At 54.7% G+C, this 57,671-nt stretch carries 50 protein-coding genes and 2 tRNA genes; 26 read left to right on the forward strand and 26 right to left on the reverse strand.

Features of this window, described 5'->3' with window-relative positions:
• Positions 1 to 173: 173 nt before the first annotated feature.
• The gene (gene hflX / locus ABFB09_RS04295; RefSeq protein ID WP_347000160.1) at positions 174 to 1,439 is read right to left on the reverse strand and encodes a GTPase HflX; all 1,266 of its coding nucleotides are present in this window, start codon (positions 1,437 to 1,439) and stop codon (positions 174 to 176) included.
• Positions 1,440 to 1,583: 144 nt separating this feature from the next.
• Between hflX and mfd the strand changes: the two genes are divergently transcribed.
• Entirely contained in the window at positions 1,584 to 5,021 is a 3,438-nt protein-coding gene (mfd, locus tag ABFB09_RS04300; protein WP_347000161.1) for a transcription-repair coupling factor, read from the forward strand.
• A 78-nt stretch (positions 5,022 to 5,099) separates the two neighbouring features.
• On the opposite strand, the gene ABFB09_RS04305 is transcribed toward mfd, so the two are convergent.
• Positions 5,100 to 5,175, reverse strand: a tRNA-Ile gene (locus ABFB09_RS04305).
• Between the two features lie 18 nt (positions 5,176 to 5,193).
• The gene (locus ABFB09_RS04310; protein ID WP_347000162.1) at positions 5,194 to 5,862 is read right to left on the reverse strand and encodes a zinc ribbon domain-containing protein; all 669 of its coding nucleotides are present in this window, start codon (positions 5,860 to 5,862) and stop codon (positions 5,194 to 5,196) included.
• A 398-nt stretch (positions 5,863 to 6,260) separates the two neighbouring features.
• Between ABFB09_RS04310 and lysS the strand changes: the two genes are divergently transcribed.
• From lysS to ABFB09_RS04365, 11 genes are all read left to right on the forward strand, one after another.
• Positions 6,261 to 7,745, forward strand: coding sequence for a lysine--tRNA ligase (lysS, locus tag ABFB09_RS04315; protein WP_347000163.1), 1,485 nt, complete (start codon positions 6,261 to 6,263; stop codon positions 7,743 to 7,745).
• A 3-nt stretch (positions 7,746 to 7,748) separates the two neighbouring features.
• The gene (gene serS / locus ABFB09_RS04320) at positions 7,749 to 8,993 is read left to right on the forward strand and encodes a serine--tRNA ligase (protein ID WP_347000164.1); all 1,245 of its coding nucleotides are present in this window, start codon (positions 7,749 to 7,751) and stop codon (positions 8,991 to 8,993) included.
• 87 nt (positions 8,994 to 9,080) lie between these two features.
• Positions 9,081 to 10,262, forward strand: a complete 1,182-nt coding sequence (locus ABFB09_RS04325) for a M20 family metallopeptidase (protein WP_347000165.1) — start codon at positions 9,081 to 9,083, stop codon at positions 10,260 to 10,262.
• A gap of 97 nt (positions 10,263 to 10,359) precedes the next feature.
• A complete protein-coding gene (locus ABFB09_RS04330) occupies positions 10,360 to 11,205 on the forward strand; it encodes an acyl-CoA dehydratase activase (RefSeq protein WP_347000167.1) in 846 nt (281 codons plus the stop codon).
• 1 nt (position 11,206) lies between these two features.
• Positions 11,207 to 12,232: a phosphate acyltransferase PlsX gene (gene plsX, locus ABFB09_RS04335; protein ID WP_347000168.1), complete on the forward strand. Its 1,026-nt coding sequence runs from the start codon at positions 11,207 to 11,209 to the stop codon at positions 12,230 to 12,232.
• Positions 12,210 to 13,136, forward strand: coding sequence for a thioredoxin-disulfide reductase (trxB, locus tag ABFB09_RS04340; RefSeq protein ID WP_347000170.1), 927 nt, complete (start codon positions 12,210 to 12,212; stop codon positions 13,134 to 13,136). The genes plsX and trxB overlap by 23 nt, the downstream gene beginning before the upstream one ends.
• A 6-nt stretch (positions 13,137 to 13,142) precedes the next feature.
• Positions 13,143 to 13,595, forward strand: a complete 453-nt coding sequence (gene rplI, locus ABFB09_RS04345; RefSeq protein ID WP_347000172.1) for a 50S ribosomal protein L9 — start codon at positions 13,143 to 13,145, stop codon at positions 13,593 to 13,595.
• Positions 13,596 to 13,600: 5 nt separating this feature from the next.
• On the forward strand, positions 13,601 to 14,959 hold the full coding sequence (gene dnaB / locus ABFB09_RS04350) for a replicative DNA helicase (protein WP_347000174.1): 1,359 nt from the start codon (positions 13,601 to 13,603) through the stop codon (positions 14,957 to 14,959).
• Positions 14,960 to 14,961: 2 nt separating this feature from the next.
• Complete coding sequence (locus ABFB09_RS04355) at positions 14,962 to 15,642, forward strand: DnaD domain protein (RefSeq protein ID WP_347000176.1); 681 nt, start codon at positions 14,962 to 14,964, stop codon at positions 15,640 to 15,642.
• A complete protein-coding gene (locus ABFB09_RS04360; RefSeq protein WP_347000178.1) occupies positions 15,560 to 16,963 on the forward strand; it encodes an ATP-binding protein in 1,404 nt (467 codons plus the stop codon). Before ABFB09_RS04355 ends, ABFB09_RS04360 begins: the two co-directional genes overlap by 83 nt.
• A 105-nt stretch (positions 16,964 to 17,068) precedes the next feature.
• Positions 17,069 to 17,581: an HNH endonuclease gene (locus ABFB09_RS04365; protein ID WP_347000179.1), complete on the forward strand. Its 513-nt coding sequence runs from the start codon at positions 17,069 to 17,071 to the stop codon at positions 17,579 to 17,581.
• Between the two features lie 27 nt (positions 17,582 to 17,608).
• On the opposite strand, the gene ricT is transcribed toward ABFB09_RS04365, so the two are convergent.
• The 3 genes from ricT to lysA are packed head-to-tail and all read right to left on the reverse strand — an operon-like array spanning position 17,609 to position 20,836.
• A complete protein-coding gene (gene ricT, locus ABFB09_RS04370) occupies positions 17,609 to 18,454 on the reverse strand; it encodes a regulatory iron-sulfur-containing complex subunit RicT (RefSeq protein WP_347000180.1) in 846 nt (281 codons plus the stop codon).
• Positions 18,447 to 19,493: a DNA polymerase III subunit gene (locus ABFB09_RS04375; RefSeq protein ID WP_347000184.1), complete on the reverse strand. Its 1,047-nt coding sequence runs from the start codon at positions 19,491 to 19,493 to the stop codon at positions 18,447 to 18,449. The genes ricT and ABFB09_RS04375 overlap by 8 nt, the downstream gene beginning before the upstream one ends.
• Positions 19,493 to 20,836 carry a diaminopimelate decarboxylase gene (gene lysA, locus ABFB09_RS04380; RefSeq protein WP_347000185.1) on the reverse strand — a complete coding sequence of 448 codons (1,344 nt, stop codon included), beginning with the start codon at positions 20,834 to 20,836 and terminating at the stop codon, positions 19,493 to 19,495. Before lysA ends, ABFB09_RS04375 begins: the two co-directional genes overlap by 1 nt.
• A 172-nt stretch (positions 20,837 to 21,008) precedes the next feature.
• On the opposite strand from lysA, the gene dprA reads away from it, so the two are divergent.
• The 7 genes from dprA to ABFB09_RS04415 are packed head-to-tail and all read left to right on the forward strand — an operon-like array spanning position 21,009 to position 28,774.
• Positions 21,009 to 22,127 carry a DNA-processing protein DprA gene (gene dprA / locus ABFB09_RS04385; protein ID WP_347000187.1) on the forward strand — a complete coding sequence of 373 codons (1,119 nt, stop codon included), beginning with the start codon at positions 21,009 to 21,011 and terminating at the stop codon, positions 22,125 to 22,127.
• Position 22,128: 1 nt separating this feature from the next.
• Positions 22,129 to 24,255: a type I DNA topoisomerase gene (gene topA, locus ABFB09_RS04390; protein ID WP_347000189.1), complete on the forward strand. Its 2,127-nt coding sequence runs from the start codon at positions 22,129 to 22,131 to the stop codon at positions 24,253 to 24,255.
• Positions 24,233 to 25,210 carry a tyrosine recombinase XerC gene (locus ABFB09_RS04395; RefSeq protein ID WP_347000190.1) on the forward strand — a complete coding sequence of 326 codons (978 nt, stop codon included), beginning with the start codon at positions 24,233 to 24,235 and terminating at the stop codon, positions 25,208 to 25,210. Before topA ends, ABFB09_RS04395 begins: the two co-directional genes overlap by 23 nt.
• Positions 25,207 to 26,286, forward strand: coding sequence for an aminopeptidase P family protein (locus ABFB09_RS04400; protein WP_347000192.1), 1,080 nt, complete (start codon positions 25,207 to 25,209; stop codon positions 26,284 to 26,286). The genes ABFB09_RS04395 and ABFB09_RS04400 overlap by 4 nt, the downstream gene beginning before the upstream one ends.
• A gap of 12 nt (positions 26,287 to 26,298) precedes the next feature.
• Positions 26,299 to 26,961, forward strand: coding sequence for a PHP-associated domain-containing protein (locus ABFB09_RS04405; RefSeq protein WP_347000194.1), 663 nt, complete (start codon positions 26,299 to 26,301; stop codon positions 26,959 to 26,961).
• Between the two features lie 51 nt (positions 26,962 to 27,012).
• Positions 27,013 to 27,795 carry a formyltransferase family protein gene (locus ABFB09_RS04410; RefSeq protein WP_347000195.1) on the forward strand — a complete coding sequence of 261 codons (783 nt, stop codon included), beginning with the start codon at positions 27,013 to 27,015 and terminating at the stop codon, positions 27,793 to 27,795.
• Positions 27,782 to 28,774, forward strand: coding sequence for a carbohydrate kinase family protein (locus ABFB09_RS04415; RefSeq protein ID WP_347000197.1), 993 nt, complete (start codon positions 27,782 to 27,784; stop codon positions 28,772 to 28,774). The genes ABFB09_RS04410 and ABFB09_RS04415 overlap by 14 nt, the downstream gene beginning before the upstream one ends.
• On the opposite strand, the gene ABFB09_RS04420 is transcribed toward ABFB09_RS04415, so the two are convergent.
• Genes ABFB09_RS04420 through aspS form a run of 3 tightly spaced genes read right to left on the reverse strand, consistent with a single transcriptional unit; the run spans position 28,764 to position 32,558 of the window.
• The gene (locus ABFB09_RS04420) at positions 28,764 to 29,381 is read right to left on the reverse strand and encodes an ATP-dependent Clp protease proteolytic subunit (RefSeq protein WP_347000198.1); all 618 of its coding nucleotides are present in this window, start codon (positions 29,379 to 29,381) and stop codon (positions 28,764 to 28,766) included. The two genes, ABFB09_RS04415 and ABFB09_RS04420, sit on opposite strands and share 11 nt — an antisense overlap.
• A complete protein-coding gene (tig, locus tag ABFB09_RS04425; protein WP_347000200.1) occupies positions 29,381 to 30,736 on the reverse strand; it encodes a trigger factor in 1,356 nt (451 codons plus the stop codon). The genes ABFB09_RS04420 and tig overlap by 1 nt, the downstream gene beginning before the upstream one ends.
• Before the next feature lie 25 nt (positions 30,737 to 30,761).
• On the reverse strand, positions 30,762 to 32,558 hold the full coding sequence (aspS, locus tag ABFB09_RS04430) for an aspartate--tRNA ligase (protein ID WP_347000201.1): 1,797 nt from the start codon (positions 32,556 to 32,558) through the stop codon (positions 30,762 to 30,764).
• Positions 32,559 to 33,395: 837 nt separating this feature from the next.
• On the opposite strand from aspS, the gene ABFB09_RS04435 reads away from it, so the two are divergent.
• Positions 33,396 to 34,154: an ABC transporter ATP-binding protein gene (locus tag ABFB09_RS04435; RefSeq protein ID WP_347000202.1), complete on the forward strand. Its 759-nt coding sequence runs from the start codon at positions 33,396 to 33,398 to the stop codon at positions 34,152 to 34,154.
• Positions 34,133 to 35,377 (forward strand): SufD family Fe-S cluster assembly protein, encoded by a 1,245-nt coding sequence (locus ABFB09_RS04440; RefSeq protein WP_347000204.1) that lies wholly within the window; start codon positions 34,133 to 34,135, stop codon positions 35,375 to 35,377. The genes ABFB09_RS04435 and ABFB09_RS04440 overlap by 22 nt, the downstream gene beginning before the upstream one ends.
• 300 nt (positions 35,378 to 35,677) lie before the next feature.
• Here the strand turns inward: ABFB09_RS04440 and ABFB09_RS04445 are convergent, their stop codons facing one another.
• Complete coding sequence (locus tag ABFB09_RS04445; RefSeq protein WP_347000205.1) at positions 35,678 to 35,884, reverse strand: zinc ribbon domain-containing protein; 207 nt, start codon at positions 35,882 to 35,884, stop codon at positions 35,678 to 35,680.
• A 118-nt stretch (positions 35,885 to 36,002) separates the two neighbouring features.
• Here ABFB09_RS04445 and ABFB09_RS04450 point away from each other — a divergent pair, with 118 nt between their 5' ends.
• The 3 genes from ABFB09_RS04450 to ABFB09_RS04460 all read left to right on the forward strand — a co-directional run bounded on the left by ABFB09_RS04450 (position 36,003) and on the right by ABFB09_RS04460 (position 39,200).
• A complete protein-coding gene (locus ABFB09_RS04450) occupies positions 36,003 to 36,623 on the forward strand; it encodes a YkgJ family cysteine cluster protein (RefSeq protein ID WP_347000207.1) in 621 nt (206 codons plus the stop codon).
• Between the two features lie 160 nt (positions 36,624 to 36,783).
• Positions 36,784 to 37,167 (forward strand): hypothetical protein, encoded by a 384-nt coding sequence (locus ABFB09_RS04455; protein WP_347000208.1) that lies wholly within the window; start codon positions 36,784 to 36,786, stop codon positions 37,165 to 37,167.
• Between the two features lie 251 nt (positions 37,168 to 37,418).
• Complete coding sequence (locus ABFB09_RS04460; RefSeq protein WP_347000210.1) at positions 37,419 to 39,200, forward strand: YgiQ family radical SAM protein; 1,782 nt, start codon at positions 37,419 to 37,421, stop codon at positions 39,198 to 39,200.
• A gap of 467 nt (positions 39,201 to 39,667) precedes the next feature.
• On the opposite strand, the gene ABFB09_RS04465 is transcribed toward ABFB09_RS04460, so the two are convergent.
• From ABFB09_RS04465 to ABFB09_RS04480, 4 genes are all read right to left on the reverse strand, one after another.
• Positions 39,668 to 39,740, reverse strand: a tRNA-Lys gene (locus ABFB09_RS04465).
• A 54-nt stretch (positions 39,741 to 39,794) separates the two neighbouring features.
• Positions 39,795 to 40,442: a thymidylate synthase gene (locus ABFB09_RS04470; RefSeq protein ID WP_347000211.1), complete on the reverse strand. Its 648-nt coding sequence runs from the start codon at positions 40,440 to 40,442 to the stop codon at positions 39,795 to 39,797.
• 225 nt (positions 40,443 to 40,667) lie between these two features.
• Positions 40,668 to 41,378, reverse strand: coding sequence for a hypothetical protein (locus ABFB09_RS04475; protein ID WP_347000213.1), 711 nt, complete (start codon positions 41,376 to 41,378; stop codon positions 40,668 to 40,670).
• A gap of 6 nt (positions 41,379 to 41,384) precedes the next feature.
• The gene (locus ABFB09_RS04480; protein ID WP_347000214.1) at positions 41,385 to 41,978 is read right to left on the reverse strand and encodes a hypothetical protein; all 594 of its coding nucleotides are present in this window, start codon (positions 41,976 to 41,978) and stop codon (positions 41,385 to 41,387) included.
• 322 nt (positions 41,979 to 42,300) lie between these two features.
• Between ABFB09_RS04480 and ABFB09_RS04485 the strand changes: the two genes are divergently transcribed.
• Positions 42,301 to 42,912 carry a SagB/ThcOx family dehydrogenase gene (locus tag ABFB09_RS04485; RefSeq protein ID WP_347000216.1) on the forward strand — a complete coding sequence of 204 codons (612 nt, stop codon included), beginning with the start codon at positions 42,301 to 42,303 and terminating at the stop codon, positions 42,910 to 42,912.
• On the opposite strand, the gene cimA is transcribed toward ABFB09_RS04485, so the two are convergent.
• From cimA to ABFB09_RS04545, 12 genes are all read right to left on the reverse strand, one after another.
• The gene (gene cimA, locus ABFB09_RS04490; RefSeq protein WP_347000218.1) at positions 42,909 to 44,498 is read right to left on the reverse strand and encodes a citramalate synthase; all 1,590 of its coding nucleotides are present in this window, start codon (positions 44,496 to 44,498) and stop codon (positions 42,909 to 42,911) included. The two genes, ABFB09_RS04485 and cimA, sit on opposite strands and share 4 nt — an antisense overlap.
• A gap of 2 nt (positions 44,499 to 44,500) precedes the next feature.
• Complete coding sequence (gene leuB / locus ABFB09_RS04495; protein WP_347000316.1) at positions 44,501 to 45,589, reverse strand: 3-isopropylmalate dehydrogenase; 1,089 nt, start codon at positions 45,587 to 45,589, stop codon at positions 44,501 to 44,503.
• 4 nt (positions 45,590 to 45,593) lie between these two features.
• Entirely contained in the window at positions 45,594 to 46,094 is a 501-nt protein-coding gene (gene leuD / locus ABFB09_RS04500; protein WP_347000219.1) for a 3-isopropylmalate dehydratase small subunit, read from the reverse strand.
• 90 nt (positions 46,095 to 46,184) lie between these two features.
• A complete protein-coding gene (gene leuC / locus ABFB09_RS04505) occupies positions 46,185 to 47,438 on the reverse strand; it encodes a 3-isopropylmalate dehydratase large subunit (RefSeq protein ID WP_347000221.1) in 1,254 nt (417 codons plus the stop codon).
• On the reverse strand, positions 47,425 to 47,835 hold the full coding sequence (locus ABFB09_RS04510; protein WP_347000223.1) for an MgtC/SapB family protein: 411 nt from the start codon (positions 47,833 to 47,835) through the stop codon (positions 47,425 to 47,427). The genes leuC and ABFB09_RS04510 overlap by 14 nt, the downstream gene beginning before the upstream one ends.
• A 27-nt stretch (positions 47,836 to 47,862) precedes the next feature.
• Positions 47,863 to 49,425, reverse strand: coding sequence for a 2-isopropylmalate synthase (locus ABFB09_RS04515; protein WP_347000224.1), 1,563 nt, complete (start codon positions 49,423 to 49,425; stop codon positions 47,863 to 47,865).
• A gap of 264 nt (positions 49,426 to 49,689) precedes the next feature.
• A complete protein-coding gene (gene ilvC / locus ABFB09_RS04520) occupies positions 49,690 to 50,691 on the reverse strand; it encodes a ketol-acid reductoisomerase (protein WP_347000226.1) in 1,002 nt (333 codons plus the stop codon).
• Positions 50,692 to 50,748: 57 nt separating this feature from the next.
• Positions 50,749 to 51,264, reverse strand: a complete 516-nt coding sequence (ilvN, locus tag ABFB09_RS04525) for an acetolactate synthase small subunit (RefSeq protein ID WP_347000227.1) — start codon at positions 51,262 to 51,264, stop codon at positions 50,749 to 50,751.
• Positions 51,264 to 52,952: a biosynthetic-type acetolactate synthase large subunit gene (ilvB, locus tag ABFB09_RS04530; protein WP_347000228.1), complete on the reverse strand. Its 1,689-nt coding sequence runs from the start codon at positions 52,950 to 52,952 to the stop codon at positions 51,264 to 51,266. Before ilvB ends, ilvN begins: the two co-directional genes overlap by 1 nt.
• A gap of 9 nt (positions 52,953 to 52,961) precedes the next feature.
• Positions 52,962 to 54,629: a dihydroxy-acid dehydratase gene (gene ilvD, locus ABFB09_RS04535; RefSeq protein ID WP_347000230.1), complete on the reverse strand. Its 1,668-nt coding sequence runs from the start codon at positions 54,627 to 54,629 to the stop codon at positions 52,962 to 52,964.
• Positions 54,630 to 54,781: 152 nt separating this feature from the next.
• Positions 54,782 to 55,216, reverse strand: a complete 435-nt coding sequence (gene rpiB, locus ABFB09_RS04540) for a ribose 5-phosphate isomerase B (RefSeq protein WP_347000231.1) — start codon at positions 55,214 to 55,216, stop codon at positions 54,782 to 54,784.
• Positions 55,217 to 55,294: 78 nt separating this feature from the next.
• Positions 55,295 to 55,918 carry an L-threonylcarbamoyladenylate synthase gene (locus ABFB09_RS04545; RefSeq protein ID WP_347000234.1) on the reverse strand — a complete coding sequence of 208 codons (624 nt, stop codon included), beginning with the start codon at positions 55,916 to 55,918 and terminating at the stop codon, positions 55,295 to 55,297.
• A gap of 71 nt (positions 55,919 to 55,989) precedes the next feature.
• Here ABFB09_RS04545 and guaA point away from each other — a divergent pair, with 71 nt between their 5' ends.
• Positions 55,990 to 57,669 (forward strand): glutamine-hydrolyzing GMP synthase, encoded by a 1,680-nt coding sequence (guaA, locus tag ABFB09_RS04550; RefSeq protein WP_347000235.1) that lies wholly within the window; start codon positions 55,990 to 55,992, stop codon positions 57,667 to 57,669.
• The last annotated feature ends 2 nt before the right edge of the window (positions 57,670 to 57,671 follow it).

The following is a 57,671-nucleotide window of genomic DNA, read 5'->3' on the forward strand; positions in this document are numbered from 1 at the left end:
CATAACATATATAGTGCGAACCTGTCTACATGGAGTACTTTTGACCTTGACCACCCTCTAATGGCCTTTGGATTATCCTCAAAGTATTTTTGGGAATATTTATGCTTCGGGCGGACACCTTAAACCGTGAATTGAATCAATGGCGCAGTTCCGAAATGATAAAGCTCAGTTGATCATTTAATCACTGGCCATTGGGAAAGTTCATTCGGGAAATGGCCCCTATTTTCGGTTGATGTAGCCGGCAGCAATTTTGAGATGGTCTGTACCAAATTACGCAACCCCCAACGCCGGGTAGCTGACGTCAACACTGTATTCTCGGGTCGACATTCTATGTGATCAACCAGATGGTTTAATACGGTCGATTCATCCCATTCCGGAGATATGTTTGATAATAAGTCTATCTTGTTATAGACCGTGATTCTCGGCTTGTCGGCAATATTTAGATCCCTCAAAATATTTTCAACCGTTTGACATTGCTCCACAGCATTCGGTGAGTTTATGTCAATCACATGAATTAGCATTGACGCCTCGGCCAGTTCTTCCAGTGTTGCATGAAAGGCGTTGACTATCGCCGGCGGCAGTTTTTTGATAAACCCCACGGTGTCAGTAATAAGCACTTGACGATTATCTTGCAGTGACAGACGCCGAGTCGTCGGATCCAGTGTGGCAAAGAGTTTGTCCTCGACTAAAACTTCAGCTTTCGTAAGAGCTTTCAGAAGGCTGCTTTTACCGCTGTTCGTATATCCAACAAGTGCTATGACCGGAATACCTTCGCGCTTGCGCCGGTCGCGGTAAAGATGACGTTGCCTGCTGACATCGGCCAGTTTTTCCTTTAACGCAACTATCTTCCTTTGCAAAAGCCGGCGATCGGTCTCCAGTTGCGATTCACCAGGACCTCGAGTGCCGATGCCTCCGCCTAATCTTTCCAAATGACTCCATTGCCCGGCTAATCTCGGTAGGATATATTGGTGTTGTGCCAACTCTACCTGTAATTTTCCTTCGCGAGTTTGGGCATGACGAGCGAAGATATCCAGGATAAGCGCCACGCGGTCAAGAATTTTAACTTTAAGAGCATCTTCCAAAGTCTTTTGCTGTAATGGAGTCAATTCATCATCAAAGACGGCTGTATCAAAACCACAATCGTCTTTGAGAGCGATCAATTCTTCCAGTTTACCCTTGCCGATGTAAGACGTTTTCTGAGGATGCGCCATGCGCTGTTGTAAACATCCGACCACGACACCACCGGCTGTCTTAACCAGTTGTTCCAGCTCATCCAGGGAATCCAGCGTAGACCAACCAGTGTTTTTTCGGACATTCTCCATGTCGACAGCTACTAATATGACCCGTTCAGGTTTCTTTGCGATTTCGATTAAAGATCTGGTGATTTTGGCGCTCCTGCAATTAATCTCTTCATTATAGCGATCTGAACTATTAAGCAAAAACTATATATTATGTATTTTCATTTTCCAATTTTCAGCGACTGTGCGGCTACTAGAGAATACTCTTAGACACCTATCAATTCGTATTGTAAAATATTACCAAGGTTTAGAAATTTTTTGGGCCTTTATGGTTTTGGAGAATACATGACAGCTTTGCACGGATTATTGCCGTTATTACAACAGGACTCGATATACCGGGAATGGTTAACGAATTTCAAATCTAGTGCCCCATTAAGTCGCATCTCAATTATCGAAGCGGCCCGACCATACTTTTTGAGTTGTCTATTCAATGAGTTAAAGCGCCCCGTCCTGGTCATCACATCCAAAGCAGAAAAGGCTAAAGATCTTTCAGAACAATTAACGTTATGGTTAAATGAGGAGCAGGTACTGCCCTACCCGCAACCGGAGCTTTTGCCGTATCAAAGAGCCGCAGTTGATCGAATCACTGAACTGGAAACTATCCGTGCATTAGCAACCATCGCGGGATGGCCGGTAAAACGCCCGGTGATAACGGTCATCGCCGTAGACGCTCTACTTCAAAAGCTACCGGTATCTAAAAGTTTCAATGACAATTGGGTCTCTATCACTACCGGTGCAGAACTACCGATGTTTGACCTAACGTCAACCCTGGAGGATCTTGGATACCGTTCCGAACACCTTGTTCAGAACCCAGGGACTTACTCCCGCCGCGGAGGTATAGTCGACATTTTTCCACCGACTGAAAATACCCCGTTACGATTGGAATATTTCGGCGATATTATCGAAAGTCTCCGCACCTTTGACCCCGTCTCTCAACGATCTCTGAAAACGCGGGAACACGTAGCCATCGGACCGGCTACATTATTGCCTGTTTGCGCGCAATTGCCCACCTTAGATCTTTCGGGCACCAACGACGTATTGCGTGCGGAACTTGTTGAAGAACTAGCGAAAATGCGACTTGGCGCTCGTCCGGAAATGGCTTCTTTTTGGGCGCCTTACGTTAACGAGGGCACTCTCCTTGACTATCTGCCCGAAAATACACTTATCCTCATCGACGAACCTGACGCTGTTGATCGGGAGGCCAAGTATTACCTTGAGGAGGCTGAGTGTCTCCGGATTGAAAAGACTATTGCTACTGACTTGCCGGCGAGTTATCCCGTTCCATACTTCGATTGGACGACACTCAGTGATCGGATCTCCCCGTTCCAGAGCATCAAACTATCTTCATGGGGTTCCGGAGTTGGTGATGCGGTCGAACTTCCGTTGACATCGGTTGCCAGCTACGCCGGTCGGTTACCCGTCTTATTAAATAAAATTAAAGAATTGAAGAATCAAGGAAAACGGCTCATCATCGCCAGTTATCAATCGGAGCGTTTGAGTGAACTATTATCTGAGGAGGGCACAAGTTTCTCGCTATCGGCTATTATCGATGCCCCGCCCGAAGAAGGGACAATCACGCTAGTTCATAGCCTTTTAGGTTCAGGTTGGGTACTAGGCGGTGAAACGCATTTATACACCGATCGCGAAATATTCGGATTCGTTAAAGAGCGTCGTCAATCTCGCCGGCGTTCCGCTCCCCATCGCCTGGCACTTCCAGAGCTTAAGCCCGGTGATTATGTAGTCCATATTGACCATGGCGTAGCGCGTTTTGCTGATACGGTGACAATGCAGGTCGGCGGCGCATCGAGGGAATACCTTTTACTAGAATACGCCGCAGACGACCGTCTCTATGTACCCACCGACCAGATTGATCGAATCAGCCGATACATAGGCGGCGAAGATGAAGCACCCATTCTAAACCGCATGGGTACTCAGGAATGGGCTCGTTACAAAGAACGTGCTAAAGAGGCGGCTGAAGAAACCGCATCGGAACTCATAGAACTCTATGCTGCCCGTCAGATCGTACCCGGTTACGCATTTTCTCACGACACATTATGGCAAAGGGAACTGGAAGGCTCATTTCCATACGTAGAGACCCCGGACCAAGCTCAAGCACTCATCGATGTCAAAGAGGATATGGAAAAACACCAACCCATGGATCGTCTGATTCTGGGCGATGTCGGCTATGGTAAAACTGAGGTAGCTCTGCGGGCAGCGTTCAAAGCTGTTATGGATGGAAAACAAGTAGCGGTGTTGGTGCCAACCACGGTGCTGGCGCAACAGCACTTCTCAACTTTCCGTAATCGTCTGGCTGCTTTTCCGGTAAAACTAGAAGTGTTGAGCCGTTTCCGTACCGAAAAAGAACAAAAGGTCATCCTATCATCGATCCAAGAAGGCAGCATCGACATTATCATCGGTACCCATCGATTGATACAACCTGATGTGAAGTTCAAAAAGTTGGGACTTCTAATTGTCGATGAGGAACAACGTTTCGGTGTCATGCACAAGGAGTTCATCAAACGCATCCGACAGGAAGTAGACGTACTTACCCTCTCCGCAACACCTATCCCCCGCACTTTGCACCTATCGTTGGTCGGTGTACGGGACATGAGCGTCATCGAAACACCCCCTGGGGAGCGTCTTCCGATAAAAACCTTCGTCGCTGCGTATGACGATCACCTGGTACGGGAGGCTATACTCAGGGAGCGCGAGCGGGGCGGCCAGGTTTTCTTTGTCCATAACCGTGTCCAAAGTATCTATTACATAGCCCAACGGCTCCAAAAACTCGTACCTGAGGCCAGTTTTATCATCGGTCACGGTCAGATGCCGGAGGGTGAACTTGAGGCGGCGATGACGCGTTTTGCCGCCGGTGAGGTGGATGTTTTAGTTTGCACCACCATTATCGAAAGTGGACTGGATGTACCTAATGCAAACACTCTAATCGTGAATCAAGCCGATCGTTTCGGTCTGACGCAGTTGTACCAATTACGCGGTCGCGTAGGCCGTGGGGCTAATTTGGCTTATGCCTCTTTTCTCTATGAGAAAGGCAAACGACTCACCGGTGATGCCGAGAAAAGGTTGCGCACGATCTTCGAAGCGGCGGAACTCGGAGCTGGCTATAGCATCGCCATGAAAGACCTTGAGATCAGAGGCGCCGGTACACTTCTTGGCACCAGGCAAAGCGGCCACATCAGCGCGGTGGGTTTTACCCTTTATACCCAACTACTTACTGAGGCTGTGATTGATCTTAAGGCTAAGAAATCAGGTCAAGAAGCAGCTATTCTGAAATCCAGCAAAATTCCACCCCCCACCATCGAGTTGCCACTAACCGCCTTCATCCCGGACGCCTATGTCGCCTCTCAAGCACGAAGGTTGGATCTGTATCAGCGATTAGCCCGCATTCAAGAAACTGAGGAACTTTTGGATTTTGAAAAAGAATTAATCGACCGATTTGGTTCATTACCCACAGAAGTTCAAAATCTCTTTTATATCATCCGCCTGCGTATGATGGGGCGAAAGGCGAGTATTAAGGCTATCGGCTTAGAGAATGGTCTCATAGCTTTGAGTTTTTTATCGGGAATTCACCCTGATATCAGGAAGATTTCACCTTTAAAGGAAGGTGTAAGGGTTTCGGCAAATAAAATATGGTTCGATTATCTACTACTTGGTAGCCGGTGGCGGGAAGTATTGGAGGAAACGATATGGTGGTTGGGAAGATTATAGATATCTGAGAAAACCTTAATCCGTCTTCTTCAAACAAAAAAGAGGGGGATAATCCCCCTTTTAGTTATTTAACCCTGGTGGTGGGCTCGGCAGGTTTCGAACCTGCGACCAAGCGGTTATGAGCCGCCCGCTCTAACCACTGAGCTACGAGCCCGGCGGCGTTATCGGAGAGTTAGAGGTATTGTTCATCCTCTGGTATATTATCTTCTTCTTCTAATACTTCTTTCTTCTTACGCTCAAACCGGCTTTCTTTCTTTTCTCCGGTAGGTTTTATCACCGCCGGATAATCGAATACCGGCTTGTCTTCTTCCCATGCTTCTGTTGTTGGATTCCACTTTAATCTATCTTGCCGAGCTTGTCTTTCGGCTTCCATCTTATTAAGCTCTTTTTGTGCCAAGTAGCGCTCTTTCTCCTGGGGATCAACACTTGTGGATTTAAGCGCCCAATTAGCGTAATCTTTTTCCGCAGTCTCTTTCATTCGCTGTTCGTCTTGTTCTTTTTCTTTCTTAACCACCTCTTCTTTTGCCCATTCTACCCACGCCTCAGGACCTTTTCCACACGCTTCTTGACGTTCTTCCCGCCAACGAGCAAGTGGATCTGGATCTTTTAATTTTTTGTCTTCAGCCTTGCGGGAAATTTCCCACATTTTTTCTGCATGTTTGTCTTGAGATTGTAGATAACTTCCAGCAGGTGTTGCCGTCACATGCGAAAAGGCAGAAATAATACGATCACATTCAACATTGCATGTTGGACAATGCGTAATGGCATCACTTTCACTGAAGGACCGGCGCAATTCAAACGTCTTTCTACACTCAGGACAAATATACTCATAAATAGGCATCTTACAAAAAACCCCCACTGATAGAAATCAACGTTAAAATTGTATCACTATTACAGGGTTTACGGCAACAGCGGGCGGAGCGATGAAGCTGAAGGTTTGACTTACACGATACACTTCTCCCTCACCCACCATATATAGGAGGATGTTACTCAGAAAAGCCCGGGTTGATATCACCCGATTTTCAGTCATTTTGTCGACGACGATATCGGAAAATATTCCAGTTAACCCGCCGGCTCGTCGGCACTGAAATCGTTGATCTTTATCTCAAAGGCCCCGCCACATAACCTTATTAACGACCTGCACATTTCGTTTTCACGTTTGATGGAGGTCGTCCGTGCTTTTGCTATGGATAGCTTCATCGCCTATAATTACTCCGTAATATCTTAAGAAAGAATGCCATGACATCACGACTGGACAACATTACTAGAGAGCGCCTGGAAAAACTTAGTCGTCTCAAGGAACAAGGTATTGATGCTTACCCCAATACTTTTCACCGCAGCCATTCTAATATCGAAGCGGTAAAACTTCTCGAAGAATCGGAGGTAGCCGGAACAGGCCTTCCGGAGGTAACTGTTGCAGGGAGACTTATATCTCGTCGTGATATGGGTAAAATAAGTTTCCTCGATATCCGCGATGGTGGTGGAAAAATCCAGTTCTTCTGCGGCAAGACCAACCTCGATGAACCCAGTTTGGGGATACTTGAGGCGCTGGATATTGGCGATTTTATTGGTGCGACTGGTGGACTAATGCGGACCCGTGCGGGTGAGCCTTCAGTCAACGTACGACAACTTCATATGCTGACAAAATCACTTCAACCACTGCCAGAAAAGTGGCATGGGCTCCAGGATACCGAAATAAGACATCGACAGCGATACATCGATCTCATTGCCAACCCGGAAGTGAAGGATACTTTCCGTACTCGATCCCGTATTATTTCCGGTATCCGCCGTTATCTCGATACGCATGACTTTCTGGAAGTTGAAACGCCGGTGCTTCAATCTCTCGCGTGCGGTGCAGCCGCACGGCCTTTTATCACTCATCACAATGCTCTGCAGCAGGATATGTATTTGCGCATTGCGTTGGAACTCCACTTAAAACGACTCATCGTCGGTGGATTTGATGGCGTGTATGAGATCGGGCGTATCTTTCGCAACGAAGGTATCTCTCACAAACATAACCCGGAATTTACGATGTTGGAGTGTTATAAAGCGTATGCCGATTACCGTGATATCATGGTTCTTGTTGAAGAGATGGTATCCGGCATCGTCAATGAACTTACGGGGACTTTCAAAGTCACACACGGTGATCGAACGCTCGATTTCACGCCGCCATGGCCACGTATAGATTTCCGCAGTATCCTTTTTGAAAAATCAGGTATCGATTTCTTGGCATACGCCGATATCGATTCGTTACGACAAAAAATGAGGATGATTGGAATGGACATTGACCCCAAGAAAGACAAGGGTAAACTCCTCGACGAACTCTTATCAACCTATGTCGAACCGAGCTTTGATCAGCCTTGTTTTTTGGTCGACTACCCAATTGAAATGTCTCCTTTAGCTAAAATGCGTCCTGATGAACCACGCATCGTCGAACGTTTTGAAGCCTTTGCCGGCGGCATGGAGATCGCTAATGCTTTTTCAGAACTCAATGATCCGATGGAACAAGAACGCAGGTTTGCCACGCAGTTGAAAAACACCAACTGCGCTCCACAGGTTGATGACACCGAGACTATTGACGAAGATTTCCTCACTGCCTTGGAATATGGTATGCCGCCGACCGGCGGTCTTGGCGTCGGCATTGATCGTCTTATCATGCTACTGACAGGTAATCATTCGATCCGTGAGGTCATTCTCTTCCCGACACTCAAGGAGAAGGAGTAATCGATGATTGACTTAAGACTTATCCGTGACAACCCTGATCTGGTTCACCGTGCCATGGCCAGTCGCCAGTCCCAGGCACCGATCGATGATATTTTAGAGACTGACCGTTTACGCCGCGACATCACCCAGGATTTAGATGAGCTTCGGCGCCAGCGTAAAGAACAAGCTAAAACTCGTCAGTCTGACCCTGAAGCCGGCCGGGCTCTACGAGATCAGATCAACACGGCCGAAGATACACTAAGAACACTGGATGAACAACTACAGGACTATTTGCTTCAGGTACCCAATATCCCGCAAGAGAGCACGCCTCTTGGTACTAGTGAAGAAGACAACATTATTCTCAGGTACTGCGGCGAGCTCAAGTCATTCGATTTTCAGGTTAAACCTCACTGGGAATTGGGTGAAAAACTGGGCATGATTGATTTCGAACGCGGAGTTCGCCTGTCCGGTACCCGGTTCTATGTCCTTAAAGAAAACGGCGCCCGGTTACAGCGCTCGCTCATCTCTCTTTTCCTGGATCTTCATACCCGTAAGCACGGGTATAAGGAGATGTATCTTCCGTTCATGGTAAAAAAAGAGTGCCTCTACGCCTCGGGCAACCTACCTAAATTTGCTGACAATCTCTACCGCGATGCCGTTGATGACCTGTGGCTGGTGCCTACCGCCGAAGTACCACTGACCAATCTACATCGTGACGAGATTCTTACGAACGACCAGTTACCCATTGACTATTGTGCGTACACCGCTTGTTTCCGCCGTGAAAAAATGAGCGCCGGTAAAGACACCCGAGGTATCAAGCGCGGCCACCAATTCGACAAAGTGGAACTATACAAATTTACCGAACCAGAAAAATCCAACGAAGAATTGGAGAAACTGCTGGACGATGCGGAGGATGTGGCGCGGGTTCTTGGTCTCCCCTACCGGATTAAGCAACTATGCACCGCTGACATCGGTTTTGCCTCATCCAAGAGCTATGACATCGAGATCTGGGCACCTGGTATCGCTGAATGGCTGGAAGTGAGTTCATGTTCGAACTGCCTGGATTTTCAGGCCCGTCGTGCTAATATCCGCTACCGCCGGTCTTCAGACGGTAAAGTCGACTACGTTCATACCCTTAACGGCTCCGGCCTGGCGTTGCCTCGGGTGCTCATCGCTGTTCTTGAGAATTACCAACAGGCCGATGGTTCTGTGATAGTACCTGACGCATTGCGTCAATACATGGGAGTAGATATTATTGAGGCGCGTTGAGCGCAACACTCCTGTATCATTTAACTTTTCCCGCGTTCGCGTTGATTTCGTTAGTCACCCGTGCTTATCATGCGATATAATTAGGTCATGATTACGAATCTTGATTCCTTCAAAAACGATATCAAATCCAGTATTCAAGCCCAATCGGAAGTTTTGAGGCACCTTGCGCTCAAGATACACGCTTCACCGGAACTCGGCTTTAAAGAGAAGAAAGCTGCTGAATGGCTTATTGATTACTTGAAGCAAAATGGGTTCGCCGTCGAACGGGGTATCGCGGATCTGGAGACAGCTTTTCGGGCGACTTATGGCACCGGTAAACCCGTTATAGCCTTGGTGGGAGAATATGACGCTCTCCCTGAAGTAGGCCATGCCTGCGGCCACAACCTCATAGGCACAGCCAGCGCCGGTGCAGCCGTAGCATCAAAGCAAATTATCGACAATTTTGGTGGCCAAATACAGTTTATAGGTACCCCTGCTGAGGAACTCTTCGGTGGTAAAATCGTCATGGTCCAGAATGGTGTTTTCAACGGATTAGATGCCGCATTGATGGTACACCCGGAATCGGGAGTGAGCACCGCTACCACCACCGCTTTGTCGTGTGTCACACTTTATGTAGAGTACTTCGGTAAGGAATCCCATGCCGCTTCTGATCCGGCAGAAGGCATCAATGCCCTCGACGCTATGGTAATCGCCTATTCCTCAGTAGCCTCCCTGCGGCAGCATATCAGGTCTTCAGCACGCGTCCACGGTGTCATCACCGACGGTGGTAAAGCTGCTAACGTTGTGCCCGGTCATTCCGCAGGGAATTTCCTGGTGAGAGCGACAGATCTGAATTACTTGGAAGAACTCAAGGAGCGGGTGCTTAATTGCTTTCGCGCCGGAGCACAGGCGACTGGAGCCAAGCTGGAATACCGCTGGGACTCAATGGCTTACCATCCTCTCAAAAATAACATGACTCTTGCGGAACTCTACACAGCCAATGTTGCGTCCTTAGGTCTGCAAATCCAAATCGAAGATAAAAGTCAGTCTTTCGGTAGCACCGACATGGGTAATGTCAGCCAAGTGACACCCAGCCTCCACGGGTTCATCGCCATCGCCCCTAAAGATGTTTTCGGGCATACAAAGGAGTTTGCCGCCGCTGCGGCCTCAGAAGCAGGACTTCAGGGTATGCTGAATGCCGCAGTGGCGCTCGGGATGACCGTTGCAGATCTTATAGTCGATAAAGATAAACTTCCGCTGGTTAAAGCTGAGTTCTTGAATAGCCCCTAATGATCAGACCCGTGGTCAATAACATCCGGTTCGAGGAATATTTCCACGTTTTCGTAACCTGTAAGGTCATTTCACGGATTGGACATTACAAGTAAATATGAATTTAGTTTGTGGAGTCGATGTCGGATCTGTCGGCACTAAAACTGTGGTGCTTTCAGCCGATTCACATGTCTTAGCCTCGGTTTATCTACCTACCGGCGGTGACCCGTTGCAGGCAGTCCGGCGGGTGCTGGCGGAGTTAACACAAGGTGTCACAGGTCATATCACCGGTATAGCCGTCACAGGAAGCGCGAGGGAACTGGTCGGCAAAACCATAGGCGCCGATATTATTAAGAACGAAATTACCTGTCAATCAATGGCGGCGGCGTATTTTTTGCCCGGCGTAAAAACCGTTATTGAGATCGGTGGACAGGACTCCAAGCTTATCATTCTGCAAGACGGGCTGGTCCGGGATTTCGCGATGAACACTGTCTGCGCCGCCGGTACCGGGTCTTTCTTGGAACACCAGTCCCGAAGACTAGGGCTGAAAATCTCCGACTTCGCTGCCCGGTCACTGGAAAGCCGCATACCTGTAAAAGTTACCGGACGATGTACCGTTTTCGCTGAGTCCGACATGATCCACTACCAGCAGACCGGCGCTTCTCTCGACGATATCATCTACGGATTATGCCTGGCTCTTGTCAGGAATTTTCTTGGTGATGCCGGCCGCGCGCGTATGATTGAGACGCCGATCATTTTCCAGGGCGGTGTAGCTCGAAATGCCGGCATGATCCGGGCTTTTGAGGAGATACTAGCCTCGCGACTGATCGTACCTCCATTGCCGGAATTCACCGGAGCGATAGGTGCTGCCTTGCTCTTACAGCGTGAATTGACGCATAATAATAGGCATTCGTCACGGTATACGACCCGGCAAGATTTCAGGGAAGACGAGGGAAGAGGATAATATGCGAATTGCCGTTGATGCTTCCGGCGGTGACTACGCTCCTTATGAGATCGTGAAGGGGGCCATCAAAGCCGCCCAGGAACTCAAGGACAAAGGGGTTGAGATCATCCTGGTGGGAAAGCGTCCGGTCTTGCATGTGCAGGCCGGGAAACATCTGAAAAAATTGAATATTTCCATAGTGCACGCTCCCCAAAACATAGATTTCCATGAACATCCAATGGAAGCGCTCAAGAATAAACCCAAGTCATCCATTGCCGTCGGCACCATGCTCGTCAAAGAAGGCCACGCTGATGCTTTTGTGTCTGCCGGTTCCACCGGAGCGGTGCTTTGCGCTGCTTACCTTCTTTTAGGCAAGATCGACGGCATCGAACGGCCAGCCCTTGGAAGCATCATCAAATTGGTGCCGCACGCTCCTTCGTTACTTCTAGACGCCGGAGCCAATTCCGACTGCAGGCCCCAACACCTTGTTGAATTCGCCAGATTGGGCAATATCTACGCCAAATATGTCATGGGGATTGAAACTCCCCGCATCAGCCTGATGAGCAATGGAAGCGAAGAAACAAAGGGTAACAAACTTATAGTGGAAACCCATCAACTCTTAAAAAAAATGCCGGGTATAAATTTTATCGGAAACGTCGAAGGACATGACCTGACGCGGGACACCGCCGACGTCATCGTCACCGACGGCTTTACCGGCAATATTCTTATCAAGGCTTTCGAGGGTTTAGGTGACTCCATAATCAAGATACGCCAGGTCGGCCAAGCTGTCTCCGCAGCTTCTCATTTAAGGGGAAGAGCGCTATTGGCCGATGTCGGTATCAGTCATATGGCTAAAGGTATGGATTTCCGCGAATATGGAGGCGCCTGCCTATTGGGTGTCAAGGGTACCATCATAGTGTCGCACGGGCGTTCCCGCGCCAAGGCTATGAAAAATGCCATTCTCACCGCAAAGCGGACCGTGGAGCAGCGCATTCCAGAACTTATTGCTGAGGAGGTAAAAGAAAATGTCAACTTCGTCACAATATGACGTCATTATCATCGGTGGTGGTCCAGCAGGATTGACCGCCGGGCTCTATACTTCGCGGGCTAAACTCAAAACGATACTCATCGAAGGTAGTGCCGTCGGAGGTCGCATGGCCGAGGCCTGGGAGATCGAAAACTACCCCGGGTTCACCGAATCGATCAACGGTTATGATCTGACACAGAAGATGTACGAGCAGGCAACCAAATTTGGCGTTGAACATGCCCAGAGCAGCGTCACCGCCATTATTAATGACGGCGCCAACAAGACAGTCACCACAACGTCCGGTGATTACGTCGCCCCTGCGATCATCATCGCCGGTGGTTCGGAGCGCCGGAAACTCGGTGTGCCGGGTGAGAAAGAACTGGCCGGCCGCGGTGTGTCTTTCTGCGCTACCTGTGACGGGCCGTTCTTTCGCGATAAAGTGGTAGCTGTCGTCGGCGGAGGTAATGGGGCTTTAAATGAGGCCACCCACATCAGCCATTTCGCCAGCAAGGTGTATATCATCCACCGCCGCGACACCTTACGCGCTACTCCCGTATTACAGGAAAAAACCAAGTCTGATCCCAAGATAGAATTCATATGGAATACCGATGTCGAAGCTATCGAGGGCGAAGATACCGTTGAACACCTGAAGCTCAAAAACATCAGAACCGGTGAAGAGTCTACCCTCCCGGTAGGTGGTGTGTTTATCGCCGTAGGCTTGGTACCGAATACAGATTACCTTAAGGGATTGGTGGAGATGGATTCGTCCGGGGCTGTCGTTACCAATGATAAGATGGAGACTAATGTCCCAGGCATCTATGCCGCAGGCGACGTGCGCGCCAATTCCGTTCGCCAGGTGGTCACCGCCGCTGGCGATGGTGCCACCGCAGCCATATACGCCCAAAAATACATCGCCGAGAAATAGGACCTAATGAAAATAGTTTTACTCAAGGATGTACCTAACATAGGTAAGATCGGCCAGATCAAGGATGTGCCGGACGGTTATGCGCGGAATTATCTGTTAAAGCTGGGTCTGGCGGCGGCCGCTACCAAGGAAGCCACCGCGCTCACCAAGTCAAAGATCGACTCCGACCAGAAGAAACTGGCTAAATTTGAAGCAGAACTTGGTGCAACCGCAAAAATGCTCGACGGTCTCACCGTTGCCGTCAAAGGGAAGACAGGTGCCGGAGAAAAACTCTACGGCTCTATCACTGCTGCCGATATCGCCGCGGCGGTGCGAAAGGTCACCGGTTATTCCTTGGATAAGCGTAAAATTGAGCTCCCTGAGCCTATCCGGTCGCTTGGCGTCTTTCCGGTCACCGTCCGGCTTTCGGCATCCCTGCTACCGGTGGTCAAGGTGAAAGTCACGGCACAAGGGGATTAACTGTATTGGTTGAAAACCGGTTGCCGCCGCACGACCTTGCTGCTGAAGAAGCTGTTAACGGCTCTTTGCTGATCGACGGTAAGGTCATCTACGACCTGGCTACTTTTCTCAAGCCCCTGGATTTCTACTCAGAATCCGGCCGATACATCTATGAAGCGGCGTTGACTCTTTTCCAGCGTGGTGGTGCCATTAACCAGGTGACCGTGGCTCAGGAACTAGAGCGCCAACAGCGGCTGGAGCGCGCCGGCGGGGCGGCCTATCTCTCTCACCTCATGAGTGTGGTCCCGACTTCTCTCGATGCGGAACACTATGCCCGCATTGTCTATAACCTGTCGGTCTCCCGCCTGCTCATTACCGCCGGTACCCAGATCACCAATCTAGGCTACAAGGCGGACCCTGATCCCGGCGCTTCCATCTCCCTTGCCGAAAATATGCTTTTCAACCTGCGTAATGACCGGTCTAACCTGGATTTTGTTCATATCAAGAATATCCTGGACAAGTATCTGGAACCGGCGCCAGCCCGGGAACAATTGGAGAGTGTGCCTACGGGTTTCTATGGATTGAACGATTATATCGGCGGCATGAAACGCGGTGATCTCCTCATCGTGGCCGGACGTCCCAGCATGGGGAAGACTTCATTAGGGCTTAATATCGCGCGCAACGCCGCAGTTGACCATCATGCCTGTGTTGGCATGTTCAGTTTGGAAATGTCATCCGAATCCCTTGTACAGCGATTACTCTCTTCTGAGGCTGGCATCAACACCCGTTTCTTCCAGCCCGGGTTGTCCACTCCCGATGATGAGAACCGCATCATGCATGCCATTGGCAACCTGTCCGAAGCGCCCATTTATATCGACGACAGCCCACAACTGAGAGTATCGGAACTAAGAGCTAAACTCCGGCGGCTGGACTTTGAGCACAAGCTTGATCTGGTCATCGTAGATTACCTGCAACTCTTGCAGGGTGATTCCAGCGGTGGCAAGGAAAACCGTGTGCAAGAGATCAGTTATATTTCCCGCTCCCTCAAGAGTATCGCCCGTGAGATCAACGTACCGGTCATCGCCTTGTCCCAGCTTTCCCGGGCTGTAGAATGGCGTTCGTCGCATGTACCCCAGCTTTCCGACCTCCGTGAGAGCGGTTCCATCGAGCAGGACGCCGACATCGTGATTTTCATCTACAGGGAAGAAGTCTATTTCAAGGAAGAGGAATGGGCGGCCCAGTTCCCGGATAAGGAGTACCCGCGGGAGATTGCCGACATCATTATCGCTAAACATCGCAACGGCGCCACCGGCACCATCAAGGTCCGCTTCCGCCATGCGTTGACCAAATTCGAGAATCTACAGAGCATAGCTGAGATCGCGTAACCATGAAGCATTTCAGCGGTTTCCCGGAACGGTTCGAATTCACCGCGGTGCCCCGCCCGTTTTTATCTCAGGCTTTACCCCTGATCGACGATCTGGATGAACTTAAAGCACTGCTGGTATTTTTCAAACTTCTTTATCAGAAAAAAGGCTTCCCGGTTTATGTAACTGCCGCCGAGATCGCTGCCGAAGGTCCCCCGGATACCGATCGTGAGAATATCGAGCGATCTTTAAAGATGGCGGCTGACCATGCCATCATCATCGCACTTCAAACTACTAACGGCGGAAGGCTGTACTTTTTGAACGACGAGCGCAACCGCCAGGCGCTCAGAAAAATGGAATTCGGTGAACTCGAACTGCCAGGGATCAAAACTAGTCCGGCGACCGTGATCCAACCGCCGGAATTACCTGATGTTTTCAGTCTTTACGAACAAAATATCGGTTTGATCACCCCCCTCATCGCCGATGAATTGAAAGAAGCCCTTCGCCTTTACCCCGAGGTATGGCTTAAAGAAGCTATTGGCGAGGCCGCTAGGCTGAACAAGCATAACTGGCGTTACATCAGCAAAATATTGGATAATTGGGCAACTCAGGGTAGGAACGATGGAACACATCAGCGAGATATTGATAAAGGCCGCCCGGACAAGTACGTCAAAGGCCAATACGGACGTTTCGTCCAGCGATAAAGCCACAACCACGCCGTCGAAACCGGAATGTTCGCTATGCCGCGGCGCCCGTTTCGTCCATGCCCGCACGCCAGAAGGGACGACGGACTACACCCGTACCCTACCTTGCCGTTGTGTGGATATCACCTCCGACAAGGATAGACTCAAGCGCTTGATAGATTACTCCCAATTGGGCACTCTCCGGTCACTCACCTTCGACAACCTTTTACAGGAAGGCCGCCACGGTTCGGCGCAACACCAAACCGTATTCAAGGCAGCTTATAAGGCAGCTTTTACCTTTGCCGCCGATCCGTTGGGGTTTCTGGTTTTTACCGGCCCGTCCGGCTCCGGTAAGACCCACCTCGCGGCGGCCATCACCAACAAACGTATTGAGACCGGCCATGCCGTGCTTTATCGCTCGGCGCCAGATTTAATGGATGACCTTCGCGCCGGCTTCTCCACAGGTGCCGAATCCCCTTATGCCGATACCTTTGAGCAGATCAAGAATACACCCCTTTTAGTTCTGGACGATCTTGGCATCCAGTCGGATACCGCCTGGGCACGGGAAAAACTGGATCAGTTGATCACATACCGCTTCAAGCAAGAATTACCGACGGTACTCGTAACCGCGGCGCCGCTAGAAGCGCTGGATGAGCGTCTGCGAAACCGCATCGCCGACCCGCGGTTGGCGACAGTGGTACGACTGGCTGGTCAGGACGTCGGCGGCTGTGAATGGCCTGAAAGGTTGGCGCTCCAGAAACGCATGACCTTTTCCAGCTTCGATAGCGACCGTCTCAATCTGCCCCCTGAGGAAAGAGAGAATCTCTCACGCGCCTACCAGGTTGCGCATGATTTCGCGCGTTCACCGGAAGGCTGGCTCATTCTACAGGGGGTTACGGGTTGCGGCAAGACTCATCTGGCATCATCCATCATCAATTTCCGTTATCAGGCAGGACTACCGGCGCTCTTCGTGGTGGTGCCGGAGTTTCTGGACCATCTTCGTTCCACTTTTTCTCCAGACAGCAAAATTTCTTATGATGAGATGTTCGACAGAGTTAAAACCACGCCCTTTCTGGTGCTTGACGACTTCGGTGAACAGGCCTCAACACCTTGGGCCCACGAAAAACTGTATCAGGTGATTAGTTATCGCTACAACGCCCAATTGCCTACGGTGGTCACCACCCGTGCTTCTCTTGACGAGATAGAACCAGCTATCAGTTCTCGTTTCATTGACCACCAGTTCAGCATGGTCTTCAACGTCACCGCCCCGGACTACCGCGGTGATGCCAGCCATAATAAATCCCGCCGCACTCGAACGCCTCGTTCGCCCTATAAAAAATAAAGGCACTGTTCCGGTCTTTCATCGGTAATGGTAGTCGAATCCGGGCACTTGCGTCCGCTGCCTATAATCTCCTACAATTGAGACCGTTAGGGAGATACGGCCGAAATGCTTAATCACCCCGTGCTGGTTTTGAACCAGAACTACGAACCGATCCATATCTGCCAGGTCAGGCGCGCCATACTATTGGTCTATCAAGGCAAAGCCGAAATGCTGGAGGATGGGCTCGGCATGGTACATACCGTGCAAATTTCGGTACCGATGCCCTCGGTCATCCGCCTGCAACACCAGGTCAAACGCCATCGACCCGTACACAAACTTACCCGCATCGGCATTTTTCAACGTGACGATTTCACCTGCCAGTACTGCGGCAAGAGAACCCAACCGCTCACGATAGATCATATCATGCCGCGTTTTCAAGGCGGCGGTCATTCATGGGACAACCTTGTCGCGGCTTGTATGCCCTGCAACCGTCATAAAGCCGGGCGGACACCGGAACAGGCGAATATGAAATTGCTGAAAAAAGCCGGTCTGCCGGAAGGGCGGGTGACGGTGATCAGTTCCCACCGGTTTGAAGAACGGCTGCCTTTATGGCGCAAATATCTGCCTAGCGGTTGCTAATTTCCGCCCCGGGTACGGCGATCTGTTTTATCGCCTGCGACGACGGCGGCGACTCTTGGGGGGGCCTGGTTGGTCGGCGGCAGGTACACCTTCCGTGGTTTCTTCTTCATCAAGGACGGGAAGTGGATCGACTTTTACTTCCAAAGGCTGAACGGGGCGGCGGCTGATTGGCGCGGCTTCTGTCTGACAGCCGCCACGGGCACCGGCGCAGGTTGCCCTCTCCGCGTTCATCTCCCGATAGATTTCATATTCATGCCCCAGGCAACATAGCAATCGCCCGCACACCCCGGATATTTTCAGAGGATTGAGCGGCAGATTCTGCTCTTTAGCCATTTTGATAGAAACCGGCGCGAATTCGGAGAGATAGCTGGCACAGCAAAACTCCCTGCCGCAACGTCCGAAACCACCAAGTAACTTGGCCTCGTCCCGCGGTCCGACTTGCCTTAGCTCCACTCGTACTCTCAGACGGCGGCCAAGTTCCCGCACTAACTCCCTGAAGTCTACCCGGCCTTCCGCACTAAAATAAACGGTCACGTGGGTTTCATCGAGGTTATATTCTGCCGCCAGGCATTTCATGGGCAGGTTCAATTTACCCACCAACTCGCGGCAATCGACAATAGCTTGAGACTCAGCTCGGCAGATATGATGTTTGTGTTCGATATCCTCATCCGTAGCCAGTCGCACTACAGGTTTCAAAGGGTTTTCCAATTGGTCCTCAGCCATTTCTTTGGGACCGCTTATAACCAAACCGACCTCAAGACCCCGTGTTGTCTCAGTGACAACCGATTGTCCGGGCGTCATTTCTAACCCGGCTACATCGAAACTATATGCTTTGCCCGCTTTTTTGAAGCGGATTTCAACAACATTAACCACTCTTTTTTAAACTCCCTCCGGGTAGCGGCATGCTAAGCATCAACACTTCCAGCGCCAGGCGTGCACTGGCGTTCTGCTCCAAGTGCTGTAGCGTTCCAGCCAGCGAACCGATAAGCGAGCGGATTTCGGTAATAGAGAGCCGCTCAGCCAAACCAGCCACCGGTATTTCGTAATCAGTATTTATGATTCCATCTGTTATGTCAAGTTTTTGCAGTAAAATATCCCTCGCCAGGAAAAGCCACTGTTCCAGAAGCCGGTATACTTCATCGCGTTTCTGACTGAAACGTTGCGCCAGTTTGGCGGCCAGATCGAACCGTCCGTCGTAACTGCCTTCAATTGCCTCAAAAAACCGGTCCAGATTATCGCGCCGTTCATCCAGTACCGACTCTTCTTTGGCTGCCATGATCGCCCAACCCGCTCGGCCCTGGGACAGGCGGGATAAGAGGTCAGCCCGGCTGGCGGTGAAACCGAGTTCATCCTCTAAGAAACGGCTGATTTCCGTTCGCGGCGCCGCGGCTAAGCGTAGTTTAACACAGCGGGATCTCACGGTTTCCGGAAGTTGGTTTTCTTTGGAGGTGGTCAGTACAAAAAGAACCTGAGGTGAAGGCTCTTCCAACGTTTTTAGAAGCGCGTTGGCAGCTCCGGTGGACAACTTCTCGGCGTCTTCGATGATGAATACGCGATACCTGCCTTCGTACGGGGGCATCGATGCGGCATGAGTGACGCCTCTGACCTGCTCAATCGATAGTTCCACCCTGCTCTTACCACTCTCATTGCCGGTATAGATGTTGATAATCTGAACATCCGAGTGTTGCCGCTCGGCGATGCGCCGGCAAGGTTCACATTCTTCACATGGTGCTCCATCGATCATCACCCCTATGCAGTTCAGAACTTGGGCCAGCTTTATCGCCAGAGTAGTTTTTCCGCTATTTTCAGGGGCGCTCAAAAGATAAGCATGTGACAAGGCGCCTGCCTTCAGGCTCCGTGCTAGATAAGTGACGACGTTATCCTGCCCTATAAGATGCCACCCTGAGCTCATCAGCCGATGTCGCACCGCAGCAGGTCTTCCAGTGTTTCGCGCCGCCGGATCATACGTGAACGTCCGTCTTTGACCATGATAACCGCCGGTCTTAAGGCGGCGTTATAGTTCGAAGCCATGGGCAGGCAATAGGCGCCGCAGACAGGCATGACTAAAATATCGCCGCTCTTCACATCGGGTAGTTTGATATCGGTAGCCAGGGTGTCGCCTGACTCACAGAAGCGCCCGGCGACAGTGTAAACTGTGTTGGCGAGATCAGACATCCGGTTGGCCAGAAACGGCTCGTATTCGGCGCCGTAGAGCGCCGGGCGGATATTGTCGGCCATACCGCCGTCAACGCAAGCATATTGCCGGATACCCGGTATATTTTTAATCGCGCCCAGTGTATACAGAGCTACAGCGGCGCGAGCAACCAAAGCACGTCCGGGCTCAATAGTTAAAACCGGAGGCATGATGTCCAAACGCCGGCATTCGCTGTTGAAATGATCGATAATGGCTTCGGCGTAGTCGGCGGGCGGCGGAGGGGCCTTGCCAGTAAGATACTGCACGGCGTAACCGCCACCGATATCCAGTTCCGTGGTGGAAAATCCATGGGACTTTTTCATGTCAGCCACAAACTCAAGTGTGGTCTTCAAAGCGTCAAGGAAAGGCTGAATCCCGAATATCTGCGAACCGATGTGATAGTGAAAACCGGCCAGGTCTAAATTCTTGGAAGTCATAGCCTGCGGTACTGCCGTCCCTGCCTCTGCGAGACTAAAACCGAATTTGGAATCTACGTTTCCGGTGGAGATCTTGGCGTGGGTGTGGGGATCGATACCAGGCCGGATGCGGAATAAAACCCGCATCCTGACTCCCCGCCCGGCAGCCACGGTGTCCAATCGTTCAAGTTCGTCGGTGTTATCGATCACCACCCGGCCTACGCGCCGCTCGACGGCCAGTTCCAATTCTGCGTCGGATTTATTGTTACCGTGAAAGTAAACGTCGCTCATGGGAAAGCCCGCCGCCCCGGCGATCTCCAGTTCTCCGCCGGAAACCACGTCAAGACCCAGTCCTTCTTCAGCGACGATTTTGACGATGGCCCGGTTGAGAAAAGCCTTACCGGCATAGACCACCCGGGTACCAGAACAACGGTCGCCGAACTCACGTTTGAACTCATGGCAGCGGGCGCGGAAGTCATCTTCAGCGAAGACATATAGCGGTGTGCCATATTCTTTGGCGAGATCGACCGCGTCGCAACCGCCGATAACCAGATGCCCGCGTGCATCGATAGTGGAACCCACCGGAAAAAAAGGAGGTGTTTCTTTCATGACGTCCATGATAGCAAGCAGGCGTCGGCTAGTCAAAGACCCACGGGGATATCCACACATCATTGGAAAAACGTTATTGCACCGCTGTCTATTATATGGCCTGTTCCCGAGCGATGTTACCTTTGATGCGCTCTGTTTCATCGATAAGTCCTCCGTGCGATTCTTTCCGATTGTTCAATCAAAAGGGCTATGCTAGAATGGCGAAGTTTTGAACAAATTATCGATTACCGCCTGCCACATCGGCTTCAGCCTTATTTCAGGCGTTGGACGCGTCCGGCTGGCCTTGATGGAAAGCTACTTCGGCGATCTGACGGCAGCCTGGAATGCGGGAACGACGGAATTATTGCGCTCTGGAATAGATAGCGGCACAGTCCACTCCATCGAATACTGGCGTCCCCGGATAGAACCGGAGCGTGAGTTGGAGAAAGCGGAAAAGTCCGGCGTACAGGTGTTGACCATCGCTGACCGGGCCTACCCTGCCCGACTTAAAGAGATCTATGATTACCCGCCGGTGCTCTACATTAAAGGTACATTACTTCAGGAAGACGAGCTTTCCCTGGCAGTGGTCGGCACCCGGAAACCCACGGTCTATGGCCGCCAGGTCACCGAAGAACTGGTGACCGAACTGTCCGGAAGCGGCATCACCATCGCCAGCGGCCTGGCACGCGGTATCGACACCATCGCTCACCACACCGCGCTAAAGAATGGCGGCCGTACGCTGGCGGTACTGGGTAGCGGCGTCAATGTCATTTACCCGGCGGAGAATGCCGCCCTGTCCCGCCGTATCGTTGAAAACGGCGCCCTTATCAGCGAGTGCCCTGTCGATGCCGGGCCGCGGGCTGAAAACTTTCCCCGCCGCAACCGCATCCTCTCCGGTCTGACATTGGGCACATTGGTGACCGAGGCCGGCGACGGCAGCGGTGCGCTTATCACCGCCGATAACGCCCTGGAACAGAACCGTGAGGTGTTCGCGGTGCCGGGCAGCATACTTTCGCCCCAAAGCAACGGTTCCAATCGTCTTATTCAACAGGGCGCCAAGCTGGTGCGCCGGGCTTCAGATATCATGGAAGAGCTTAATATTCATGCCGTGGTAGGTCAGCTTGAATTCAGGGAAATTCTGCCGGAAAATGATATGGAACGGCAGCTTCTGAAATTCCTGGCGCCGGAACCGGTGCATATAGACGATGTCTGCCGCGCATCCGGTTTGCCGACGTCTATGGTCAGCAGCACACTGGCGATGATGGAACTAAAAGGCATGGTCAAACAACTGGGCGGCATGAACTACGCTTTGTCGCGGCAGATAAAGGAGTGTAGAACAGCGGTCTGATATGGTGACAACAAAAAAACTCGTTATCGTGGAATCCCCGGCCAAGGCTAAAACCCTGGCTCGATTTTTGGGTTCCGGCTACACGCTGAAAGCGTCGCTCGGCCATGTGCGCGATTTGCCTAAAAGCAAACTTGGCGTGGATGTCGAACATGACTTCACCCCCCAGTATGTCAATATGCGCACCAAGGCCGCGGTGCTTAAAGAGCTGAGAGACGCGGTAAAAAATGCCTCTACTGTCTTCCTGGCGACGGATCCCGACCGCGAGGGTGAGGCCATAGCCTGGCACTTAATCGAAGCCGCCAAAGCTAAGGACGTTCCTTACCGCCGAGTTGTCTTCCACGAAATTACCAAAGAAGCCATCACTCAGGCCTTCAAATCGCCTCGTAATCTCGACATGAACCTGGTTAACGCTCAACAAGCTCGCCGTATCCTCGACCGATTGGTCGGTTACAAGCTATCCCCTCTGCTGTGGCAAAAGGTGCGTCGCGGGTTGTCTGCCGGAAGGGTGCAATCGGTAGCCTTGCGCATCATCGTAGATCGCGAGCGCGAAATCTGCGCATTCACGCCTGTAGAATACTGGTCGATCGAGGCTGAACTCAAAAAGAAACCGGTGTCCCCGGGATGCTTCAAAGTCCAGCTTATCGGCGCCGGCGAAAAAAAGAAGATAGCCATTTCCAACGCCGCATCCGCCGCCGACCTGGTGGCTGATCTGAAACCCGCGGAGTACGCCGTGGCCAAAGTGACCAGCAAGAGCTCGCCGAGACAGCCGGCGCCGCCATTCATTACCAGCACGCTGCAACAGGAAGCCTGGCGTAAGCTGCGATTTTCCGCCAAGCAGACCATGGCGATTGCACAGCAGTTGTACGAGGGACTAGGCGTAGGCCAAGAAGGCAATGTCGGTCTTATTACCTACATGCGCACAGATTCCACTCATGTAGCCCAATCCGCCATACTGGAAACGCGGGACTACATTTCCGAGCGCTACGGCGCCGACTATCTACCCAAGGCACCCCGTGTGTTCGCCAGCCAGGTCAAAGGTGCCCAGGAAGCCCATGAGGCCATCCGGCCTACCAGTACCCGCCGGGAACCAGCGGCCATCAAACAATACCTGGATTCCAACCAGTTCAAGCTTTACCAGCTCATCTGGCAGCGCATGGTGGCCAGCCAGATGGCCGCGGCGGTCTTCGACAATATGACCGTGGACATAGAAGCCAGGAAAACTTTGTCTAAAACCAAATACACGCTACGCGCTCAAAGTTCGGTTAGCGCGTTTCCCGGTTTCATGACCCTTTACACCGAGGGCAGGGATGATGATGACGAGCAAAAGACGCCTAAACTGCCTCCTCTCGCCGAGGGAGAATCCTTGACGCTGCTGGGTCTGGTCGAAGAAGAGCATTTCACCCAGCCGCCGCCGCGTTTCACGGAGGCCACGCTTATCAAGATGCTGGAACAATACGGCATCGGCCGCCCCAGTACTTACGCGCCGATCCTCTCGGTCGTGCAGGCGCGGGAATATGTGGAAAAGCTGAAAGGTGTCTTCAAGCCGACTGAACTGGGCATGACGGTGAGCGATCTCCTGGTGCAGCAGTTCCCAGATATTATCGATACCGGTTTCACCGCCCAGATGGAAAACCGGCTGGACAAGGTAGCGGACGAGGGTCTCGATTGGGTTAAAGTCGTGCGTGATTTTTATGTCCCGTTTGAAAAAGACCTTGCCTCCGCGGAAGAGCAATTAGATAAAGTTCCTTTGCCCGTCGAGCTATCTGAAGAGATTTGCCCCCAGTGCGGCCAAGAAAAACTGATCATCAAGGTCGGCCGTTACGGTAAGTATATGGAATGCCCGGCCTGCAGCTTCCGGCAGTCTTTCCGCATCCATACGGGTGTTCAATGTCCCGGCTGTCCGGAGAACGCCGAGATCATCGGCCGATTCTCAAAGAAAGGCAAGCTCTTTTACGGTTGCGCCGCCTTCCCCAAGCATAAATTTGCGGTCAATGCCCGTCCGCTGCCGGAACCGTGCCCCAAGTGCGGCGGTCTGGTTACCGAATACCGCGACGCGCAGAAGAAATGCGTCGATCCCAAATGCGATTATAAGGCGAAATTAGATCATGGCGACGGCGCCGCTGCCTGATAATTATTTCGACGGCTTCCTAGCCCACCTGGAAACGGAGCTTAATTTGTCTCCGCGCACGGTGCGCAATTACGTTAATGACATCCGGGGTAATCTGGAGCACGGCGCCCCGAAAGGGTTTTTTCAATACCTGGGGATTCACCGTATTCACTTTCCCGCCGGCGTGGACAAGTACGTCATCCGCAGCTACATGGCTTGGCTTCTGGAACAGGGCGTGGTCAAGAACAGCGTCGCCCGTAAACTGTCCGCTATACGGGCGTTATACCGATATCTTTTGCGCGAGGAGATGATCGCCGAAAGTCCGATGCCCGTTGCCCGCAAGCATGGCGGAAGGCTTTCGGCGTTTTCTCTCAAACTCGACAAACGATTGCCGTCATTCCTGACCACCGATGAAATAGAACGACTGCTTAGCGCACCGGATCAAATAACGCCTCAAGGCCTCCGCGACCGGGCGATCATGGAACTGATCTACGCTGCCGGTCTGCGCATCAGCGAACTGACAAGCCTTCAGCTTGAGCAGGTCGACCTCTACAGCCGGGAACTGCGGGTCTGGGGTAAAGGTTCCAAAGAACGCCTGGCCCTGATCGGTCAACCGGCCGCGATGGCGATCAAGACCTACCTCAAGAGAGGACGTCCGGAACTGATGAAGGATAAAAAGCCTAATTCAGCCCTGTTCGTGAATTATCAGGGCACCCGCCTGACCGCTCGTTGGATACAGGAACTGGTACTAAAATACGCCCGTCAGGCAGGAATCCGGCAGGAGGTGCACCCTCACCTCTTGCGCCATTCTTTTGCCACCCATTTACTGGACGGCGGGGCGGACCTGCGGGTCGTCCAGGAGCTCCTGGGTCATGCCAGTCTTTCCACCACCCAGATCTACACCCATGTCAGCCGCAATCAGGCCCGGAAAGTTTACCTGGCATCTCATCCGCTGGCACATGAAGAGAGAGAATGATGATCGACTATATAGCCAGACTTAACCTACTCAGAAACAAGTTCCCAGAATTAGGTATCGACGGCATACTGGTAGCGCAGCCGGAGAATCGCCGGTATCTTTCCGGTTTTGACGGTTCCTCCGGCTATGTCCTGGTTACCGCGGATGTAGCGGTGCTGGCTACCGATTTCCGCTACGTCGAACAAGCTGAGATCCAGGCGGAAAACTATAAGGTCACCCGCATCGATGGCCCGGTCAAGGAGTGGTTCCCCGGCCTGTTAAGAGAGTTCAATCTCAAGCGCCTGGGACTGGAGGCCGGGTTTGTCACAATAGCCGACCATGACGGTTTCCAAGCGGCGATCTCCGAGGCCGGGCTGATCATCGACCTTGTACCGGTCGAAGACGTTGTTGAGGCGCTGCGCATGGTCAAAAATGAAACTGAGATCAGATCGATAGAAGCCGCGGCGAGCTTGACCGATAGGGCGCTTTTCCATGTAATGGAACATTTCATCAAACCGGGTATGACTGAAAGCAAGGTCGCCTGGGAACTGGAGAAGTATATCAGGGAGGCCGGCGGAGAACTGGCTTTCCCGACGATCGTTGCCGGAGGACCGGCTTCAGCCCGGCCACACTCTCAACCCTCCGACCGCCCGCTCCGGGATAACGAGCCGATAGTGATCGATATGGGCGCCAAACTGGACGGTTATTGCGCCGACCTCACCCGGACGTTCTGGCTCGGGTTGGATCAAAGCGACAGGTTTCGGCCGCTGTACGATATCGTGCTGCGGGCGCAACAAACCGCCATCGAGGGTATCGTTGCCGGCATGACCGGCGTCGAAGCCGATAAACTCGCCCGCGATGTTATCGTCGAGGCTGGTTACGGCGAAGCCTTCGGACACAGCCTGGGACACGGCATCGGGTTGGAGGTTCATGAACTGCCCCGCCTCAGCGCCCGCGCCCCGGGCCCTCTCACCGAGGGCATGGTCTTTACCATCGAACCCGGGATCTACATTCCGGGCTGGGGCGGCATCCGTATCGAGGACGACGCAGTGCTGGAATATGATAAAATCAGGTTGCTGACGGCATTCCCAAAATAGAAAGGCCTGTAATTGATCAAAGTCGATCTGCACGTTCATACGTTTTATTCCCCCGACGCTAACACCACTTTTGAACAACTGACGGTACGGTGCCAGGAACTAGGCCTGGGAGCAATAGCCATCGCCGACCACGGTACCACTGAAGGGGCACTGGAATTCCTTAAGACATCACCGCCATTCCAGGTTATCGTCGCCGAAGAAATATTGACGCCTCACGGTGAGATCATGGGCATGTTCCTGAAAGAGACCATTCCGTCCGGATCTTCCGTCGAGGACACCATCAAAGCCATCCGGGAGCAGGACGGCCTGGTCTGCGTGCCTCACCCGTTCGACCCGGTCAGAAGTTCGGCCCTGGACAGCCACACACTCAAGAAACTAGCCGATCAGAACCAGGTAGATATACTTGAAGTTTTGAACGCCCGCTATGTTTTCCAATCCAGCATCGACCAGGCTAAAAAGTTCGCTGACAGTCACAACCTGCTCCGCAGCGCCGGCAGCGACTCGCACAGCGCGGAGGAACTGGGCAGCGTCTACCTGGAGATGGAACCGTTCACCACCAAGGCTGAGTTTCTCCAGTCTTTAAGCCATGCCGTTATTTGCGGGAAGAACCGGAGTCCCCTGGTTCACCTCGGCACCGTCGCCCGGAAGATTAAAAAGAAGCTGGCCGGTCCCTAGATGTACTCTATCGGCTGGTTTTCAACCGCTAAGGGTCAGGGTTCGCGCAACTTGCTGACCGCCGTTCAGGAGAGCATCGCCCGCGGCGATATCGATGCCCGGATAGAGTTTATCTTCCTGAGCCGGGAGCCGGGTGAATCGGTGGAAACAGATAAATTTATCGAACTGGCAGGCTCTTACGGCATCCCTGTCATCCCTTATTCTTATCAGCGTTATCGCAAAGAGCGGGGGCTTTCCGGCGCGCAGAGTGATACCCTTCCCGACTGGCGGCTGGATTACGATCGGGAAGTGATGAAACGGTTAGAACAGTACTCCAAGCCTGACCTGTGCGTCTTAGCCGGCTATATGCTCATCGTAGGGCCGGAGATGTGTACCCGTTACACCATGATCAACCTGCACCCTGCCGCGCCTGACGGACCTGCCGGTACCTGGCAAGAGGTCATCTGGCAACTCATCGACGAAAGAGCGGAATCTTCCGGAGTGATGATCCACCTGGTGACGCCGGAACTGGACAAAGGCCCGGTGGTCAGTTACTGCCGTTTCCCCATCCGGGGGAAGGCGTTCGACGAGCTATGGCGGGAGATCGACGACCTCGATTCCAATGCCATCAAGGCCCGTGAGGGCGACCAGAACCGGCTTTTCCAGATGATCAGGCGCCACGGCGCCGTTCGAGAGCTACCGTTGATCGTCAGCACGGTCAAGGCGTTCAGCGAAGGCCGGATCAAGGTCGAAGACGGCAATATCATCGATAGTCAAGGTAAACCCATCAACGGCTATGACCTGAGCGGGGAAATCGATCGTATGGTCGAGACCGGTCTCAATGCCACTTTATGATGTCATCGGTCTGGGGGTTCTGCGCTCGGACCATATCTATTCTATCGATACCATCCCTGCCAGCGGCGAGCACCTGATTTGCCCGGCCAATGTCACCTCCGGCGGTAGTGCCGCCAATACCATCTTCGGCCTGAGTAAACTCGGTTTAAAATGCGGTCTTATCGGGGCGGTGGGTGACGACCCGGCCGGTCGAACACTAGTCACGGAACTTATAGCCGCCGGTATCGACACCGGTCACGTCGCTTCCATCCCCAATGCACAGACAGACAGCGCTATCGTGATGCTCGGCGCCGACGGAGGCCGGGTGAGTTATTTATGCTACGATGCCGGTAAATCACTACGCGTCAATGAAGCCGCAATCGAAACGCTGAACCAGGCTGCCGCCATACATATCGGCGGGCTGGCCGGCCCGGAACAATTGAAAGCGATATCGGCGGCCGTGACCGGGTTGAACCCCGACATTACAATCAGCCTGTCCATCAGCGACAGCGAGGCCGTCCTGGGGATCAAGGCGTTCGAGGCAGTCATCGCCCGGGCTGCCGTGGTATTTGCCAGCCGGACCGCCATCGAAAAGCTCACTAGGAAGAACTACCATCGCGGTGGGGAGATGTGCCGCCGTCTGGGCGCCAAAGCCACGGTCGTCTTTCTAACCTGTGGCGAGGAGATCCGGAAGATACGGAAGAAGGGCAAAGCCGCCAGCGTCACTACCTACATCCGGAATCACGAGTACGAGTGCACTATCGAGTCCGCCATCCGCAAGTGGCCTAACATCATCGAGACTACGGGCGCGCAGGACGCCTTCGCCGCCGGGTTCCTGTACGGACTGCTCAAAGACAGGGCCATCGATGAATGCGGGTTCTTAGGCGATATACTAGCCCAGGCGTGCCTAAAAACACCCGGCGCCAGGGATTCACTCCCTGACGCCGGTGAGGTTTCCAAGAGGTACTTCCAGATCCACCGGGAAGAGCTTAGCTTTTAGCCGGTTTCTCCTCGGGCTTTTTCAGGATGTCGTCGATAAGGCCGTATTCCTTGGCCTGAACCGGGTTGAGATAATAATCCCGGTCGGTATCATGGATGATCTTTTCCAACGTTTGACCGGTCCGGTTGGCCAGGATGTCCCGGATGATGTCCTGCAGGCGGGTGATCTCCTTAGCCTGGATGACGATATCGGAGGCCTGTCCGCGGGCGCCGCCGATGGCTTGGTGCATGTGGATGGTGGAGTTGGGCAGCGCGAAGCGTTTGCCCTTGGCGCCGGCGCACAGCAGTACGGTAGCCATGCTGGCGGCCATGCCGACGCAGATGGTGGATACCGCCGGGCGGATGAGCTGCATGGTGTCGTAGATTGCCAGACCGGCCGAGATAACGCCGCCTGGGGAATGGATATACAGGCTGATGTCCTTATCTGGATCTTCCCGGTCAAGGAACAGCAATTGGGCGATGATGATATTGGCCACCTGGTCGTTGATCTCGGTGCCCAGGAAGATGATGCGCTCCTTGAGCAGCAGAGAGTAGATATCGAAGGCTCTCTCGCCGCGGGAGCTGCTCTCGATAACCATCGGGATGATGTTAGACGGGTTCATGGTCATTAGTCTTTAGCCTCCTCTGTGATTTCTTCGTTGGTCTTTTCATCAGCGGTTGCCGGAGCGGTCTCCCCGCCCTTGCCCGCCGCGATATCCTTCAGGCGTTCGATGGTTTTCCGCGACAGGAGTATCTGGGCGATCTCTTCCCGCGCTTCCGGCTTCTCGAAATAAGGCCGCTGCTCGTCTCTCTTGTCTTCCGGAATAGTAGCCATCATCCGCTCGACATCGGCGTCGATATCCTCGTCGGAGACCTCAAGGTTTTCTGCGGTAGCCAGCTTTCCCAGTATCAGGGAACGGCGAACCCGATCCTCAGCCCTGGGCCGCAGTTGCCTGGCCAGGTCTTCCGGATTGATGCGCCCTAAAAGCTCCTCGTACTCGGCCTGGGAGCTGACCTGCTGCTGCCAGCGGTCGAGCTGCTGGTTGACCAGCCGCTCATATTCCATGTCCACCAGGTTGGGCGGAAATTCCGCTTTGCTGATATGGACCAGTTCGTCGACGAGACCGGCTTCATAGGTCTCCGCGGCTGAGTTCTCAAGACGCTTGCGGTAGTTATCCCGCATCCGGTTTTTAAGTTCATCGAAGCTGGTCATATCGACGTCGAGCGATTTGGCGAAATCATCGTCTTCCGGCGGCAGTTTTTCTTCCTTGATCTCGATGATCTTAACTTTGAAAAGGGGTTCTTTGCCCCCCAGTTCCACTTTGGCGAAATCATCGGGATATTTCAATTGAAATTCTTTGGTGTCGTCGCGGCTCAAGCCGAAAATCGCCTGGGAGAAGCCCGGGGCCGGATACTTGGACTCTTCGCTGACGCCGAACTGAGCGCCCTTCTGGTTGATGAAAGGGGCGCCGTCGATGGTGCTCTCCAGGTCCATCACTACCAGATCACCTTCCTGAGCGGGCCGGTCGACGGGTTCCCAGGTGGCTTTCTCATGCCGGAGCTGCTTGATCATGCCGTCGACGACTTCTTCTTTAACTTCGACGGGTTCCGGCGCCATCCTGATGCTCTTGTAGTCGCCAAGCTCGACGTTGGGCGGCAGCGGGATCTTGGCTTTGAAGATCAGGGGTTCGTTCTGCACCACTTCCACGCCGGGCGTGCCGAAGGCCTTAATATCCTGCTCCTTGATGGCGTCGGCGCAGGCTTTGGGCAGTACCTCATCGAGGGATTCCTCGATAAGACGGTCTTTACCCAGGTAGCGCTCCAGGATCGGGCGGGGGGTTTTACCCTTGCGGAAGCCGGGCACTTCGGTGCGCTTGACCAGCCTCTGGTAAGCGTTCTCCAGGGCTGTCTGCATGTCGGCGCTGTCCATTTCGATGGTCAGCAGCGCTTCGCAGGCCTCGATCTTCTTGTCGGTTACTTTCATCAAATCCTCTACTATTTATTATAGACTACTGCGGTAACTTCAACGAAATATGCACCTGGTCGGTCTGCGCGGCGGTGACCTCCGACGGCGAACCGAACATCGGGTCCACCCCCGCCTGGTTCTTGGGGAAGGCGATGACTTCACGTATGGTCGGCTCCCCGGCCAGAATGGCCACCACCCGGTCGATACCCGGCGCCACCCCGCCATGCGGCGGCGCCCCGTACTCGAAGGCGTCCAGAAGCTGGCCGAAAAGGCTCTGGATACGTTCCTCATTATGGCCGAGCAGGCGGAATACCTGCCGCTGCAATTCCGGCTGATGGATGCGGATGCTGCCGCCGGCGATCTCATAGCCATTGAGAACCAGATCGTAATGACGGCCGTGCACCTTGCCGGGATCCGTCTCCAGGAGCGGCATGTCCTCAGCGCGAGGAGCGGTGAAGGGATGATGCGTCGGCTGCCAGCGGTTGTCTTCGTCGTTCCAGGTGAAAAGGGGGAAATCCACCACGAAGGCGAAAGCCAGTTCATCCGGATCCGCCAGATTCAGCCGGCACCCGAGTTCATTACGCAACCCGCCCAGCACCCCGTTGGAACGTTCCCGGTCCCCGGCGACGATGAGCAGCAGGTCTCCGGCACGGGCGCCGGCACGGCGGGCCATGTCCCTGATCTGATCGATGGTAAGGTACTTGGCGGCCACCGAACGGACCTTGTCCATTTCCAACGTATCGATATCGCCCGGCTCTGAACCCAACGCGATGGGTACCAGCCCCGCGGCGCCGAGTTGCTTGGCCAGATTGATCAGGTCATCCACCTGGTTCTTGTTGTAGCCGCCGCAGCCCGGCGCGGCGATGGCCTTGACCACGCCACCTTTGGCGACGGTGCCGGAGAAGACCCCGAAACCGGTCACGGCGGCGATATCGGTCAGGTCCGCCAGTTCCATGCCGAAGCGCAGGTCAGGCTTGTCGCAACCGTAACGCTCCATGATGTCGTTAAAGCTCAGGCGGGGGAACGGTTTGCGGAACTTTTTATGCGGCGTCACCGCCTCGGCCAGGCTGGAAAACAGCCCTTCCAGCAACTCCATCATGTCTTCTTCGTCGACGAAGCTCATTTCAAGGTCAAGCTGGGTGAATTCCGGCTGGCGGTCGGCCCGGAGGTCCTCGTCACGGAAGCAGCGGGCGATCTGGTAATATTTTTCTATGCCGGCCACCATCAGCAACTGTTTCAACTGTTGCGGGGACTGGGCCAGTGCGTAAAACTTGCCGGGATACAGGCGGCTGGGCACCAGGTAGTCCCGCGCGCCCTCCGGGGTGCTTTTAAGCAGAATCGGCGTTTCTATCTCCAGGAAGCCCCGGTCGTCCAGGTAGCGGCGCATGAAGCGGATGACGTTGTGCCGCAGTATCATATTGTTCAGCATCCGGGGACGCCGCAGGTCCAGATAGCGATATTTCAGCCGCAGAGACTCATCGACATCCACGTCTTCGTTGACGTAGAAGGGAGGTGTCCGGGACTCGTTCAGTATCTCGACGGACTCAGCGGCGACTTCCACCATGCCGGTCGGCATTTTTAAATTCTCGGTACCCGCCGGCCGCCGTGTCACGATGCCGGTGACCTTAACCACGAACTCAGAGCGGAAAGACTCCGCGATATGATGAGCTTCTTTGGCCGACTCCGGGTTGAAGACGACCTGGACCAGGCCGGCGCGATCCCTAAGGTCGATAAAAATCAGATTGCCATGATCGCGGCGCCGGTGTACCCAACCGGCCAGGGTCACTTTTTGGCCTACGTTCGCGTCGGTGAGTTCGCCGCACTGGTGGTCTTTAAGCAAGGTTACTCCTTAGATGAAAGGATACAAGGAATGATTATATCCGATGGTAAACGGCAGTTCAAACATTGGAACATCGTCAAATGAGAAATCTGAAATAATATCTGATTAAAAAATTGTCCAATCATTAAACGGGGGGAGCGGACCAATATTACAAATACTACCAACTCCAATACTACCAATGGGGGATGTTGAAAGATTAGCGATACGTAGAGGTATTGGTGAATATCTTTTTGATTCGTTTTCCAAAGTGCAGAAACGAACCTATTATTGGTTAGCTGTCAGTCATCAGTCGCCAGTTTTCAGCTTTTCCTGCACGTAAAGGTTTCGGTGGTTCAATGTGATCTTCATTATTAGAATCCCCGGTGATTCTTCACGAAACCAGTTGCCGGATGTTGCGAACAAGCAAAGGGAAGTCTGGTTTCTGACGGGGCGAACATATGATAACACACGGTCACTCGTGAGCTGTCAATGGGATATTGGCGGGTTTTGGAAATATTTATTTAGTTGTCAGCTATCAGGTTTCAGTTGTTGAGGCGGAGGGGTGGGGGGACGGGGTTTCCGGAGAGGTGTGCGTGCGTCATGCGATGTGATGGAGCATTGAGATCGTTTCGCCGGAGGCTCACGATGACGGTTTGTATAGGATCCGTTGGGGCGGGCGAGACCGGGTTACGAAGCGAAGGAGACGAAATCCCTCCTAATCTCCCTTTGCGAAAGGGAGAGACGCGATTGGGTGGCGTTCATCAGGATTTATTTTAAGATAAAATGCGGGTTGGCATTTGACCTGTTTGCTCCGGTGCCGGATAATACGAAAATCACCAACAGGAACGAGGTTCTTTTATGGATGGCGACAGGTTACTGGAGATCAAGGGTCTAAAGGTAGAGATCGAAGGCAAGGAGATACTGCACGGGATCGACCTCAGCATCCGGGCCGGTGAAACACATGTCATCTACGGTCCCAACGGCAGCGGCAAGACCACGCTCTTGATGACCCTCATGGGTTTTCCCCGCTACAAGATCACCGGCGGCCAGATAATCTTCGAGGGGCAGGACGTGACTCACGCCACCCTCGACGAACGCGCCCGGGCAGGCATCGGGCTGTCCTTCCAGCGCCCGCCCATCGTCCGCGGCGTCAAGACCCGCGACATGGTGGAAGCCTGCTTCCGCGGCCGGGAAAGCGAAGAAACACTGAACCGCCTGGCCGAAAAGGCCAATATGATGGATTTCCTCGAACGGGATATCAACTACGGCTTTTCCGGCGGCGAGACCAAACGGTCGGAACTGCTGCAACTCCTGGCGCAGAGCCCGGACCTGGTGCTTTTAGACGAACCGGAATCCGGTGTCGACCTGGAAAATATCGCCCTGATCGGCGAACTTATCAACAACCTGCTGGAAAAGACTCATCCGATGCGCAACCGGACTCGCAGCGGCCTGATCATCTCTCACACCGGCCATATCCTGGAATACGTCAACGCCCGCACCGGTTATGTTATGTTCGGCGGGCGCATCATCTGCGAGGGTGATCCCCATGAGATACTGGAAACCATCAAAGTCAAAGGCTACGGAGATTGTGCTTCATGTCTGACGTGCAAAAGATGAACAACCCGGATAACGCCGAACGCGCCCGCGCCGCCGCCGCTAAAAAGGCGACCTACGGGGCGGATATCGACCTGGACACTTTCGTCGTACCTGAAAAGAGCGACCGGGAGTATCTGTCCAAGCCTGAAACCATCTCCGAGATAGACAAGTCCCGGATGCTGGAATCCGGCATCATGCTGGACGACCGCAGTGAGCGTTCCGGCACCTTCGTGCAGATGGACAATACGCCGGTGCACTTCGGCGCCGCCCAGGACGGCATCGAGGTCATGAGCGTCAGCGCCGCCTGGGAGAAGTACGACTGGCTGAAGGACTACTGGTGGAAAGCGGTGGCGGTGGACGCCGATAAATACACCGCTCACGTGGAGCTTCACGGCGCCGACGGCTATTTCATCCGCGCCCTGCCCGGCGTCAAGACGACTTACCCCGTCCAGGCGTGCCTCTACCTGGAGCGCGGCAAAGCGGTGCAGGACGTGCACAACATCATCATCGCCGAGGAAGGCTCCGAACTCCACATCATCACCGGTTGCGCCGTGGCTCACCGGCAGGAGATGGGTTTACACCTGGGCGTCTCCGAGTTTTACATCAAGAAGGGCGCCAAGGTCACCTTCAGCATGATCCACACCTGGTCGCCGGAAACCGAGGTGCGGCCCCGCACCGGCGCCATCATCGAGGAAGACGGCCTCTTCCTGTCGAATTATGTCATCATGAAGCCGGTGCATTCCATCCAGACTTCGCCCATCGCCCGCTGCGTCGGCAAGAACGCCACGGTGCGATTCAACGCGGTCATGGTGTCCACTCCCGGCTCTCACATGGATATCGGTTCCCGCGTCTACCTCGACGCGCCGGGCGCCCGCACCGAGATGATCGCCAGGGCCATCACCAGCGGCGGCGAGATCATCTCACGCGGTTACATGGAAGCCAACGACGTCGACGTCAAAGGCCACCTGGAATGCCGCGGCCTCATCCTCAAGGAAAAAGGCAGCATCCACGCCATACCAGAACTCAAGGCCACCGTACCCAACGTCGACCTGTCCCACGAGGCGGCGGTGGGCAAGATCGCCGAGGATGAGGTGGAATACCTCATGGCCCGCGGTTTGACCCGGGACGAGGCCACCGCGTCCATCATCCGGGGGTTTCTGAATGTGGATATCGAGGGGTTGCCGGCGGAGCTTAATGCTGAACTCAGGAAGGCTATTGAGGCGTCGGAGAAGGAATCTCTTTAGAACCGAGGTGCCCCCTCATACATTCGCTTCGCTCAGTACAGGCTCTAACCTCTCCCCGTTGGGGAGAGGGATTTTGAATCATACCAACGGTTAGCCTGTTGCTGGCGGGAGTCATTCGATGCAATGGAGCAACGTAAATCTCTCTTAATCTCTCTTTACGAAAGAGAGAGACGCGAATCGGTGCCGGAAATATACTACTTAGAAGGTTGAATCATTTCAAATAGAGAAAAGCCCTCGGCATGATCGAGGGCTTTTTTGTTTTCTTTTCGTGGGAGCCGGACCGGCTCCTGTGGTTTAGCCTCAGGATGAGGCACGGGGGGCGCAGCTTGAGCCGCCGCTGTAGCCACCACCATAGCCGCCGCCGGTGCCGCAACTGAAAGCGGAGACCTTGCGCTCGACCTCGACGGCACCGCACTTGGGACAGGTTACCTCAGCGGTGTCGGAAAAGCGGCGCAGCAGTTCAAATTTCTTGGCGCACTTTTTGCAGGAATACTCGTAAATCGGCATCGCACATCCTTTTCAAGTAATGTCCCATTATACATGGTTCACCGGGGAAACGAAGTAACTAAAGTCACTCAGGCTTTTGACGCGTATCGCCGTCCCCACTATAATCAATTCCAAGATAATGTCTGTACCTTCGATCCTCAAAAACGTTTTCGCCGAGAGCGATCTGGTTCACGCTGAACACGGCGCCGAGTTGAATTTTCAAAACCTGGGCGCCAAGTATGCGAAATATGTCGCCCAGGCGATATCGGACCTGAAACTCAATTATCCGCCCGCAAGATCTTTCAGTGACGATGAACTACGGAAAATTGTGGCTGTGGCCGATGTGGTGGGCCTCGATTCCCGCACCAGGATGAAACGTTTCAAATCAGCCTGTTCCTGTTGCGGCTGGTGCTGCTCCAAAACACATCGCATCGTGGTCAGGGAAGAAGACGCGGACCGTATCAGCCGGAAATTGAAAGCAAAACGGGCCGATCTTTTCGTTTTCGATGGCAAAGATTGGCTGATCAAAGACGTTCACCCCTGCCGCTGGTGGAACCCCCGTAACGGCCGCTGCGCCATTTACAACGACAGACCGCATACTTGCCGTGTCTGGCCGATGGGGATCAACGACGCCGGTGAGAACACCATCATCCCCGAGAGCCACTGCAACTATGCCGTGATGACGCTGGTTTACAAAGCAATAAACATACTGGAAGCCGCCGGCGCGGGTACCCAGTCACAGGTACCGGCTGAAGGGTAACTCACCAGCGCTGTCGAGGTTTCAGTCATGCTTCAATCTGTTCGTTGCGGCATTGGATTACTTAGACGGAGTTACTCCCACGCCCTCGAAACCGGGAAAAGGAAGATGACTAATGTCAAAGGCTTTTGATTAAAATATCTACCCTGTCTATAATCAAATCATGAGCTCCGTAACCGATGCATTGTCCCGGCTTTTTTCAGAAACCGACCTGAACCGGGTTAATGACCTGGCGGAGTCGAATTTTCAAAATCTTGGTCAAAAATATCAGAAATTTATTGCCCGGGTTATCCGGGTTTTAAGGGACAACTTTCCTTTATCGGCGGTATATGACGATGCTGATCTAGCGCATCTGGCGGCTTTTGCCGATGTCATTAGCCATGATTCCCGCGCCATGATGAAACGGTTGAAAGAAGCCTGTACCGGTTGTGGCTGGTGCTGCGCCAAGACCAAGCGCATTGTGGTTACCGAAGCTGACGCCGACCGGATCAGCCGGAAGTTTAAAAAGAAGCGGGAAAAGTTGTTCACCCTACAGGGCGAAACATGAGAAATTCGGCAAGCCCAACCCTGCCAGTGGTGGAACCCGAAAAATGGCCGCTGCACCATTTATAACGACCGCCCGCACGTCTGCAGGTCATGGCCGCTGGGGATTAATGAAAATGATATCAACGCCATTGTGCCCCAAAGCGAATGTAATTACGCCGTAGTGGTGATAGCCCATAAAACCGTTATCTTATTGCAGGCAATTGAAACGGCTGAGAGAACCATGTCCGTAACAGCGGCAGCGGGCACTTAGCGATGTTTTTACCGACTACCCGCAGTGAGATGAAAGACCTGGGCTGGGATGAACTCGATGTCATCCTGGTGACTGGTGATTCTTATATCGACAGCCCGTTTATCGGAACCGCCGTTATTGGCAAGGTGCTGCGGCAGGCGGGATACCGCGTCGGGGTTATCGCGCAGCCGGATATCAAGACCGATGCCGATATCGCCCGGCTGGGTGAACCGAGGCTGTTCTGGGGCGTCACCGGCGGCAGTATTGACTCCATGGTGGCCAACTACACCTCGCTTAAGAAGAAGCGGCGGAGCGACGATTACACCCCCGGCGGCCAGAACACCCGCCGCCCCGACCGGGCCGCGCTCATCTATACCAACCTCATCCGGAGATTTTTCAAGGGCACCCGGCCGATCGTGCTCGGCGGGCTGGAGGCCAGCCTGAGAAGGGTGCCCCATTACGATTACTGGTCCGACCGGGTCCGTTCTTCTATCCTCTTCGACGCCAAGGCCGATTACCTGCTCTACGGCATGGCCGAGAAAACGGCGCTGGAAGTGTCCGAGGCATTATCCCGGGGCACCGATCCCCGGCATATCCGCGGACTGTGCTATATCGCCGGAGAAAGCGACATCGCCGAACTCAAAGCCGATTATCTGGAGCTGCCGCCTTTCGAAACGGTCGAAAATGACAAACAGGCTTTTATCGAGATGTTCCGCACCTTCTACAAGAACAACGACCCGCTGACCGCCAGGGGGCTGTACCAGAAGCAGGGCACCCGCTACCTGGTGCACAACCCGCCGGCGTTACCCCTGACCCAGGCGGAACTCGACAGTATCTATGCCATCGACTATGAACGGGCGCAGCACCCCTATTATGAAAAGCTGGGCAAGGTCGGGGCGCTGGAAACGATCAAGTTTTCCATCCAGACTCACCGCGGCTGCTACGGCGAGTGCAATTTCTGCGCCATCGCAGTGCACGAAGGCCGCACTGTCCAGTGGCGAAGCCAGGAATCCATACTGGCCGAAGCCCGCCGCCTGACCGCCTACCCGGACTTCACCGGCTATATCCGGGATGTCGGCGGCCCGACGGCCAACATGTACGGCTTCGAGTGTAAAGACAAGCTGCAACGCGGCACCTGCCCGGACAAACGCTGCCTTTCACCTCGGGTCTGCGCGTCGCTGAAAGCCGATCATCAGCATCAACTGGAATTATTACGTAAACTAAGGCGCATCGAGGGCGTAAAAAAGGTCTTCGTCGCCTCGGGCATCCGTTACGACATGCTCCTCAGCGACAAGCTCCACGGCGAGGCTTACCTCAAAGAGGTCATCGGGCACCACGTTTCCGGCCAGATGAAGATAGCGCCGGAGCATACCGAAGAAGGCGTCCTGAGAAAAATGGGCAAACCCGGCACCGCCGCCCTGCTGGAATTCAAAGCCCTCTTCGACAAACTGACCAAACGCGCGGACAAAGAACAATTCCTGACCTATTACCTAATCGCCGCCCATCCCGGCTGCACCGCCACCGACATGAAACGCCTGAAGCAATTCATCAGCCACAATCTCAAGATGAACCCGGAACAGGTCCAGATATTCCTGCCCGCGCCCTCCACGTGGTCCGCGGTGATGTATTACACCGGATTGGACCCGTTCACCGGGAAGCCGGTTTTTGTGGAGAGAGACCTCAGGAATAAAGAGATTCAGAAGGATATTGTTGTTGATAAGGGGGTGGGGAGGCGAACATCCAAAGTTAGCTCCGACAACGTTAAACCTGTAGTGCGTCAGAATTTTTCCAAACGAACCCCTTGACGATTATGGGGGGAAGGGTCATCGGTGACCTTACCCCACCGTTAGTAGCATCCCGGAGTAGAATCCAGAACTTATTTTGACCCTCACACCAAAACAAGTATAGCCATTATTAGAGAATGGTGAGGGCGCAGTCCCGATTTCGCAACAGCACCGCCTCGGCATAATAGGGGAATCGTTCGGGATTTCGTGGCGATGACGTAGGATATGACGAAGTCAGACACGCGGCATTTTTTGTGGGCATAAAACGAGAGAGTTCGCCGGAGGCTCACAATGACGGTCTGTTTTTGTTGGGAAAGACGCCGTGGAATCTGCGCTAGTGGCGATGAGATTGCCACGTCGCTTCGCTCCTCGCAAAGACGGTTAAGGGGAGGCTCCCCGACTTTATCCCGGACCGCGGCGAGGCAGGCTGGACAAGCACAATGACAACTTGTATCGGAAACGGTGGGGTTTCGAACCGTGAAAGAGAATGAGCCGCCCGGGTCTCGAACCCAGAACCTGCTGATTAAGAGTCAGCTGCTCTGCCAATTGAGCTAGCGGCCCGTGGATGACAACCTATCAATCATAACAAAAACCGGCTTGCCACGGCAAGTTTCCCTATTCCAAACCGCAGGCGGTCTTAGCTATGTCCCAGGCATAGTCGTAAAGATGCATGCCCTTGCTGACGGCGATAATCTCACCGTCTTCCACGCCGATCTCACAGGCCATGTATTCTTTAAGCAATTGCAGGGCCGCCAGGTTGGAGGGGAAGCCCGCCCAGAGGTCCCAGGAGCGGAAATAGACCACGAAATGGAGTTTGCCATACCTGACACGGGTATCGACGCTTCTGAGGCACGGAGGGTCGGTGAGGTAAATGGCTTCCGGGTTACCCACGGTCATGAAGGCCTGGTTGGTGTTGAAACCGTCCTCCCGGTACATGCGGATGACCTCGGCGATCTGGCTTTCCAGGTACTGGCCGTAGGTGTATTGTTCACCCTCGGCCCGCTGGGCGGTCATCAGGTAAGGGAGGTAATGATCCAGGTAACCCATGGTGGAGGGCGGCGGCACACCCGGCGGGACGTCTGGAATGATGGGGCGGTTGCCGGGGTTTTGGATGTGCACCGTGATCATGTCCAGTTCACGGCGCTTCTGGCCGGCGTAGCTGCCCCGCTCGATGGTGTACTCATAGCCGTGGGCCAGGACTTCACGCAGACAGAGGAACCAGGCTTCGGAAAGATCGCGAGCGGTGATGCTGGACATTCTCATTGTGGGCCTCCTGAGTCGTTGTGATCAAGAAACAAGATACAAGATACAATAACCAAACAATGACCAATATACAAATTCGAATGACCAAACGTTTTGGGAAATATATATGGTGGGTCTGTCTTAAATAACAATCGGGGAAAATCCCCCTTAGTCCCCTCCTTCGACAAGCTCAGGACATGCTTTTCCGAAAGGGGGAAAAGGCTCTAACCTTTTCTGGGCAGTCTGTCACTTATGGCGGAAGAGTTCGAAAAAGCGGTCCTGGTATTCTTCGAACAGGTCCCAGCGGTCGAGTTCGGCTTTTAGTTCGGAGGCATCGGTTTCACCTCGTCTGACCTGCCAGAATAGTTGCTCGATGCGCATGCGGGCTTCGGCGGGCAGTCCCCGTTCGTCGACGCCTAAAAGGCCGTGCTGGCGCAGTTCCATCACGTTCTGATCGATGGAGTGTTCCGTCAGTTCATAGATGAACTTGAAGAGAGAAACGTCCCACATCTCATCCAGGCCGCGGATGATGGCGGCTTTTTTCTCACCCCGGGAGATGATGTCCGCATTGATGCGTTCGGCGACCGTCGGGAGACTGTCGGTCAGAATGGAGAGGTCTTTCGGCTCGTTCTTGTAGGTGTAAAGCAGGCCGGGGGCATTACCGCCGTGACGCTGTGCCATCATATCAAAATAACGGCGGGCTTCCGTGCCGAAGCCTTCAAGGCGCTGCATATAAAGGGGAGTTACGAGCTTCGGGCGTTCGGCGATGACGTTGCCTTCCCGAAGCACCGTTTCAGGCGCGGCCAGCGGCTCCAATTCAGAGTAAACCGGCTCGGTCAAAAGGTAATAATGGATGTTGGTCTGGCCAAAAGTGGACAGTAATTGCTCCGGCGGGCGGATGACGTGAGTATGGGCCACGGCAAGTTTGAGGCGTTCGGAATCATTCATTGGCGCCATGCCGGATCAGGCAACCTCGATCAAATACTTCTTGATCTTGTCGATCGAGGCCGCATACTGGAGTTCCAGTTTGGTCTGGGTGTGGCGCCATTCTTCCTGAAACTGGGGGTATTGTTCGACATTGACCGGGCCGGTGTAATCGGCGCCCCCCTGCTGTTCCTTCATCGCCTGGCGGAGGCGTTGCTCGTACCTGGCTTTCAGTCCCTGGTAGGCCTGCTGGCGCTGCTGTTCACCCATCTGGTGGTAATGGTCGAAAATCTGCTGCAACTGGCCGAAGGCTCCGGCGACCGATTCTTTGTCGTCTTTTGTTTCCATGATCCCGGCCATGACCTTGAGATTGCGTTTTTCGGCGGATTCGTCGCGGGGGAGATTGAGGATGGCGACCAAACCCGGAACCAGCCCCTGCTTCACGTACGGCAACTGTTCTTCGGTGAATTTGGCGAATTCCTCTTCAAGGTCAATGCCATCCACCATATAACGCTGAACCAGTTTTTCACCGGCCGGAACGAATTTCCAGCGCAGCCGGTCTTCCGGGGTGATCTCATCCATGTCCTTCAGCTTGTCCAGAGCGATTTCCCTGGCGGAACGTATATCTCCCATTGGTGCCCCCGTAGATTTATTCGATTTTGGGTCCGATACCCCGGCGTGTGCGCCGGGGAGGATGTCTTTGTTTGTATTATACTAAATACCCGTCCCCGCGTTAAAGAAAGCATCTTCAAGCATGTCTAGCTTAGGTTGCATGGGAGCATCGATAAATCTCTCTTAATCTCTCCTTCGACTTCGCTCAGGACACGTCTTTACGAAAGAGAGAGACGCGAATCAATGCTTTCCATATACTCCTTTCCGCCAAAGGGGTCCTGGAGAACGGTCTTTGCATAGTTGGAAAATCACGATGTTATAATTGACGAGATAAAGGGGTAACGTGCAAGAAAAGATAATTCTACCGCCGCCGAACTTAAAAGGACTCATCAGCGTCGAAGAAGCCATTAGCAAACGCCGTTCGCATCGCAGCCTGTCGGATCAACCTGTGTCTCTCGAAACGCTGTCGCAGTTGCTCTGGTCGGCCCAGGGGATCACCGAAAGATCGCGACACCTGCGGGCGGTGCCCAGCGCCGGGAGCACTTTCCCGCTGGAGATATTCGTCGTCGCCGGAACTTTTGGTATCGGGGGGCTGGCGGCGGGACTGTACGTGTATTCCCCAGCTGATCACACCTTTTCGCCATTACGAAACGGGGATTTCCGGCAGGGCCTGGCGAGCGAAGCGTTGGGACAGCAGGCCATTGCCAACGCGCCAGTAACACTGGTCATCACCGCCGATTATGAACGGACGAGAGGTCGCTACCGGAACCGCACCGAAAGATATGTCCACATGGAGGCCGGGCACGCGGCGCAGAATGTGCATCTCCAGGCGGTGGGGTTGGGGTTGGGGACGGTGGCTATCGGGGCGTTCGACGACAGCGGCGTGGCCGCGGTGCTGGGGCTAGCGGCCAATTACGCCCCGCTGTATATCATGCCGATCGGTACCACTGTTTAAGATCGATCTTTAATCAGGCAGTATTCAAGACCGTCGACCAAAGCCAGCCAACTGGCCTCGATAAGGTTGGATGAGGCGCCGACGGTATGCCACTCTTCAACGCCGTCCGTCGATTCAATAAGCACGCGAACAATCGAACCGGTGCCGGTGCTTTCTTCCAGGATGCGTACTTTGAAGTCGTTCAACCGGACGCGAGACAGGGCCGGGTATGACGGCAGGAGAGCCTTGCGCAAAGCCGCATCCAGGGCATTGACCGGGCCGTTGCCCTCCGCGGCGGTGTGCATCACTTCACCGTTCACCCGCACTTTGACGACCGCCTCGCTCATCATCTCTTCATGTTCACAGGCCAGCGTCGGGGCGCGGCGGCGTTTTTCCACGACCACCATGAAATCGATCAACTCGAAGGGCGCCGCGTAGCCGGGGCTGGCGCGGTGGACCAAAAGATCGAACGAGGCTTCAGCGTTCTCATACTGAAAACCGAGGCTTTCCAGCTCCTTGACCCGTTCCAGAAGACCCCTGACCTCATCACCCCTGGCCGAGAAATCAACGCCGATCTCTTTGGCCCGTTGAATGATGTTGGTCTTGCCGGAAAGCTCCGACACCAGCGTCCGCGGCTTATTGCCCACGGAGGCCGGATCGATATGCTGATAGGCGAAGGTCCAGCGGGAAAGGCCGGATACATGCAGCCCGGCTTTATGGGTGAAGGCGGAGTGACCGACGTAAGGCAAAAACGGATCCGGCGCCAGGTTGGCGACCTCTGAGACGAAATGGGCCAGTTCCGTGAGGCGCCCGACAGATTCATCCGGTATGACGTCTATGCCCATCTTGAGCTTGAGCGCCGGGATGATGGAGCACAGGTTGGCATTGCCGCAGCGCTCTCCGTAACCGTTGATGGTGCCCTGCACCTGGGTGGCGCCGGCTTTCACCGCCGCGATGGTGTTGGCTACCGCCAGTTCAGCGTCGTTGTGGGCGTGGATGCCCACCGGCACGTTCACCGCCGCAACAACTTCCCGCACCGCCCCGGCGATCTCATCCGGCAGACTGCCGCCATTGGTATCGCACAGAACCAGGCATTCCGCCCCGGCTTCAGCGGCGGCAACAAGAACTTTGATCGAATACTCTTTATCCGCTTTGTAGCCGTCGAAAAAGTGCTCGGCATCCAAGAATACGGTGCGGCCTTTCGACTTGAGGAAGCGGATCGAATCAGCGACCATATTGATGTTCTCGTCGAGGCTGGTCTCCAGCACCTTTTCCACCTGCGGCGCCGAACTCTTGCCGACGAGGGTAACCACCGGAGCGCCGGAATCCAGGAGAGCCTTTATGTTCACATCATGTTCGACGGCGGTGCCAGCTTTGCGGGTGCTGCCGAAGGCTACGAGCCGGGCGTGTTTGAAGCCGGCTCCCAGGGCCTGTTGGAAGAATTCGTTATCCTTGGGATTGGCGCCGGGCCAGCCGCCTTCGATGAACTGAACACCGAAATCGTCGAGCTTGTGGGCGATACGCAGTTTATCCAGAACGGAGAAGGAAATTCCTTCCCGCTGGGCGCCGTCGCGGAGCGTTGTATCGTAAAGCTCAACCTTAACCATAATTAAACCTCAGCGGCGATCAGGTCTCCCATTTTTTTAGTACCGACCCGAGTGTTGCCTGACGCCATTATATCATCGGTACGATAGCCCTGCTTCAGGATCTTGTCGACGGAATTCTCGATCGCCAGTGCCTCTGTCTCCAGACCCATAGAATAGCGCAGCATCATGGCTACCGAAAGGATGGTCGCGACCGGGTTGGCGATGTCTTTTCCGGCGATGGTCGGGGCGCTGCCGTGGATCGGCTCGTACAAACCAAAGGTCGGCTGCCCGGACACCGGTATGCCGGCCAGGCTGGCGGAGGGCAGCATGCCCATGGAACCGGCGAGCTGCGCCGCTTCATCTGAGAGGATATCCCCGAAGAGATTCTCGGTGACGATGACGTCAAAGGCAGTGGGGGTGCGGATAAGCTGCATGGCGCAGGCATCCACCAGCGCGTGGGTCAGCATCACGTCGGGATAATCGCTGGAGACCTCGATAGCCACCTGGCGCCAGAGCCGGGACGACTTGAGCACGTTGGCCTTATCCACGGAAACCAATCTTTTCTTGCGCGACCGCGCCAGCTCAAAACCGACCCGGACGATGCGCTCGATCTCCTGCTCGGAATAGGTCATGGAATCGGTGGCTTTGCGGCCTTTGGGCGTCATCCATTCTTTTTTCGGCTTGCCGAAATAAACGCCGCCGGTGAGTTCGCGGACGAAGATGAAATCTGTACCCTTGAGCACCTCAGGTTTGAGGGTGCTGGCATTTACCAGTTCGTCGAATACCTTCACCGGTCGCAGGTTGGCGAAAAGCCCCAACCCCTTCCTGAGCGCCAGCAGGCCGTCTTCCGGGTGTACCGGCAGCTTGGGATCGTCGAAGCGCGGGTCACCCACCGCCGCCAGCAACACGGCATCGGCTTTTTTACAGGATTTCAGTGTTTCAGCCGGTAATGCCGACCCGGTCTTGTCGATAGCCACGCCGCCGATAAGTTTGTTTTCCAATTTGAAATTATGGCTGTATTTTGAACCGACAGCCGCCAATACCTTGAGACCCTCAGTCATAACCTCCGGCCCGACGCCGTCACCCGAAAGAACAGTAATCTTGAAATTCACTTTTTTAAGCGGCCTTTCCTGCAAGTCTTTTCCGGGTATATTCGATCAGTCCGCCGGACTTGATGATCTCACTCATGAAATCCGGATAGGGTTTGGCCAGGAACACCTTGCCCCTGGTCACATTGTTGATGGTGCCGGCGGTGAGATCAATCTCCAGTTCATCCCCGGTCTCCGTGGCCTCCACCGCTTCTGCGCTCTCAAGGAGCGGCAGGCCGATGTTGATGGCGTTGCGGAAAAAGATACGGGCGAAGCTCTTGGCGATCACCGCCGAGACGCCGGACGCTTTGATGGCGATGGGCGCATGCTCCCGGGACGAACCGCAACCGAAATTGGTGGTGGCCACGATGATATCTCCCGGTTTCACGTTCTTGACGAAATCCAGGTCGATGTCTTCCATGCAGTGGCGGGCCAGATCGAACGGGTCGGAAACATTGAGGTGGCGCGCGGGGATGATGGCATCGGTATCGACATTGGCACCGTATTTGTGTACTCGGCCTTTTAGCATATTAATACCTCTACGTATTCGATAAGATTACCGGGCGGGCGGGTTTGAAACCCGCCCCTACAAGGACGGGTAAGCCAAAACCATCGGGTATCACGCCAACGCCTCTGGTGAGACGATCTTGCCGGCGATGGCGCTGGCCGCAGCCACCGCCGGGTTGGACAGGTAAACCTCACTCTTGGGGCTGCCCATGCGGCCGATGAAGTTGCGGTTGGTGGTGGCTAGGCATTTTTCGCCGGCGGCCAGGATGCCCATGTGACCGCCGAGGCAGGGGCCGCAGGTGGGCGTGGACACGGCGCAGCCAGCCTCGATGAAGACCTCGATGTAACCGGAACGCAGGGCGTCCAGATAGACCTGCTGCGAGCCGGGAATGATGATGCAGCGCACGTTGGAGTTGACCTTTTTGCCGTTAAGGATGCTGGCTGCCATCTGGAGATCCTCGAACCGGCCATTGGTGCAGGAGCCGATGACCACCTGGTCGATGTAAACCCGGTTCACCTGGCTTACCGGTTTCACATTGGAGGGGAGGTGGGGCAGCGCCACCTGGGGTTCCATTTTAGAGACGTCGTATTCATGAACAGCCTGATAGGCGGCGTCAGCGTCCGGCTCAAAGACCACCGGCTTGCGCTCGCTCCGGCCTTTGGCGTAGGCTACGGCCTTTTTATCCGGGGTGAACAAACCGGCCTTGGCGCCGGCTTCAATAGCCATGTTGGCCATGGTGAAGCGGCCTTCCATGGACAGTTTATCGATAACCTCACCGCCGAACTCCATGGCGGCGTAGAGCGCCCCGTCGACGCCGATCTGGCCGATAGTATAGAGGATGAGGTCCTTGCCCCCGACGTACTTGGGCAGCTTTCCTTTGTAGTTGAACTTGATGGTGGGCGGCACCTTCATCCAGATGTCACCGGTAGCCATGGCTGAGGCGACATCGGTGGAACCCATACCCGTGGCGAAGGCGCCGAGGGCGCCGTAGGTGCAGGTGTGGGAATCAGCGCCGATAATCACGTCACCCGGCATGACCAGGCCTTTTTCATGCAGGATCACGTGTTCGATGCCCATCTGGCCGCACTCGAAAAAGGTGACTCCCTGGGCGCGCGAGAACTCACGCAGAATCTTGGCCTGTTCAGCAGAAGCGATGTCCTTGTTGGGCACGAAGTGATCCGGCACCAGGACGATCTTCTTGGGATCGAAAACCTTTTCAAGGCCCAGTTTCCAGAACTCGCGGATGGCGATGGGGGCGGTGATATCGTTGGCCAGGATCACGTCAACCTTGGCGCTGATGAAATCACCCGGACTGACATGTTCTTTTCCGGCATGAGCGGCCAGTATCTTTTCAGCTAGATTCACTTTTCTTACTCCCTTTTCCGTTGGTGTGAGGCAGCACCAGTACCACTAAAACAATAATGGTCGCAGCAATCGCGATAATGTATAACCCGGTGCCGGCGGCGATGCCGATAGCGGCGGACACCCAGATGGTGGCAGCGGTGGTCATGCCCTCGACAAGGCCTTCCTCCCGCCGAAGGATGATGGTTCCGGCGCCAAGAAAGCCGATACCGGTTACGATATTGGCCGCCAAACGCGCCGGATCAGGCGAGTTGAAGGCGAAGATGGAAAGCATGGTAAACAGCGCCGCGCCGATGGAAATGATCGCCAGGGTACGTATACCCGCGGCTTTCCCGGCCTTTTCCCGCTGGAAACCTATCAGCCCGCCTAAGAGACCGGCTAAAATCAAACGGGCAACCATCAAAAACTCGTCCAAAGCCGTTCCCCGTCAGGTCCTTTCCCCGGACTCGGGGCGGCTGCGCGCCGCCTTTTCCTGTCCGTTCATTTTCACCGCCAGCAAACGGTTGAGCGCATTCATATAGGCTTTGGCGCTGGAGACGATGACGTCCGTGTCGGCGCCGCGGCCGGAATAGGAAACACCTTCGCTCTCTATGCGTATCAGCACCTCGCCGATGGCATCTATACCGGCGGTTATCGAAGTGATGGAGAATTCGGTCAGCCGGTTGGGCACGCCCACCAGCCGGTTGATGGCCTTGTAGACAGCGTCAACCGGTCCGGTACCGAGGGCGGCGTCTTCCAAAACTTTACCGTCGGGGTCGATGAGGCGGACCGCCGCCGTGGGCACGCCGCGATCGCCGCAGGTCACCTGGACACGGTCGAGGTGATAGGCTTCGACCACGGTGCGTTGTTCTTCGGCCACCAGCGATTCTATATCCCGGTCGGCGATCTCTTTCTTTTTATCGGCCAGTTCTTTAAAAGCGGCGAAAGCGCGGTCGAAATCCGCCTCCGACAGGTTGTAGCCCAGTTCGGCCAGCCGCTCCTTGAAGGCGTGCCGCCCTGAAAGCTTGCCCAGCACCAAGCTGGACGCCGGAACGCCCACTGAGTGAGGGTCCATGATCTCATAGGTCTTGGGCATCTTGATGACGCCGTCCTGGTGGATGCCGGACTGGTGGCGGAAGGCATTGGCGCCGACGATAGATTTGTTGGCCTGCACCGCAAAACCGGTACGCTGGCTGACCAGGCGGCTGGCGGGATATATGAGTTCGGTATTTATCGAAGTGGTGACATCATAATAGTCCGGCCGCGTCCTGATGGCCATGACGATTTCTTCCAGCGCGGCGTTACCGGCGCGTTCGCCAATGCCGTTTACCGTACACTCCACCTGACGCGCCCCGCGCTTGACCGCCTCCAGGCTGTTGGCGACGGACAATCCCAGATCGTCGTGGCAATGAACGCTGATTACAGCTTTATCAATGTTGGGTACGTTCTTGAAAATGCCTTCGATGAGGCCGCCGAATTCGCCGGGCATGGCATACCCGACCGTATCCGGGATGTTGAGGGTGGTGGCTCCGGCGTCAATAACGGCTTCCAGCAGGGCATACAAAAACAGCGGGTCGGAACGGCTGGCGTCCATGGGGGAAAACTCGATGTCGGAGATGTAGCCTTTTGCTCGCGCCACCATGTCCCGGGCCGTTTGCAGTACCTCGGCGCGGCTCTTTTTGAGCTGGTGCACCATGTGAACTTCCGAGGCCGAAATGAAGACGTGGATGCGGGGGCTGGCGGCTGCTTTCAGGGCATCGTAAGCGCGGTCGATGTCTTTGGGGGTGGCCCGCGCCAGACCGCAGACGGTGCAGCCTTTGATCTCAGAGGCGACCTTTTTGACTGCCTCGAAGTCACCGGGGGAGGTCATGGGAAAACCGGCCTCGATGACGTCCACGCCCAGCGCTTCCAAAGTCCGGGCGATCTCCAGCTTTTCCTGGATGTTGAGTGAAGCACCGGCCGCCTGTTCGCCGTCGCGCAGGGTGGTGTCGAAGATTATCAGCTTATTCATCTGTCCGGGAGATTCTCCTTATTCGTTATTTTGCAGATAACGGCTACCCCTCCTCCTACCAGGAAGAGGGGATAATAAGGATGAGCTCGCTCCGGAAGATGAGATTCATGCGCTTATGTTACCTTAAAGGCTCGTACTTTTCAAACGTAGTGGGATTTGGACTGCGTCGATGCGCGATCATCGACGCCCTCTCCCTCGGTCCCTCTCCCCCCTTCGGCGGGCTCAGGGCAGGCCGCGGGGGAGAGGGAGGTTGGGGTTTGAGTGTTATTTCTTGGGTTTTTTCAGCCAGCTCATCATACCGCGCAGTTCCTCACCGACGGTTTCGATCGGGTGAGTCGCTTCGATGCGGCGCAGAGCGTTGAAATGAGGTTTGCCGGCCTGGTTTTCCAGTATCCATTCGCGGGCGAAGGTGCCGTCCTGGATCTCGTTCAGGATGTGCCACATCTCATCCTTGGTTTCATCGGTGATGATGCGGGGCCCGCGGGAATAATCGCCGTACTCGGCGGTGTCGCTCACGGAGTAGCGCATATACTTCAGTCCGCCCTGGTAGATCAGGTCGACGATAAGCTTGAGCTCATGCAGGCATTCAAAATAGGCCACTTCCGGCTGGTATCCGGCTTCAACCAGGGTCTCGAAACCGGCTTTGATCAGGGCGGAAGCACCGCCGCACAGGACGGCCTGCTCACCGAAGAGGTCGGTCTCGGTTTCCTCGGCGAAGGTGGTCTCCAGCACGCCGGCGCGGGCGGCGCCGATGCCGGCGGCGTAAGCCAGCGCGGTATCCTTGGCCTTACCGGTAGCGTCCTGATACACGGCGATCAGGGCCGGCACGCCGGCTCCTTCCGTATATACCTGGCGCACCATGTGGCCCGGACCCTTGGGGGCGATCATGGCGACATCGATATTGTCCGGGGGCAGGATCTGCCCGAAATGGATGTTGAATCCGTGAGCGAACATCAATGTCATGCCCGGCCTGAGGTTGGGGGCGATGTCTTCACGGTAGATCTTGGCCTGGGTCTGGTCCGGGGCCAGGATCATGATGAGGTCGGCCTTTTTGGCGGTATCGGCGTTCGACAGAACCTCGAAACCTTCGTCGCCGGCGCGGCAGCAGCTGGGAGAACCGGGAACGCCGCCTATGATCACTTTGTAGCCGCTGTCGCGGAGATTCTGGGCGTGGGCGTGCCCCTGGCTGCCGTAACCGATAATACCGATGGTCTTACCTTTGAGTAATCCGGGATCGCAATCCTTCTCGTAATAGATGACAGCCATATTATCTCCTTTTATTAAATCCGAATACTAAATGCCGAAACTCGAAAATGATTGATTTCAGTCAGCCGTGTCTTCGCGGCGCCCGCTCTGTTCTCCCCGGGTCATGGCGATGCGTCCGGTGCGGGTCATTTCCTTGATGCCGAAGGGTTTCAGCAGATTATACAGGGAATCAACTTTTTCCTCATCCCCGGTAGCTTCCACCATTACCGAGTCAGCTGAGACATCCACGATCTTAGCCCGGAAGATGTCCACGATCTGCATGATCTCAGAACGGTTCTCCGCTCCGGCCTTGACCTTGATTAGAGCCAGTTCACGGGTGACGATGTCCTGGGCGGAGATGTCCTGCACCCGGATGACATCGATAATCTTTTCCACCTGTTTCCTGATCTGTTCCACCTGGGTATTGGAGCCTTCCGCCACGATGGTCATGCGCGACAGGTGCGGCGTCTCCGAATGCCCGACGGCGATGGAATCAATGTTGAAACCGCGCCTGCGGAACAGGCTGGCCATACGGTTCAGGACACCCGGCCGGTCGGCGACCAGGGCTACGATGGTGTGTTTGGTGGCGGCCATCAGCAAGCCTCCTTGCGCGGTTCGTGAAGTATATTATCGATGCCGGCTCCCGGCGGCACCATGGGATAGACGTTTTCTTCCGGCTCGACGACGAAATTGATGATATACGGGCCCGGCGTCGCCATGGCTTTTTCTATGGCCGAGATGACGTCGGCTTTGCAGGTCACGTTCTGAGCCGGGATGCAGTAAGCCTCGGCGATCTTGATAAAGTCCGGGCACCAGAGGGGGGTGGCGGAATAGTTCCGTTCATAGAACAGTTCCTGCCACTGGCGGACCATGCCGAGGAATCCGTTGTTAAGTATCGCGATCTTAACATCCGCGTTCTCCTGGCGTATAGTGCCCAGTTCCTGGATGGTCATCTGGATGCTGCCGTCACCGGCGATGCACCATACGGTTTCATCCGGCAACCCGATCTTGGCGCCGAAAGCGGCGGGGAGTTCGAACCCCATGGTACCCAGGCCGCCCGAAGTGATGAAGCTGTTGGGTTTATCATAAAAGTAATGCTGGGCGGCGAACATCTGGTGCTGGCCGACACCGGTAACCACCGTCGCCTGGCCTTTGGTCGTTTCCCAGATCTTGCGGATGACGTACTGCGGCAAAATGGTCTCGGATTCGCGTATCTCAAATCCGGACGGGAATTCACGTTTCCAGCCGTTCAGCTGAGCCAGCCAGGCGTCGTGGCGTTTGGGCGCGATCTCTTTATTGAGTTCGACCAGGATGGTTTTAGCGTCACCGACGATAGGCACGTCAACTTTGACGTTCTTGCCGACTTCAGCCGGATCGATATCGATGTGGATCACCCTGGCATCAGGCGCGAAGGCGCTGATCTTTCCGGTGGCGCGGTCGTCGAAACGCATGCCTATGGCGATGATGAGATCGGAATCGGTAACCGCCAGATTGGCGTAAGCCGACCCGTGCATCCCCAGCATGCCGAATGATAACTCATGGCTCTCCGGAAAACTGGAAATACCCAGGAGCGTGGTTATCACCGGCGCCTGCAAAGTTTCCGCAAGCTGTTTCAGTTCACCGTAGGCGTGAGAGATTCGGACGCCGTGTCCGGCGATAATCACCGGCTTTGCGGCTTCAGCCAGCAGTTTGGCGGCTTTCTTGATCTGCAACGGGTTGCCGCCCAGTGTCGGTTTGTAGCCCGGCAGATTGAGCCTGGCCGGGTAATGGAAGTCCGCCAGTTCCTGCTGGATATCCCGGGGCAGGTCAATGAGGACGGGGCCGGGCCGGCCGGTACCGGCGATGTAAAAAGCCTCTTTGACCGTACGGGCTAGATCATTCACATCCATCACCAGGTAGTTGTGCTTGGTGATGGGTATGGTGATGCCGGTGATATCGGCTTCCTGGAAGGCATCTCGGCCGATCATCGTCCGCGGCACCTGCCCGGTGATGGCGACCATGGGCACCGAATCCATATAAGCGTTAGCCAGGCCGGTGATGAGATTGGTGGCGCCGGGGCCGGAGGTGGCTAAACAGACACCGATGCGGCCGGTAACCCGGGAGTAAGCGTCAGCGGCATGTACCGCGCCCTGCTCATGGCGAACCAGGATGTGCCGAAGCGCCGGGTACTGGGTCAGCGTGTGGTAAAGCGGCAGCACCTGGCCGCCGGGATAGCCGAAGACGACATCGACGCCTTCCTTCAACAGGCTTTCACATAATATCTGGGAGCCGGTCAGTTTCATAGTGCTCTCCTAATCAGCGAAAACAGCGCCCCGGCTGGCCGAAGTCACATGCTGGGCATACCGTTTCAGGTAGCCTGTCTTGATCTTCGGTTCGAAAGCGGGCAATCGGTTTAATCTTGAATCGATTTCATCACCGGTAAGGCGAACGTCGAGGCGGTGGTTCGGTATATCGATATCGATGATGTCGTTTTCATGGAGGGCGGCGATGGGGCCGCGTAGCGCCGCCTCCGGCGCTGCATGGCCGATGGCTGCCCCGCGGGTGGCGCCTGAGAAGCGGCCGTCGGTAACCAGAGCTACGGCTTTATCCAGTCCCATGCCGGCCAGCAATGAAGTTGGCGTCAGCATCTCCCGCATACCGGGTCCGCCGCGCGGTCCTTCATACCTGATGATGACCACGTCGCCGGATTTCACCTTCCCGGACTTGATGCCCTCGGTCGCTTCCTCTTCGGAATTGAAAATCCTGGCCGGTCCGGAATGAACCATCATCTCCGGGGCGACCGCCGAACGCTTGACCACCGCCCCTTCCGGCGCCAGGTTGCCGAAGAGAATGGCGATGCCGCCGGTGCGCGTATGGGGGTTATCGATGGGGCGGATGACATCGCCGTCGCCGCGGGGCGCTTCTTTGATGACGTCGGCGATGATGCCGCCGTAAACGCTCCGGGCGTCCAGTTTAAGGAGGTCGCGCAGCTCGCGCATGACCGCCGGTATGCCGCCGGCTAGATCCAGGTCTTCAATATGATGTTCTCCGGCCGGCCGGATACGGCACAGGCAGGGCGTTCTGTCACTGATTTCATTGATGCGGCTCAAGGGATACTCGATACCCGCCTCATGGGCGATAGCGGTCAGGTGGAGCACCGAATTACTGCTGCCACCCAGCGCCACATCGACGAGGAAAGCGTTATCGATCGCCTTTTGAGTAATGATTTCCCTCGGCCGCAGGTCTTCCCCGACGAGCCGTAATATCGTCTCACCGGCTTTGTGAGCCAGTTGATGACGCCGGCGGTCCACCGCCGGTATGGTGCCGTTACCCGGCAGACCCATGCCCATCGCCTCGGTAAGGCAGTTCATGGTGTTGGCGGTGAACAAACCGGAACATGAGCCGCATCCGGGACAGGCGGCCGCCTCTATCTCTTCCAGTTTAGCCTCTGTCATGTCGCCCTTGACGAACTTCCCGACAGCTTCGAAAACGGAACTGAGATCGACCTTTTTGACCTCACCGTCATCGTTTATATGCCCGGCCAGCATTGGACCGCCACTGACGAACACCGCGGGGATGTTCAAGCGGACAGCGGCCATCAGCATACCGGGGATCACCTTGTCGCAATTAGGAATAAAGACCAGGCCGTCGAAAGCGTGAGCCTGAGCCATGATTTCGACGGTGTCGGCGATCAGTTCGCGGGAAGCGAGAGAGTATTTCATGCCGGTGTGGTTCATGGCCAGGCCGTCGCAAACGGCGATGGTATTGAATTCAAAAGGCACGCCGCCAGCGGTACGGACACCGCTTTTAACGGCCTCGGCGATTTCACGCAGGTGCTGGTGTCCCGGCACAACGTCAGTAAAACTGTTGACGATACCGATGAAGGGCTTTTTGAAATCGGACGGACTGACCCCAAGGGAACGCAGGAGGGCACGATGGGGGGCGCGTTCAGCGCCGGTTTTGACGGAGTCGCTTCTCATAAAGGCCGCCTAACTAAAATCCGTCCACGAAGGGACGGATAGCGATAAGTGTACCTAACCTTAGCACAGACAATATTTTATTTCAAGGATTTTACGATTGACCAGGCGTCGGTTTGTCAGCCCTGAATCCAAGGGTCGATGCCCCCCTGGGATCAGCAGAAACAATCACCGATCTTATCGACGCGCCGCTGGTGCCGGCCGCCCTCGAACCCGGTCGTCATAAAGGCTTTCAGTACTTCGAAATTCAAATCGTCGCCGTTCATTTCACCCAGGCATAGGATATTGGCGTCGTTATGTTGACGGGTAAGTACGGCGTATTCCGGTTTATAACACAGCGCGGCCCGGATTTCCTTAAGCTTATTGGCCACCATACTCATGCCGATGCCGGTACCGCAGATGAGGACGCCCCTATCGGCCTTCCCGCTGGCGACGGCTTGCGCGACCCCATGAGCGTAATCGGGATAATCGGTCGATTCTTCGCTGTTTGTACCCAGGTCGCGCACCTCATGACCGTTCGAGACAAGCCAATCCATCATCTGGAGCTTGAGAGAGTAACCCCGGTGGTCGTTGCCGATAGCAATTTTCATTTTGTCCTTCGATAACGTCATCGTCCGCATATGAGACTGATTCGAGTGTTGTTGGCCATCACCCTCGCCGGGCTTCGGTTATTTGAAATAAAAAGCTTCCAGTTCAGCGCGCGATACCGCGCCGTCACGGACGATCGTCGGGAAGGGCGTTGTGAGATCGACGATGGTGGATTCGACACCGCCGGGACAGCGCCCTCCGTCGAGTATCATATCCACCCGGTCTCCCAGTTGAGCCTTTACTTCCTCCGCCGTGCAGACGCTGCCGCACCCGCTCAAATTGGCGCTGGTGCCGGTTAGAGGAGCGCCGATGGCCTGGATGAGATACAAAGCAAGTTGGTGAGCCGGAATGCGCACCGCTACGCTGTCGCGGCCGCCGGTGACGATATCCGGTACCACCGTTTTTTTCTTGAGGATGAGAGTCAACCCTCCCGGCATGAAACGGCGAACCAGAAGTTCAGCAAACGGGTTCATCTCCGCCACCTGCCGCATCTGGATAGCATCAGCTACCAACACCGGTAAAGCCTTGGTAGTCTGGCGCCCTTTGATATCGAAAATCCGGCCGCTGGCCTCAGGATGATCGAGCGATGCCGCCAGGCAATAGACCGTATCCGTCGGCAGAGCGACAACGCCCCCGTTTTTCAGTATTTGAATGGCTTTCGCCAGTTCGCTGTCCCCGGTTTTCTGGGTGCCGACTGGATTCAATAGTTTATGTCAACCTGCGCGTTTTTTCTTGACGCTAGTATAACAGAATGATAATCTTCTATACTATTAGAATGACAGAAAATACAGACGATTTGAAGCCTTCAGAAACCCATCGCGTCGCCATGTCCGGTGACATTGAGGTGGCCACCTACCTGGAAATAGCCAAGCAGGCCTCGGATAAACCCGTTACCGGTGAAGCCGTGTCCGGCGCATCCCGCGAATCCATCGTCATCTTCGATTTTGGCTCGCAATACAGTCTGCTTATCGCCCGGCGTATCCGCGAGATCAACGTCTACTGCGAACTGGTGCCGCATGACACTCCCTGGGAGAAAATAGCCCACCTTAATCCCAAGGGATTCATCTTATCCGGCGGGCCGGCCTCCGTCTATGCCCCGGGAGCGCCAATGGCCCCGGCGTATATCTACGAGCGCAAACTGCCGATCCTTGGTGTCTGTTACGGTATGCAGCTCATCACCCAGCAGCTCGGTGGTGTCGTCGCCCAGGGACAGGCCCGGGAATACGGTCACGCCATTCTGCATCTGAGTGAACTCGATTCTCCCCTTTTCAAGGATTTGCCGGAGGCTTCCGCCGCCTGGATGAGCCACGGTGACCGGGTGGAAAAATTGCCCCTGGGATTCAAGTCCATGGCTTACACGGAGAATTCGCCACTGGCCGTGATGGGCAACGACGAAAACATCTACGGTCTGCAATTCCACCCGGAAGTAGCCCATACCCCTTACGGTAAAACGCTCTTAAAGAATTTTGTCTTCAACATCTGCGGCTGCCAGCCAAGTTGGACGCCGGGACATTTCATCACCGAAAGCATTGCCAAGATCAAAGAACAAGTCGGTGACGGCAAGGTTATCGCCGCATTGTCCGGTGGTGTCGATTCCTCTATCGTAGCCACTTTGATCCACCGGGCTATTGGCGACCAACTGACCTGCATATTCGTCAATAACGGCTTGCTGCGCCGTGAAGAAGCCGACCGTACGCTCAACGTTTTCCGGCAGAATCTCGGCATGAACATTATATTTATCGAAGCCACTGACCGATTCCTCGACCGGCTGGCCGGCGTCACCGATCCCGAGCAAAAACGCAAAGCCATCGGCGTCGAGTTTATCCGGGTCTTCGAAGAAGAAGCGCTAAAACTGGGACAGGTGGACTTCCTGGCCCAGGGAACGCTCTACCCGGATGTCATCGAAAGCATCTCTTCGGTTGGTACCGCATCCGCCAAGATCAAGAGCCATCACAATGTCGGGGGCCTGCCGGAGAATATGGCGTTGAAGCTCTTGGAACCGGTACGTTATCTCTTCAAAGACGAGGTACGCCAGGTGGGCGTGGAACTGGGCTTGCCCGAAGAGATGGTCTGGCGGCAGCCATTCCCGGGTCCGGGCCTGGCTATCCGGGTCATCGGTGAGGTGACACGGGAGAAGCTGGAAATGCTGCGCGCTTCCGACTGGATCGTCATGCATGAGATTAAAAAAGCCGGCCTTTACCGCCAGGTTTGGCAGAGTTTCGCCATTATCACCGATGTCAGGAGCGTCGGCGTGATGGGTGATTTCCGCACCTACGGTCATATGGTGGCTATCCGCGCCGTCACCAGCGACGATGCCATGACCGCCGACTGGGCCAGATTACCCTACGACCTGCTGGCGCGGATATCCAACCGTATCGTTAACGAGGTGCCAGGCGTCAACCGGGTGGTCTATGACATCACGTCCAAACCACCCGGCACTATCGAATGGGAATAGCC

Origin of the sequence: Dehalogenimonas sp. THU2, assembly GCF_039749495.1 — a bacterium.
In the GTDB taxonomy this organism is placed as follows: Bacteria; Chloroflexota; Dehalococcoidia; order Dehalococcoidales; family Dehalococcoidaceae; genus Dehalogenimonas.

Excerpts from the sequence above, each read along its gene's own strand:
- mfd (WP_347000161.1), top strand. The coding sequence starts at position 1,584 with ATGACAGCTTTGCACGGATTATTGCCGTTATTACAACAGGACTCGATA.
- ABFB09_RS04310 (WP_347000162.1), bottom strand. The coding sequence starts at position 5,862 with ATGCCTATTTATGAGTATATTTGTCCTGAGTGTAGAAAGACGTTTGAA.
- lysS (WP_347000163.1), top strand. The coding sequence starts at position 6,261 with ATGACATCACGACTGGACAACATTACTAGAGAGCGCCTGGAAAAACTT.
- serS (WP_347000164.1), top strand. The coding sequence starts at position 7,749 with ATGATTGACTTAAGACTTATCCGTGACAACCCTGATCTGGTTCACCGT.
- ABFB09_RS04325 (WP_347000165.1), top strand. The coding sequence starts at position 9,081 with ATGATTACGAATCTTGATTCCTTCAAAAACGATATCAAATCCAGTATT.
- ABFB09_RS04330 (WP_347000167.1), top strand. The coding sequence starts at position 10,360 with ATGAATTTAGTTTGTGGAGTCGATGTCGGATCTGTCGGCACTAAAACT.
- plsX (WP_347000168.1), top strand. The coding sequence starts at position 11,207 with ATGCGAATTGCCGTTGATGCTTCCGGCGGTGACTACGCTCCTTATGAG.
- trxB (WP_347000170.1), top strand. The coding sequence starts at position 12,210 with ATGTCAACTTCGTCACAATATGACGTCATTATCATCGGTGGTGGTCCA.
- rplI (WP_347000172.1), top strand. The coding sequence starts at position 13,143 with ATGAAAATAGTTTTACTCAAGGATGTACCTAACATAGGTAAGATCGGC.
- ABFB09_RS04355 (WP_347000176.1), top strand. The coding sequence starts at position 14,962 with ATGAAGCATTTCAGCGGTTTCCCGGAACGGTTCGAATTCACCGCGGTG.
- ABFB09_RS04360 (WP_347000178.1), top strand. The coding sequence starts at position 15,560 with ATGGAACACATCAGCGAGATATTGATAAAGGCCGCCCGGACAAGTACG.
- ABFB09_RS04365 (WP_347000179.1), top strand. The coding sequence starts at position 17,069 with ATGCTTAATCACCCCGTGCTGGTTTTGAACCAGAACTACGAACCGATC.
- ABFB09_RS04375 (WP_347000184.1), bottom strand. The coding sequence starts at position 19,493 with ATGAGCTCAGGGTGGCATCTTATAGGGCAGGATAACGTCGTCACTTAT.
- topA (WP_347000189.1), top strand. The coding sequence starts at position 22,129 with ATGGTGACAACAAAAAAACTCGTTATCGTGGAATCCCCGGCCAAGGCT.
- ABFB09_RS04395 (WP_347000190.1), top strand. The coding sequence starts at position 24,233 with ATGGCGACGGCGCCGCTGCCTGATAATTATTTCGACGGCTTCCTAGCC.
- ABFB09_RS04400 (WP_347000192.1), top strand. The coding sequence starts at position 25,207 with ATGATGATCGACTATATAGCCAGACTTAACCTACTCAGAAACAAGTTC.
- ABFB09_RS04415 (WP_347000197.1), top strand. The coding sequence starts at position 27,782 with ATGCCACTTTATGATGTCATCGGTCTGGGGGTTCTGCGCTCGGACCAT.
- ABFB09_RS04420 (WP_347000198.1), bottom strand. The coding sequence starts at position 29,381 with ATGACCATGAACCCGTCTAACATCATCCCGATGGTTATCGAGAGCAGC.
- tig (WP_347000200.1), bottom strand. The coding sequence starts at position 30,736 with ATGAAAGTAACCGACAAGAAGATCGAGGCCTGCGAAGCGCTGCTGACC.
- ABFB09_RS04435 (WP_347000202.1), top strand. The coding sequence starts at position 33,396 with ATGGATGGCGACAGGTTACTGGAGATCAAGGGTCTAAAGGTAGAGATC.
- ABFB09_RS04440 (WP_347000204.1), top strand. The coding sequence starts at position 34,133 with ATGTCTGACGTGCAAAAGATGAACAACCCGGATAACGCCGAACGCGCC.
- ABFB09_RS04445 (WP_347000205.1), bottom strand. The coding sequence starts at position 35,884 with ATGCCGATTTACGAGTATTCCTGCAAAAAGTGCGCCAAGAAATTTGAA.
- ABFB09_RS04450 (WP_347000207.1), top strand. The coding sequence starts at position 36,003 with ATGTCTGTACCTTCGATCCTCAAAAACGTTTTCGCCGAGAGCGATCTG.
- ABFB09_RS04455 (WP_347000208.1), top strand. The coding sequence starts at position 36,784 with ATGAGCTCCGTAACCGATGCATTGTCCCGGCTTTTTTCAGAAACCGAC.
- ABFB09_RS04460 (WP_347000210.1), top strand. The coding sequence starts at position 37,419 with ATGTTTTTACCGACTACCCGCAGTGAGATGAAAGACCTGGGCTGGGAT.
- ABFB09_RS04470 (WP_347000211.1), bottom strand. The coding sequence starts at position 40,442 with ATGAGAATGTCCAGCATCACCGCTCGCGATCTTTCCGAAGCCTGGTTC.
- ABFB09_RS04475 (WP_347000213.1), bottom strand. The coding sequence starts at position 41,378 with ATGGCGCCAATGAATGATTCCGAACGCCTCAAACTTGCCGTGGCCCAT.
- ABFB09_RS04480 (WP_347000214.1), bottom strand. The coding sequence starts at position 41,978 with ATGGGAGATATACGTTCCGCCAGGGAAATCGCTCTGGACAAGCTGAAG.
- cimA (WP_347000218.1), bottom strand. The coding sequence starts at position 44,498 with ATGGTTAAGGTTGAGCTTTACGATACAACGCTCCGCGACGGCGCCCAG.
- leuD (WP_347000219.1), bottom strand. The coding sequence starts at position 46,094 with ATGCTAAAAGGCCGAGTACACAAATACGGTGCCAATGTCGATACCGAT.
- ABFB09_RS04510 (WP_347000223.1), bottom strand. The coding sequence starts at position 47,835 with ATGGTTGCCCGTTTGATTTTAGCCGGTCTCTTAGGCGGGCTGATAGGT.
- ABFB09_RS04515 (WP_347000224.1), bottom strand. The coding sequence starts at position 49,425 with ATGAATAAGCTGATAATCTTCGACACCACCCTGCGCGACGGCGAACAG.
- ilvC (WP_347000226.1), bottom strand. The coding sequence starts at position 50,691 with ATGGCTGTCATCTATTACGAGAAGGATTGCGATCCCGGATTACTCAAA.
- ilvN (WP_347000227.1), bottom strand. The coding sequence starts at position 51,264 with ATGGCCGCCACCAAACACACCATCGTAGCCCTGGTCGCCGACCGGCCG.
- ilvB (WP_347000228.1), bottom strand. The coding sequence starts at position 52,952 with ATGAAACTGACCGGCTCCCAGATATTATGTGAAAGCCTGTTGAAGGAA.
- ilvD (WP_347000230.1), bottom strand. The coding sequence starts at position 54,629 with ATGAGAAGCGACTCCGTCAAAACCGGCGCTGAACGCGCCCCCCATCGT.
- rpiB (WP_347000231.1), bottom strand. The coding sequence starts at position 55,216 with ATGAAAATTGCTATCGGCAACGACCACCGGGGTTACTCTCTCAAGCTC.
- guaA (WP_347000235.1), top strand. The coding sequence starts at position 55,990 with ATGACAGAAAATACAGACGATTTGAAGCCTTCAGAAACCCATCGCGTC.